Source organism: Mesorhizobium sp. M0227 (genome assembly GCF_040321855.1).
Lineage (GTDB): Bacteria > Pseudomonadota > Alphaproteobacteria > Rhizobiales > Rhizobiaceae > Mesorhizobium.
This window is the reverse complement of sequence record NZ_JAMYSJ010000008.1, coordinates 1-53,184: the sequence shown is the minus strand read 5'-3', so window position 1 is coordinate 53,184 and position 53,184 is coordinate 1. Positions and strand designations below refer to the sequence as shown.

Genomic DNA, 53,184 nt, shown 5'->3' with positions numbered 1-53,184 from the left:
CGGTCGCGCCGGCACGTAGGGCCTCGAGGATGGTGTTTTCGTTGCTCCAGGCCGAGATGACGAGGATCGGCAGCGCCGCGTCATGCTCGTGCAGGGAGCCGATAAGGTCGATGCCGTTGCCATCGGGCAGGCCGACATCGACCAGCGCCATGGCAAAGGCTGGTCGACGAGCAGGGTCCTGGCCTGCGCGATCGACCCGGCGAAAAACAGCTCCTCCTGAGCATAGCCAAGGCCCTTCAGGATCGAGCGCAACCGCACCTGCATCATCGGCTCGTCCTCGACGACAAGCAGCGGGCTCGGCAGCAGTGCTTCCGATGGGGGCAGGTCGATGGCGGGATATTCCTTGTACGACATGAACCTCGACGCGAATGGCGGCTTTCACCGGTAGCAGCCGGGGCGGAAAATACCCAGCCGATCGTACCAGTCTGCCATGGATCGGTTGACGCCGACATAGCTGGGATCAGGTAGAGCGAGCCGGGGATGGCCGTTTGTAACAGGGGCCATGTAGCGGACCCGTTTCGCGACATCCGCCGGTTGCCTCCATGCCCGATCCTGCTGCAATCGGAGGAGAGACAATGCGTCAACATCTGCTGAACGGTTGGCTCGTGGCAGCCCTGGTGGCGACGACATGCCTGCTCGGCGTGACCGCTTACGCGGAGGTGAAGGAAGATATCTCGCGCAGTGCCTGCACGCATGGGGAACAGGCTCCCGGCGAGCAGGGCGCACGGTGTGATACCTGTGCCGCCGCGCGATGCGATGTCCGCACATCAGGAGCCTGAGCGGCAGCCGTCAGCGGACGGCATGAGCGGCAATCCACCAGCCAAAACGGCGCGTGCATTCGGGCAACGATCCGCGCAGCCGAGATAGAATTTCCGATCAGGCAAGCCGGATGTTGCGTGCGGGTCTGAAACCCTTGCAGCGCAAGGGTTTCAGACGCGGGCGTCGTCGAATTTTTCGCGCGCCGCCTTGACGCGCATGGTGTTCGCACGCGCCCATTCGCTCAGTGCGCTGACGGGGATCAGCAGCTCGTGGCCGAGTTCGGTCAGCTCATAATCGACGCGCGGCGGAATGGTTGGAAACACGGTGCGGGTGACGAAGCCGTCACGCTCCAGCCCGCGCAAGGTGGTGGTCAGCATCTTCTGCGAGATGCCGCCGACGGCAGCACGCAATTCGTTGAAACGCAGCGGTCCGTCGCCCAGCTTGCCGACGACCAGAACGGTCCATTTGTCGCCGACGCGCTGCAGGATTTCCGAGATGGCGCGGCAGTCCTCGGTGCGGTGTGGGTGCCTCGGTAACAAAAAAGTGCCTTCTTGTGCATCGCGTTTGCAGTATCTCATATAGCGCAGGTATCCAAATGATACCAGTACTTCGTGCAAGGAGAGCCCTTATGTCCAAACCCAAAATTGCTATCGTCGTCGGATCGACGCGCGCCGCTCGTTTCGCCGATGTGCCAACCCAGTGGATCGCCAAGATCGCCAAGTCGCACGCCGACATCGATGTCGAGATCGTCGACCTGCGCGACTTCCCGCTGCCGTTCTTCGACGAGGTCGCATCCTCCGCCTGGGCGCCGTCGCAGAACGAAGTGGCACAGCGCTGGCAGAAGAAGGTCGCCGAATTCGACGGCTTCATCTTCACCGCCGCCGAATACAATCATGGCCCGACGGCCGTGCTGAAGAACGCCATCGACTACGCCGCCAATGAATGGAACAAGAAGCCGGCCGGCTTCGTCGGTTATGGCAGCGTCGGCGGCTCGCGTGCCGTCGAACAGCTTAGACTGTATGCCGTCGAATTGCAGATGGCGCCGGTCAAGTCGGCCGTCCATATCGCCTGGGGCGATTTCCTCGCCGTCCGCCAGGGCGAGAAGAAGCTGGAAGACCTCGAGCATCTGAACCAGGCCGCCACCGCGCTGGTCAACGATGTTGCGTGGTGGGCCAAGGTGCTCAAGGCAGCGCGTCAGGCCGACGCCGTTGCCGAGGAAGTCAAGGCGGCCTGACCGCCAATTCGAATTATCCTCCCAAGGATCCGGGGCGGCGCTTGCGCCGCCCTTTTTCAATTATAGCGGCTCGAATTGAAAGCTGGCGCCGGATCGGACGACGCGGCCGATGCCGGGCGAATCCAGATGCGCGCCGGCGACGAAACAATGATCGTCGGCTGCAAGCGCCAGCAACCGCAACCGGCTTTCGCGCGCCTGGTCCTGATCGGCGTCGAATTCCCATGTCACCTCAGGTCGATCGAACTGAAGCGATGGGACGTGAACGGTGTCGCCCCAGATCAGAATGCGTTCGCCGCCGGCAGAAACACGAAAGCAGCTGTGTCCCGCTTCATGGCCATGAGCGCCGACAATGTCGACATGTGTCCCGATACGGTCTCCGGCTTCGAAGGGTTCCGCCATGCCGTGAAATCGTTCGAGCCGCGCTTCGGCGCGAAAAAAGCCGAGTTCTTCCCCGGGAACGAGCAAGCGCGCCAGGCGCGGGAAAGCGTCGCGGCCGTCGGCAAGCACAAGACCATGGATGTGGTCGAGATGCGTGTGGGTGAAGCAGACGGTACGGACTCGTCCTGCATCGATGCCAGCTTCGTCCAGCGCCTCGGGAAGTCGGCCCATGGTGGGATGCCAGGCGTTCGAGGCGCCGGTATCGATCAAGATGATCCCGTTTCCATCGTCAATCGCGAAGGCATTGACGGAAAGCCTGAGTTGACCACCAACCAACGCGACTTGTTTCGGTAATTCATCGCCAAATGGCTTGTCGCCGCGTTGCCGAAGCCGTCCGATCGGCATGTCGACATAGCCATCGCGCAAGGAGGTGATGCGCAAGTCACCAAGATCGTAGGTCTGATAAAGGTCGCCCGAAGCTATGCGGTGCATTTTCCGATCCGTTCTGTGGACAAATCGACGGTCTGGCAGCCCGCGTCGGCAACTCACCCGTCAAATTCGATTTATGCCATGTGGGCGTGCGTCGCCTGCCTCGGCCGTATGATGCAGTCTGCGAGGCGGTTCGTCTCGTTCAACTCGTCGGCGTGGTGCTGGCCCCATTGGCAGAGCGCCAGCAGGATCGGCTCGAGGCTGAGGCCGAGGCGCGTCGCCGAATATTCGACGCGCGATGGCACTTCGGCGAAGATTTCACGGCTGACCAGGCCGTGCTCTTCCATTTCGCGCAGCTGCTGGATCAGCACTTTCTGGGTGATGCCCGGCATCAGCGTCTTGAGCGCCGACAGGCGCCGGGGACCATCGAAGAGATGGTAGAGGATGACCGCCTTCCAGCGACCGGCGATCACTTTCAGCGCCCGTTCCGCCGGCAGCATCGGCAGTCTTTTGATCGGCATTCTCTTGGAATCTGGCATGGTCACCTCCTGGTCAGCAGGGGACAAATGAGTGTGTAGTCGAGGCTCCGCAGATAGTGGCAAACCGCTGCCGATGCCAGTGCTATCGGAGTTTGCCATGAAAGCCATTCAACTCAGCCGCTTCGGCGGTCCCGAGGTGCTGGAGGTGGTCGATCTGCCGGCGCCGGTGCCGCAGTCCGGCGAGGTGCTGATCCGTGTCCACGCCGCCGGGATCAACTTCTTCGAAGTGCTGATGCGCGCGAACCGCTACGCGGTGACGCCGCAACTGCCGATGATCCCGGGCGTCGAGGCGGCGGGTGTCGTCGAGGCCGTCGGGCAAGGTGTGGATGCGCAATTGCTGGGTCGCCGCGTGGCCGCGCCTTTGTTCATGTCGCAGCGTCCCCACAGCGGCTATGCGGAGCAGGTGACGATGTCAGCCGATCTCGTCGTGCCGCTGCCGGATGCGCTGCCGTTCGAGGCTGCCACGGCGCTGATGGTGCAGGGGCTGACGGCCCTTCATCTGCTTCGGCAAAGCCCGCCCGATGACAAGGCGGTGCTGGTGCCGGCCGCATCGGGCGGTGTGGGAACGCTGCTTGTCCAACTGGCCAGGCTGAAGGGCGCACGCCAGGTGATCGCAGCCGCCGGCGGCAAGGCAAAGCTGGATTTCGTCTTGTCGCTCGGCGCCGATGCCGCAGTCGACTATACCAAGCCGGACTGGCCCGCTCGCGTCCGCGACCTCACCGGCGGGGAGGGCGCCAACATCATCTACGACACAGTCGGCGGTGCGCTGACCGCTGCCTTGCTTGAGGCCTTGGCGCCTGGCGGCGAACTGGTGTTTGCTGCGCTCGGGCGCTTTGGCCTCGCTGCCTCCGATCTGGAGCAGTTGATCGGCCGCAACCAGTCACTCAGGGGTTTCGCGCTGCTGCCGCTGCTGTCTGCCGATGTGCTGAAAGCCAGCCTGTCCGAACTGTTCCAAATGGCGGCAGGCGGCCAACTGCAGGTCACGATCGGCGGCAGATTCCGGCTCGACCAGGCCGGGGAAGCGCACCGGTTGCTGGATGAGCGCCGGTCGACCGGGAAGGTGGTACTGATACCCTGATATGGCGATAGCCGCGAACACGACGCCAATCGGGGTTGGACTGCTACATCGACGGGACTGCCATCTGGTCGCGCCCTGTGGCCTGATATATCCGGCTGCAATCCGTCACATGAGTGAAGCCGTGAAGACATCCAGCCTGACCGGCGCCGTTTCCCCGATGATCCCGGTGCTCGTTTGCGCGCTTGCGATCTTCCTGCTGTCCGGGATGGATGCGGCGATGAAGATCCTGGTCATCGCGGTCGGCGTCTACAACACCTTGCTGTGGCGCAGCATGGTCGCGACCGTGGTCGCGGGCGCGGCCTGGTTGGCGGGACCGCGCCTAACGCCAACCGTTCCGGTGCTGAGGCTGCATGCGCTGCGTGCCGCGATTGTCGGCATCGTCCTGATATCCTTCTTCTGGGGCTTGGCCAGGCTGCCGCTCGCGGAGGCGATCGGGCTCAGTTTCGTGGCGCCCTTGTTTGCCCTGTTTCTCGCCGCGCTGCTGCTGGGCGAACGGATCCGGCGCCAGGCTGTCTGGGCATCTTTGGCCGGCATTGCCGGTGTCGCCATCATCATGGCCGGCCAGTTCGGGAAGGCAGACTATTCGCAAGATGCCATGCTCGGCACGGCAGCGGTGCTCGTGTCGACGGTGTTCTACGGCTACAATCTGATCCTCGCCCGGCAACAGGCGCAGTTGGCCAAGCCCATCGAGATCATGCTGTTCCAGAACCTTTGCGTTGCCATCCTCCTCGGCCTCGCAGCACCCTGGCTTGCCGTCGCCCTACCGAGCAATCTTTGGCTTCCTTTGGCCGGGGTGACGGTGCTGTCGCTTGCCGGGCAGTTCCTGATGAGCTGGTCCTACGCCCGCGCCGAAGCGCAATATCTGATCCCGACGGAATACTCGGCCTTTATCTGGGCGGTCGCGCTCGGCTGGTTCTTCTTCGGCGAGGAGGCGACCTGGACCACCTTGACCGGAGCGTGCCTGATCGTCGCCGGCTGCCTGATCGCCGCGCGGGCCAATCCCAGGCTTGCCGAGCCCATCGAAGTGGCGGTTTGAGCGCCGACGTTCAGCGCCCGGCAGGTTCGCGAAACACCCCAGTCTCCACCTCGTGGATGAAGTGAGCGATGAGAGCCGCGCATTGGCGATGATGCGTTTCGAGAAGCATGTGTCCGCTCTCAAAGACATGGATTTCGACTGCGTCGAGGTCGCGGCTGTAGGCCATGATCTCGTCCAGCGCGAAGAAGGCGTCGTGCCGTCCCCACAGCACGAGGCATGCTGGCTGTTGGTCGCGGAGATAGGCCTGGATGGCCGGGAAGCGGGCGATGTGCGAGCCATAATCGGTGAAGAGTTCGAACTGAATGTCGGTGTTGCCGGGCCTCGCCAGACGCTCCGTATCGAGATACCAACCCTCGGGCGGAAACAACACCTTCAGACGCTCGGGGAGACCGCCGATATATTGGTTCCGGGTCCCCTCGAAATTCATCCAGTCCGGCAGTTTGGCGCGGTTTTCTTCAGTCGGTTCGGCGAAGAACGCCTTCGGCGCGTCCCATTCCGGTCCCAGCCCCTCGTCATGAGCATTGCTGTCCTGCGCGATCAGGCCGAGGATGCGATCCGGCCGCCGTGTGGCGAGATGATAGCCGACGGGCGTGCCGAAGTCAGTGATGTAGAGGAAGAATCGCTGGAGGCCGAGGGCCTCGATGAAGGTTTCTATCGTGTTGGCCAGGTTCTCGAACGTGTAGTCATAAGCATCGATGGAAGGGGCGGACGAAAAGCCGAAACCGGGCAGATCCGGCGCCACCACATAGGCTGTCTCCGCCAGCGGTTCGATGACATTGCGATAGACGTGCGACGAAGTCGGATATCCGTGCAGCAGCAGGATTGCCGGTCTGCCGGGATCGCCGGCATGACGGTAGAAGATGTCGAGGCCGTCGACATTGATGGTTTCGTGGCGGGTCTTGTAACGATTGCTGCACATCCTCTCTCTCCCAAGGCCTGGCGCCGAACCGGGGTGGCTTTGACACCGTATACCGGTGTGATAGTGATTCATCTTGTAACCGTATAATGCAGGTAATGAGGTTATGTTCCGTGAGCCATGCACACACCGAATGGGTGCCGGATCACTTCATAGGCGGGCATCCCGCTTTGGACCTGTCGAACGCCGTGTTCGACCGGCGGGCGCCAGCAGCTGATAATGAACTGTTTAAGTCCGTCCGGGATGTTGCGAACTGGTTCAACGCCTCAGGGCTTGCCGACGATCGCCAGGCGCAGGCCGTTGCCGAGATAGCGGATGGGCGGTTCGTGGAACGGGTCCGCGAAGTGCGGGAGGCGTCATTTCAGGTTTTCGAGTCAATCGCCGCGGGCAAACCGTCCGCGGTCGAACCGCTAGATCATTTCACCGTTTCACGGAAACGGCGAGCTGCTCTAACTCTTTGTTTTGACGCAATCCCGGACGGAAAACCGCTTCACACTTTTCCTGGAATTGCTCTAGGCGTGTTATTCTCGCGCACGGCAAGCTCGCTTGCCGCCGGCTCTATCGAGCTGGATCGCACCAGACCGAAGCTTGCCCTTGCCCGGTGGCGGGACCCGGATGCCGTCACCGCCTTGCTGGCCATGCTGTCCATCGAAGCGTTCTTCACCCTGCCGCGCGACAGGCTGCATTCCTGCCCTCGCTGTGGCTGGCTTTTCCTCGATACGTCGCGAGGCGGCAAGCGGCGCTGGTGCAGCATGCGCACCTGCGGTAACCGCGAGAAGGTCTCGCGCCACCGAGATCATGCCCATGCCTAGATCCGGGTTAGCGCACCACTTCGCCTTTGCCACGGGCAGGCCGGATGCCGGCGCGTCACTCCGGAAGACCGGCCTTGCGAAAACCATCGACGAAATGCTCGAGCGTAGCGGCGTCGCGGAATGGCTCGGTCGTCGCCCAGTGATGGGTTGTGAAATGCGGGTTGCCGACGAGAAACAGCTCGGCCTCCGCGCGCGCCTCGTCCAGCCGGCCGAGTTGCGCCAGGCTTGCCGCCAGGAAACGGCGTGAGCTTGTGCGATAGGTCTCGTCACGGCGCAGGGTCTCGATAGCGGCTTGGTAGTCGCGCGCCGCATATTGCGCCTGGCCGAGCGTCAGATAGTACCAGCTCGCCGGAAACGGGTTCAGCCGGAACGCCTTGCGGATGTGCTCGAGGCCCTCTTCGACCCGGCCGGCCAGGACCGCGATATCGGACAATGCCGCCCAGGTGTCGGCCTCGTTCGGGTCGAGCTCGATCGCCTTGGCGAATTCCGCATCCGCTTCAGTGAAGCTGCGCTCATAGGCAAGCAGGTAGGCCAGGATCCAGCGACAGCCGGCATCGTTGGGATCGATCGCCACGGCCTTGCGCGCCAGCTCCAAGGCAACGCTGCGGGCAGCTTCGGTTGGTCCGCCCCAATGCACCTGTCCCATCCAGTGGTTCATGGCAAGCCAGCGATAGGGCTCGGCGTATCCGGGATCGAGCGACACCGCGCGCGTCAGCATCAGATGCGCTTCCTGCGCCATCTGCGGCGAGTCGTCGATCAGCTTGCGCGCCCGCACGCAGAGATCGTAAGCCTCGAGATTGCTGGGCCGGTTGCGCGGCGGCAGCGTGCGCAGACGGCCAAGCAATGCCTCCACGATCTTGGCCGTCACCTCGTCCTGAACGGCAAAGATGTCGTCCAGGCCGCGATCGAAGCGTTCCGCCCACAGATGATCGCCGCTCACCGCGTCAACCAGCTGTGCGTTGATGCGCACGCGCCCCGCGGCGCGTCTTGCGCTGCCTTCCAGCAGGTAGCGCACGCCAAGGTCCCCGGCGATCTCGCGCACGTCCATCGCTTTTCCCTTGTAGGCAAAGGTCGAGTTGCGGGCGATGACGAACAGGCCGGAGATCCTGGACAGGTCGGTGATCAGGTCTTCAGTCAACCCGTCCACGAAGGAATCCTGCTCGGGATCGTTGCTGAAATTGACGAAGGGCAGCACGGCTATCGATGGTTTGTCGGGCAGCGGCAAGGGTTTTCGCTTGGCCTGGCCGAGCTGTTCGACGGCCCCCGTGAAACGGTAGCCGACGCGCGGAACGGTGGATATCCATTCGCCGTTCTCGCCGACAGGACCAAGCAGCTTGCGCAACTGCGCGATCTGGACGGTGAGGTTGCCTTCCTCCACGGCCGTGCCCGGCCATGCAGCGTCCATCAACTCGGCCTTTCCCAAGATTTCACCGGGCCGCCCGACGAGTGCTGCAAGCAGGCTCAGCCCGCGATAGCCAACGGCAACGGGGACGTCGTTCCGAAGCAGCGTTCCCGCACCCGGATCAAGCACGAACGGACCAAAGGCAAAACGCGATCCCATAGGCGCATCTATAGAGCAATTCCAGGAAAAGTGTGAAGCGGTTTTCTGTTCGGAATTGCGTCAAAACAAAGGGTTAGAGTAGGTTACCGGTTCCGTGAACCGGTGAACTGCTCTAGCTCGTTTGGAATTTTGAGAACTATTTGGGAGGGCTTAATTACGGCGCCGTCCGTATCCTGCAGAATTCAACCTCATCGAGAGCCCTTAGGCCCTCAAACCATATGGAGGTTGCCATGACCAATACACTTGCATCAGCCCAGCGTTGTGCAGCGCGACCGGGAACGCCCGTGCGGCCGGCATCGCGCCGGCTCCTGAAGACCCTGCGAAGCATCATAGCGAGCTGGCACGATCGGACCTGGCGCGAACGGATACGCTTTCGCTGGCAACTCAGGCAGATGTCGAAGGACAATCCGCATCTGATCGACGATATCGGCCTGACGATAGAGCAGGTCGAGGGAGAGATCGCCAAGTCCTTCTGGGAACGATAGAGCGAATGCCGCAATTGCTCGGGCGTCAGCGCACCGCCTCGCGATGGGCGCCTGCCAGGCGGGATGCGGCGGCCGTCGAGATCGCCACCTCGAAGCGCCAGCCCTGCGCGTCGACGCATTCACCAGTCGCCGGCATAATGCATGTGCGCCAGCACATAGCCGGCGACGGAGCCCGGTGATGGGAGAATGCCGGCCGTTGTGGCGGTGCGAAACGGTAGTACTCGTCATGACCAGCACCATCGGAACGCCTTTAATCTCGACAGGACATCCAGCGCGTCGCACCCCTGAAGCGTGTCCCGTACGAACGGGTTCAGGCGTTTTAGATCCTCGTTTTTATGCATGTCGTTCTCCCAAACCGAGGTCGCTTTGGGCGACATGCATCAGAGGGCATCCATATGTACGCCATTGGCAATCTGAGGGCAGCCGGGCAGGCCGAATTGCTCGGCCCACAGACATAGTGAACCTGCTGCTGCGTTGAGCGCCGCGCCGCGTTCTGTCAGCGAATAGACTACCTTCGCTGGAACCACGGAAAAGACTTTACGGTCGACAAGGCCGTCGGCCTCCAGTTCTCGCAATTGTTGCGCCAGCATCTTTTCGCTGATGCCAGAAAGCGCCTGTTTCAATCGACCAAATCTGCGCGACGCCGTTCCGAGCTCGCAAAGGATATCTACTTTCCACTTTCCTTCGACCATCCTGACGGCCGCTGCAAAGCCATTGTCCGCGGAATTGTTCATCGCGCGTTCCTTACCTTCTGGTGACCACTTACGCCCGGGTGCGTATCGCGCGCCGCTCGTTTTGACATACCTCTCAAGACGATCACAGCAAAACGCGGTCTGACGCCGCCAATTGATATGGAGTGTGGAATGAAGCTTTCAATCACGGTCATTGGAACGGGCCGTATGGGCTCGGCGCTCGCCGGCAGCCTGCTTCAGTCGGGATATCCGACGACTGTCTGGAACAGAACCAGACAGAAGACCGATCCACTCGCCAGGCTGGGCGCAATCGCCGCGTCCTCCGTGGAGGAAGCCGTGAACGCAGGCGAGATCATCATTGTGAATGTCAGCGACTATAAGGCGACAAAAGCGCTTCTCCACAGTGACGCCATCGCCTCAGCCATTCGCGGCAAGCTGATCGTGGAGTTGACTTCGGGGACGCCGAGTGGCGCACGGGAAGCCGCTGAATGGTGTACGAAGCACGGCGCAAACTACCTTGATGGCGCGATCATGGCGACGCCGGATTATATCGGCACGGACGCCGGGACCATCCTGCTTGCCGGGCCAAGGGAGGCTTTCGACACGAACCGCGATGTGTTTCGCGCCTTGGGTGGCAATGTCCAGCATGTTGGCGAAGAACCAGGGCGTGCGAACGCGCTCGATAGCGCACTACTGGCTATCATGTGGGGCGCTCTGTTCGGGACGCTCCATGCGATCGCCGTGTCGCAGGCCGAAGAGATCGAACTGGGTGAACTGGCGCGGCAGTGGTCCGCGACGGCGCCGGTCATTGACGGCCTGGTGACCGACCTCATCAAGCGGACGAGCGCTGGCCGATTTGCCAGCGATAACGAAACGCTCTCGTCGATCTCGGCGCACCACGGCGCAATGCAGCATCTGTTGGAGTTGATGCAGTTCCGCGGAATCGACCGTTCAATAGTCGATGGTTATGATGCGATATTCAAACGGGCCATAGCGGCGGGCCACTTGCACGATGATTTCGCCGCGCTCTCGCATTTTCTGGCGACAGGGAAGTAGCATGCCTTTGACGCATCTCATTGATAAGTATTGTGCATCGTGGTCCACCGAAAACGCCGAGAAGCGGCGGGCGTCGCTGCTATCGGTCTTGAGCGATGGCGCGACGTATACAGATCCAACCGTTCACGCTGTTGGTGCCAAAGAACTGCTAGCCCACATTGCAGGAATTCAAAGCAAGCATCCTGGTGCCTGCATTCTGCGGACCAGCAACGTGGATGTTCATCACGGCGTCGCGCGCTTCGCGTGGAAGTTTGTGATGCCTGACGGTTCGTCTTTACCCGAGGGCCTGGACATCGCTTTTCTAGATGAGGAGCAGAAACGGATAACGCGCATCATTGGCTTCTTCGGTTTGTTGAAACCAGTTCGACCTCTGGCAGAGGGCGGCGTCAGCTAACCGGTCAAAAGCTGACATTCGAACATGTCAGCGCACCGCCTCGCGGTGGGCGCCGGGCAGGCGGGTGGCGATCAGCTTGTCAATGCGGCGGCCGTCGAGATCGACCACCTCGAAGCGCCAGCCCTGCGCGTCGACGCATTCGCCAGTCGCCGGCAGATGGTGCATGTGCGACAGCACATAACCGGCGACGGTTTCGTAATCGCGGTTTTCCGGCAGGTCGATGCCGAGAATGTCGGCCATCTCGTCGGCCTGCATGTAGCCGGCGAGCAGCCACGAGCCGTCCTCGCGCTTGACCGCGTTCTCCTCGTCGCCGGCGTCTGTGTCCGCGCGGAACACGCCGGTGATGGCTTCCAGAATGTCGGCCGGGGTGACGATGCCTTCGAAATGGCCGTATTCGTCATGCACCAGCGCCATCGGCACGTCGGATTCCTTCAGCTTCTGTAGCACATCCAGCGCGTCGGCCTGGTCGTAGACGATGGGGGCTGCGCGAACATGCCTGCGCGGGTCGAGCACGCGGCCGGCAAGCAACGCCGCCAGCACGTCACGCGTCTGGACGACGCCGATCATGACATCGACGCCGCCGTCACCTGCCGGCAGGCGCGAATGCTGGGTTTCCATGAGCAGCTTGCGGATGGCCGCCTCGTCGGATTGCAGATTGATCCAGTCGACCTCGGTGCGCGGCGTCATCACCGCGCGCACGGCGCGGTCGCCAAGCCGCATGACGCCGGCGATCATGCGCCGCTCGTCGGATTCGATGGTGCCGTGATGCTCGGCCTCGGCGACCAGCATCTTGATCTCCTCATCGGTGACTTTCTCCTCGCTTTCGCCGCGCTGGCCGAGCAGCCACAATATGGCGCGGCCGGAGAAGTCGAGCAGGAAGACCAGCGGCGCCGAGATGGTGGCGAGGATGGTCATTGCCGGAGCGACCCTGGCGGCGACCCGCTCTGGGTCGCGCAAGGCAATCTGCTTGGGCACCAGCTCGCCGACGATCAGCGAGAAATAGGTGATGATGGCGACGACGATGCCGACGCCGAGCGGATCGGCGACGGTCTCGCGGATGCCGGTCGAGGCCAGGAACTGCGCCAGCCGTTCGCCGAGCGTGGCGCCGGAAAAGGCGCCGGAGAGGACGCCGACCAGGGTGATGCCGATCTGCACCGAGGAGAGGAACTTGCCGGGATTCGAGCCAAGCTCGAGCGCGCGGCCGGCGCCATTGATGCCGCGGTCGATCATCGCTTTCAGGCGGGCCGGTCGCGACGAGACGATGGCAAGTTCGGACATCGACAGAAGGCCGTTCACACAGATGAGGACGACCACGATAGCGATTTCTACGTATAACATGAGCGGTCAATAGCATTGCGGCGCGGTCTTCGAAAATAGTCTGACGTGATTTTTGAGAAATGACCGGCATTTCGGTCACGCGGCATCCCAGGGCGGTGAGGAACCGTCAGGGATCCGGCATTGCTCTGAAGGGTCCGAAAAAGCCGACGACCAGCGACAGCTTTCCCTCCTTGGAAACGCGGCACATATCCATGCTTTCGGTGCCTCGAAATCCGTTTTCGCCTCTCTGCACCCAGCCAAAACGCAGGAAGTCGTGATGAACGTCGACCAAGGTCGTCCGTTCGAGCCAGAAGCCCGGACGAGCTTTCAGCACCTGATCAATGTGTTGGAGCAGTGCCTTGGCTCCGGAGATATGCACCGTCGGATCAATGTATGTGCCTTCCGGTTCGAATGAGGCCAACAACAGGCGGCGACGTTCCTCAGGCTCCGGGTCGAACCATGCCCTGCAGTAGTTATCCACTACGCTTTCCGAGTCGAACATCAGAAGCTCCTTTTGAAACCGCCGGACTGTTTCAGCCTGCAAGGCCCGCGCGACCTACTGTTTGAGTACGCCGACAATTGCCTCGCCGTCCGTGAAATAGGGATCGCCGCCGCCATTGCGCCCGGTACTGGTGGCGCCGACGCCCGATATGTCGCTGGTCGAGATCAGCGTGCCGGCGGTGGCCAGGTCGCGCATCAGGAAATCGCGCTCGGCGTCGATGTCGGGGTCGATATGGTGGGTGACGGCGCCGGTGTCGTGGCTGAGGCCGACGCCGCGATCGAAGCTGGCCGAGCCCAGCCACAGCGGCCGGCCATCGTCGCCGCTTGCATCGGTCCGCCAGAAGCGGACATGATGCCGGCGGTCGGCGCTGAGGCCCTCCGGCTTTTCGAAGGCGAGATCCTGGGCGCGGCCATCGAACAGCAGCCTGCTGACCGGCGCATCGGGGTAGGGGTGGTCGAACAGCACGCTTTCACCGATCTCGATCGCGGTCTTCAGGGTCACGGCGTCGGCGGTGTCCCAGCCGGCGACGGCGAAGGCGTGGACTACTTCCTTTCGCGTACCGACAAGACCGACATTGATGGGATCGCCCGGAATGCCTTGCGGCGTGTGCGTCACCATCTCGAAGCTGTGCTTGCGAAAGCCGCGATCGTGAAACGTCCAGAATTCCGGTGCGGCGAAATAGGCGAGCGCCAGATAGGCGGCCAGCAAGGTCGCCACCCAGATTGCAACGCGTCGCCGAAAACTTCGCTGGCTCATGAACGCCGCCCGATCCGTGCGGTATCTTTTGCCCGAGGGACCCTGGAAATCAATGGCCAGCAGCGCGCCGCCGCTTTATCGTGGGCCATCGTTTCTTCGTGGGGGCAGCAATGGAGCGGAAGCTGGCAGGCCGCAAGCCAATGGCGTTGACCGCCGAGCTTGTCGCGCAAGTTGAGCGTGTCGAGCCTGATCCCGGGCCAGAGCCCGGAACCAGCGAGCACACCGATGCGGAGTTCGATGGCCTGGTCGAAAAGCTGCTTTCGCAGCATCGTCCCGACACGCTTTGGGTCTTTGCCTACGGGTCGTTGATCTGGAACCCCGAATTCGCCCATGTCGAGCAGCGCCCGGCCACGGCGCCGGGATGGCACCGCTCGTTTTGCCTGAAGCTGACCCGCTGGCGCGGAACCCGTGATTTGCCGGCCCTGATGCTGGCGCTCGATCGAGGCGGCAGTTGCAACGGCATCGTCTATCGGCTGCCCGCGGAAGACCATTTCGGGCAACTCGGCCAGTTGATGCGCCGCGAGATCGATGCCAACCCGCCAACCAACGTGCCATGCTGGATCAAGGTCAAGACCAAGGACGGGCCGCTGCATGCCTTGGCCTTCGTCGCCGCGCCGGATGGCAGGGCCTATGCCGGCCGGTTGCCATTGGAGCAGGTTGCCGACACTCTGGCACGGGCTGCCGGTCATTGGGGCTCTTCGGCGCAGTATTTGTTCAGGACCGTGAGCAAGCTTGAAGAGAGCGGCATCCGCGACCGGAATCTCTGGCGCATCCAGGACTTGGTTGCACGGCAAATCGCCGCTTCAACCGGTGGCGCCGACTAGGCTGATCTCTTTCTAACGGCAGGCGCGATAACCGTTCTTGCGGTTCTTGATGTCGAAATGGAAATGGTTGCGGTGGTCGTAATTGTAGCCGGGGCCGAGCACGGTGGTGAAATACTGGCAGCCGTCGGCGCGTACATTGTTGAGGAAGCCCCGGGTGCGGAAGGCGAACAGGCCGGGCTTGCGCACGTCGATGTCGTCGCCATTGTTGAGTTCGATGCTCATGACGTCGAGCGCATTGCCCTTGCCGTGCTCGGACAGGACACCTTCGCCGGCAATCCTGCGGCAGGAATAGCTGGAGCCCTGGTGGATGGTCTTGACGCCGGAGAAATAACGCCAGCGGGCGGAGGGGACGAGCTCGTTCTTCGTCCAGCCGGCAAAGGTGGCGGCCATGTCGCAGGTCAGGGTCGCGGCGGGTTTCATCTGGATGTTGCCGATGGCCGAAACCTTGACCGGATAATCGATGCCGCACTGGCCTTCATGGATCGGCGCCAGGTCGGTGTAGGCGACATCGAGGCGCTTCAATTGCTGCCGGCAGTCGGTTTCGCTGGCCGGCATCTGCTCGACGGGTGACATCGGCTCGTCCATGCGCGGATAAGCGGCCTGCGTCATGTACGGATTGGAAGGGACAAGCTTCTGCATGCCGGCATATTGCGGCACGGCAGCCGTCTGCGCGCCGACGTCGACGGCCGGCTCCAGCGACAGCACACTGCCGGTGTTGCAGGCGGAAAGCGCCGCCAGCGCCAGGCCGGCGGTCAGCATTGCTGGATATTTTGACTGGCGCGCGGTGGCGAAAAACACGGCCCGAAATTTGCCGGCCATTGGCGGAATCCCGTTGATGGATATCCGGCATTTTAACGATCAAGGGTAAAGGAAAACTCAGCGCCCGCGTTCATGCCTGCGGCCGAATTGCGGCACGCGGCTGGATCAGCCATGTTCACTGGCAGAACGTCCCGCCGTGCCGGCGCGGTTCGAGATCGAGATGGAAATGCAGGGAATGATCAGGATCGGCGCCCGGACCGAGCACCGTCTTGAAAGGTCCGCAGGCCGCCTTGCGCACGGCATTGAGGAATTTAGCGTCTTTCTCCGGCGGCGCTGGGCCGACCTCGATCTTCTTGCCGTCCGACAGCGTGAAGCTGGCGATGTCGAGTGCGTTGCCGAACGCGTGTTCCGACAGTTTTCGTGTGCCGTTGCGTGGCCGGCAGACGAAGGCCGACGCCTGGCCGATCGATTTCAGGTCGGCGCCGAATTCGGCTTTCGCCGCCGGCTGGATGACATCGGCGGCAAAACGCGCCGTTGCCTCGGCCATTTTGCAGTTGAGCTCGGTGCCAGGGGCAATCGCGATCGACTTTCCAAGGGTCTTCAGCACGACGGGGTAGGGGATCGAACAGCCGATTTCGGGTTGACTTTCCGCCTTGTGTTCTTCGAACTCGACGCCGAGCGTCTTCAGCCGTTCGCGGCAGGCGAATTCCTCTGCCGGCATTTTTTCATCGGGCAGATCGGCCGAGCGCGGATCGGGCAGCATCTTCTTGTCATCTGCATCGACCGGCTTGTGCGGTGGCTGCGGGGCAACTGTTGGCGGCTGAGCCTCGGGCTCCGCGATGTCGGGTTTTGGTGTCGGCGTTGGCGCGACCACGGGCGGCTCCGGTTCGCTTTCCGTATCGGTTGAGGGTTCTGGAGCCGGCGGCTCGGGAAGTGCCTGCTTTTCCTGGCGGGATTTTTCTTCATTGGAACGGTCGGGCGCGCCGGCGGTGTTCGCAGCGTCCGCCGGGCGTGGTTCCGGCACTGGAATGGCGGGTCCGGATCCCGAAATGCCGGGTCTGGGCATCGGCACATCGGCAGGCAAGGGTAGCGGCGGCAGCGTTTTCTGCTGTGCCTGCTTCGGCGTCACCGACCGGTGTCTTCGTGGTTTCAGGCGCTTTCCGCCTCGCGGTTTAAGGGACTGTTCGGCTCTTGGTGTCAACGGCTGCTCTATCCTCGGTGTCAACGGCTCGTGATGCCGATGGCGATGTCTCGCCTCGGCCGGCATCACCAGCAAGACCGTGACGGCCATGACGAACGCGATCCTGCATATTCGGGAAAAGACAATCGACCCCATCGCCGTCAACGGCGCCGACGCGAGGAAAGTTGCCTTGGCCCCATCACGAACGGTAACCGCGTCGTTACGCACCGATCGCTTCCAGCCCTTCCTCCAGCCAGTCGGCGAGCAGCGGCATGCCGAGCAGGTATTTCGCGGTGCGCTTGTTGGCGCGTTCGCGCGCTGCCGCCAGCGCGTCCGCCCATTCGGTGGCGTCGTAGTCGCCGCGACCGACCCAGGCCAGCGCGATCAGCTCGGCTGCTTCATCGACATTGAGGTCGTTTATCAGCTCGCGCAGCTCTTCCTCGGTCAGATTCTCCGAGCTTTCCTCGGCAAGGCCGTCATGGTGATGGTTGACATGGGACTCGCCGTCGAGTTCGACCTCGTGCTCGGCGCCATCTGCATAGTCTTCATTGACGGCCGCACTCAGCGCCTTGGCCTTGAGGATGAACAAGCGCACCGTGTCGGGGCCGATCGAAAGCTCCCAGTCCTTTTCAAGCCGCCGCTGCAAGGGCCGTCTCCCTCAGGTCGTTTGCCGGATGATAGCGGATTCGCTGCATCCGTCACCTGATGTTCTCCCGCACGTAATTTTCCGGGATGAAACGCAAGCCGACCGGCGTTAGTGTTGCATTCTCACCCCTCCAGGAGGTTTCGATGCATAAAAGAGTGCTGATCCAGGCGGCGACTGCCCTTGTCGCGCTGCAGTTCCTTGCCGTTCCGGTGTTCGCCGCCGGCGGTGACAGTGGCGGCAGCGATCAGACCGTCACCCAATGCAAGAAGGGCGAAGTCTGGGATAAGAAGAAGAAAAAGTGCGTCGCACCCCAGGAGGGCATGCTCGACGACGACAGCATCTATGATGCTGGCCATGCGTTGGCGATGGCCGGGCGCTATGACGAGGCGATCGCCGTGCTCAGCCTTGCCGCCAACAAGCAGGATCCGCGCATCCTCAACTATCTCGGCTATTCGCACCGCCATTCCGGCCGCGTCACAGTCGGCCTCGGCTATTACGAGGAAGCGCTGCGCATCGATCCGAACTACACGCTGGTGCGTGAATATCTCGGCGAAGCGCATCTGCAGATCGGCGATCTGGCCGGCGCCCAGCAACAGCTGAGGGAAATCGAGAAGCGGACCGGCAAGGGTTCGCGCGAATACGGCATGCTGGCCGAGCAGATCGACCATTTCATGAGAAGCTGAAAAGATTCCAGGGCTCTTTAAAGCGGCCGCGAGCGATCGCGGCCGCTTTTTTTGTTGCCCCAGTCTCATTCACCGCCCCCGGCTGATGAATGCGGGGATGATTTTTACAAAACCGATTTTTGGGCGTGAAAAACCCGCGAAGATTGCTATATTCAGGGAAATTGCGGTGAAACGGTTCCGTTAGCCCGAGGCTGCCGGACCCGTTTTCTTTTTGTACCATCGACAAGGCTTTCCCCGAAACGCGGGGGCGGCAGCAGGAAAGGTCAGGCATCATGAACAAGGTCCCGATGACAGGCGAGGGGTTCGCGTCATTGAAGGAAGAACTGCGCTGGCGCCAGCAGGAAGAGCGGCCGCGCATCATCGAGGCGATCTCCGAAGCGCGCTCGCATGGCGACCTGTCCGAAAATGCCGAATATCATGCCGCCAAAGAGGCGCAGAGCCTCAACGAGGGCCGCGTCAACGAGCTTGAAGATTATATCGCGCGCGCCGAGGTGATCGACGTCAGCAAGCTCAGCGGTGACAAGATCAAGTTCGGCGCCACCGTGGTGCTGGTCGACGAGGACACCGAGGAAAAGAAGACCTACCGGATCGTCGGCGACCAGGAGGCGGACGTGAAGTCCGGCCGCATCTCGATCTCCTCGCCGATCGCGCGTGCGCTCATCGGCAAGGAAGTCGGCGACGCCATCGAGGTCAATGCGCCTGGCGGTGCCAGGGGGTATGAGATCGTCCAGGTGCAGTTCATCTAGGGAATTTGAGGGGGGAGCGGCTGCGACTTTTAAGCTGAGGTTTGCGCCGCCCCTCATTGCCCTGCCGGGCATTTCTCCCCGTATAGTGACGGGGAGAAAGATGCTCTCATCGACGATTTCGCCAATTTTCAACGTAGCAGAATAGACGCTGGCCTTGCGTTCAGATCCCTTCTCCCCGTCGTTATACGGGGAGAAGGTGCCGGCAGGCGGATGAGGGGCAGCGCCAGCCTTTCCGATTGACTTCAGTTCTTGCCAGCGTTGGCCTTGCCAAGGACCTGGAGTCCCGCCAGCCTTTCTGCCTCCGCCACCACCTCCGCCGGCATCACACGCTTCCCGGGCGGGGCCAAAAGCGTCGACGCATATTGCCCGCGAGGCCCCGTCAACCCTGGCTCGGTCGCCAGGAACACCGCAACCGTTGGCAGGCCGAAGGCGCTGGCGAGATGGGTCAGCCCGGTGTCGGCGCCGATGACCAGTTCCGAGCGGCCGATGAACGCAGCGATGTCGGCCAGCGGTGACTTTGGCACCACAACTGTCGATGGCACTGCCTTGGCAATGGCTTCGGCCACGGCCTTCTCGCGCTCGTTCGACCATGTGGTGACCGGCGTCATCGCACGTTCAGCCAGCAGGCGGGCGGTTTCAATCCAGTCTTCGGCCGGCCATTTCTTGTCTTCGCGGCTGGTGCCGTGCAGCAGGAAGGCGGTTTTTCCAGAAGGGCCCGCCAGAGTGCCGGCGGGCGGCACGATGCCGGAGTCCAGGGTCGAAAGATCGGGCTGGTAGCCGAGCGCCAGCCCGAACAGCCGCCGTGTCCGTTCGATGGCGTGCAGGTCGCGCGGCACGGGATAAGTGGCATCGTAGAACAGCGTCGCAGAAGGTTCGCGCGCGCTCGAACGGTCGAAGCCGGCAATGGGGGAGCCCACCTGTCTTGCCACCAGAGCCGATTTCAGGAGGCCTTGCGCATCGATGACGAGGTCGTACCGGCAATCGCGCAAGGTGCGGCGCAGGGCGGCCGCCTCGCGCCAGGTGCCGCCGTCGAGCAGCGCCCTGCGCCAGCGCCGGATCGCCACCGTATGAATCCGGTCGATCGCCGGGTGAAGCGCGACGATACCGGCAAATGCCTCTTCGACGCACCAGTCGAAGGTCAGGTCCGGGCGGTTGCGACGGGCATCCTCGACGGCCGGAAAGGTATGAATGACATCGCCCATTGATGACGTCTTGACGATCAGCACCTTCATGCCGCTGCCGGGATGTCCAGCAGCCGCTCCGCCGCTGCCGCGACTTGGCCGACTTCCAGCGTCTTCAGGCAGTTGAGATGGCCGAGCGGGCAGACCTTCTGGTGGCAGGGCGAGCACGACAGCCTAAGCCAGACCAGTTCCCGGTGCTCGGCCAGCGGTGGCGTGTTCTCGGGCGAGGTCGAGCCGTAGACGGCGACGATCGGCGTACCGACGGCGGCCGCGACATGCATCAGCCCGCTGTCGTTGGACACGGCCAGCCTTGCGGCGGATATCAGGTCGATGGCGTCCTCCAGCCGCGTCTGTCCGGCGAGATCGACGACGCCGGGGGCCAGGGCCGCGATCTCCGCCGTCACGTCGCGGTCGTTCTTCGAGCCGAACAGAGCGACCTTCAAGCCTTTGCCCATGAAATCGCGGGCAAGCCCGGCATAACTTTCGCTGGGCCAGCGCTTGGCCGGGCCGAATTCGGCGCCGGGCATCAGGGCCACGAATTTCTGCGGCGCTAGGCCGAACCGGCCGAGCAGGTCGACCTGGTTTTTCGTGTCCACGCTAAGCCGTGGCGCCCGGAAACCACCGCCCTGGGCAAGGCCGAAATAGGCCTGCGCGGTGCGTCGTTTGATGCTGTCGGGCAATGGCACGATGTCGGTCAACAGGCCATAGCGCATCTCGCGCAGGTTGCCGACCCGGCGCGGAATGCGGGCAAAGAACGGGATCAGCGCCGACTTCCAGCTGCCCGGCAGGACATAGGCGATGTCGTAGCGGCCGCGCAGCAGGCGGCCGAAGCGGCGCCGATGGGTGAATTCGAGCGCACCGGGTTTGAGCGGAAAGTCGATCTGCTGGCGGATTTCGGGCATGCGCTTGACCAGGGGTGCTGCCCAGGCTGGCGCCAGCACATCGATGGCGGCGTTGGGATGCAACTCCTTCAGCGCCGAAAACAGGCACTGCGCCATCACCATGTCGCCCACCCAGCGTGGGCCGATCACGAGGATCGTTGGGCTTTCAGCCATTCGACATAGTCTCTGACACCGGTTTCCACTGTCCGGAATTGGCCATTGTAACCGGCCGCGCGCAAACGGGACATATCAGCTTGCGTAAAGCTCTGGTAGCTGCCCTTGAGATGGTCGGGGAAGGTGATGAACTCGATCTCGCCCTTGCCCAGCGTGTCGATCACTGTTTCGGCTATGGCGCGGAAGGGCTGGGCACGGCCGGTGCCGCAATTGAAGATGCCGCTTGAGCCCTGTTTCCACAGCCACAGATTGACGTCGGCGACGTCGCCGACATGGATGAAGTCGCGGCTTTGTTCGCCGGGCCCGAACCCGTCATAGGCGCCGAACAGTTTCGGGTTCTCGCGGCGTTCGACCTGGTTGAACAGATGGAAGGCGACGGAGGCCATGGCGCCCTTGTGCGCTTCGCGCGGGCCATAGACGTTGAAGTAACGCAAGCCCACGACCTGTGAATGGTCGGTATCGAAGACAGTGCGCCTGACGAAGTCGTCGAACAGCTTCTTGGAATAGGCGTAGACGTTGAGCGGCCGCTCGAGCGCCGGATCCTCGCGAAACTCCGAGCCGCCGCCATAGACGGAAGCCGAGGAGGCGTAGAGGAAGGGCACGCGCAGCGCCTGGCTTGCGTGCAGCAGCCGTTTCGAGAAGGCGTAGTTCACCTCCATCATGAACTTGCCGTTCCACTCGGTGGTGGTCGAGCAGGCGCCCTGGTGGAAGACGGCCTCGATGCGGCCGAGCGAGCCTGCCTCCATGCGGTCCAAGAAATCGTCCTTGTCGAGATAGTCGGCGATCTTGAGATCGGCAAGATTGGCGATCTTGTGACCGTCGGTAAGGTCGTCGACGACGAGGATGTCGTCATGCCCTTCGGCATTCAGCGCGGCGACGATGTTGGAGCCGATCATACCGGCGCCGCCCGTGACGATGATCATGAAGGGCCTCTGGTTGCTTGCGATTCCGGCCCTTATAGGGGAGGCTAGGCGGGCTGTCGATAAAGCCAGGCATGTGCCTGTCCTGCCATTTTTATGGGCTTGTCTGTTTTGTCTGTTTTGTCTATTATGGACAAAACGGGACATCCCATGAAAAACTATCCATCGACCGATCTGAAACAGAATCTTGGAGATGTGCTTGCAGCTGCCAGCCAGCAGCCGGTCTCCATCACTCGCCACAACAAGCCGAGATACGTCCTGATGAGCATCGAGGCCTACGAAGCGCGCTTCGGCAACGACAGCCGCCGCGTCTACGCTGCGGAGGATGCCCCGACCGAACATGTCGAGATGCTTGAGGAGTACGCCGCGGAATTGGACCGTGATTAAACCCGCCGCTGCGGACGTCTGGCGATATCCATATCTTTGGCATCGCCAACACGGAGACGGCGAGACCGAAGGCCGGAAGTCACGGCCTGTAGCCTTTGTGGCTGTCCTTCCTGGGAAAGCCGGCGGTACGAACCTCTTCATCCTTGCAATCACTTCCACGCAGCCGGGCCGTGATCGCGTTGCCGTCAGCATCCCGGAAATTGAACGCCACCGTGCGGGCCTCGACCCTATGCCCCTTTGGGTCATGGTCGACGAGTACAATCATGATATCCTGGAAGCGTCAGCCTATTTCGAGCCGGGTGCGCGAATCGGCGCGTTCAGCCCGTCATTTCACAAGAAAATTATGTTCGCTTTTACTGCGTTGTCCGCACGGGTCAGTCCAAAGCCATCCCGCGCGCGGACTGAATCGACAGAACAGAGCACGATCGTGAGGGACCAAAAATGCCATCGACCGAACTGCTCATCGCGTTTTTCGCCACCACGGCGATCTTCGCCTACATTCCAGGCCCGGCCATGCTCTATGCCGCCGCGCAGACGATGGCGCGCGGCCGCTGGTCCGGCCTGACGGCGGCACTTGGCATCCATCTGGGCGGCTACGTGCATGTTTTCGCCGCGGCTGCCGGGCTGTCGGTGCTGTTTCATGCCGTGCCGACGCTCTACCTGGCGGTCAAGCTGGTCGGCGCGCTCTATCTGATCTGGCTTGGCGTCTCGCTGTTTCGCAAGCGCGCAGACGGCGATGCGGCGCTGCCTGCCATCGAGCGCAAATCAGCGCGGCGCGCCTTTTTCGAGAGCATCACCGTCGAGGTGCTCAATCCGAAGACAGCGATCTTCTTCATGGCGTTCCTGCCGCAATTCATCGACGCCTCGGCGGCGTTTCCGGTCTGGCTGCAGTTCGTCGTGCTCGGCACGATCGTTAATCTGATGTTCTCCTCGGCCGATATCGTCTGTGTGTTCCTGGCGGGCGCCGTGATCGGCCGTTTGCGGCGTTCGAGCCGGGCACAGCGGCTGATGCAACGGGCGGGAGGGGCCGTGCTGGTCGGGCTGGGCGTCCATGTCGCCCTGCAGAAGAGCTGACCGCCCGAGCCTGCCGGGATCATGCCTGCCGTTGCGCTGCGTGAATTTGCGGTATATCGGCTTTCGCCATGAGCGATCCGACCAGTCGATTGATGAGCACTTATGAGATTGAAATCGGCCTTTTCCCTGTGTTGCCAGTGACATGATCAAGCACAATCCGCCTTCTCCCGAACCGTTGCACCGCGCCATTGCGCGGTTCGGCCAGGCCACCGTGCTGGTGGTCGGCGACTTCATCCTCGATCGTTTCGTCAACGGTGTCATCGAGCGGATCTCGCCGGAGGCGCCGATCCCGGTGCTGCACGGGCGCGGCGAGACCTCGACCATGGGCGGTGCCGGCAATGTCGTGGCCAACATCGTTTCGCTTGGTGCTGCCGCTGTTCCCGTCTCGGTCATCGGCACCGATGTGGCAGGCGATAGCCTGGTGCGGATGCTCGGCGAGCTTGGCGCCGATACGGCGGGCCTCGCGCAGGAGCGTGGTCGCATGACCTCGTCCAAAAGCCGCTTCAGCGCGCTCAACCAGCAGGTGCTGCGCTTCGACGAGGAGGAAATCAAGCCGTTGGGTGCTGCGGAGCGAGCCGGCCTGATCCGGCATTTCCGCGCCGCACTGACGCGCGCCGACATCGTCATCCTGTCCGACTACGGCAAGGGCATCCTGCTCGACGGCGTCGCCGGCGACTTGATCGCCATCTGCCGCGAGGCTGGAAAGCCGGTGCTGGTCGACCCGAAGGGCCGCGATTATGCGCGCTATGCCGGGGCGACCGCCATCACCCCCAACCGCAAGGAACTCGGCGAGGCCGTCGGCCATGCGGTGTTCGCCGATGACGAGATCGTGGCTGCCGCACGCGAGCTGATTTCGGCACATGGTTTCGATTTCGTCGTTGCGACGCGCAGCGAAAAGGGCATGAGCGTGGTCGGTCCCGACGAGGCGCGCCACATCGCCACCCAGGCGCGCGAAGTGTTCGACGTTTCGGGCGCCGGCGACACGGTGATCGCGAGCTTCGCGCTGGCGCTGGCCGTGGGCGCCGATACGGTCATGGCCGCTTCGATCGCCAATGCCGCTGGTGGCGTCGTGGTGGGCAAGCGTGGCACCGCGCGGCTGACGGTCGAGGAACTCACCGGCGCGCTGTTCCGTTCACATGGGCCGACCGCCCACAAGGACGCCATCCTCGATGCCACATCGGCCGCCCGCATGGTGGCGGCGTGGAAGGAAGAGGGCCTGAGCGTCGGCTTCACCAATGGCTGCTTCGAAATCCTGCATGCCGGCCATGTCAGCTTGCTGCACGCGGCGCGCAGCCAGTGCGACCGGCTGGTGCTCGGCCTTAACAGCGATGCCTCGGTGCGGCGACTGAAGGGCGCCGGGCGCCCGGTCAACGACCAGCACGACCGCGCCTGCGTGCTGGCAGCACTTGCCTCGGTCGATGCGGTCGTGGTGTTCGAGGAAGATACGCCGCTGGCGCTGATCGAAGCGCTGCTGCCCGACATACTGGTCAAGGGGGCCGATTACACGGTCGACACCGTGGTCGGCGCCGATGTGGTGCAGAAGGCCGGCGGACGCGTCGTGCTGGTCGATCTGGTCGCCGGAAAAAGCACCACCAACACCATTGGCAAATTGCGCGCCGGCGGCACCACAAACTGAGGGTTTCATGTCCGAGTTGAACGATTATCTTGTCCGCTCCGCGGCTGCCATATCAGCCATGGTCGAACGGGACCTGACCGGTGAGATGGGGCGGGCAGCGAGCGCGGTGGTGACGGCGCTTTCGTCGGGGAAAGCCTTGCTCATCGCCGGCAATGGCGGCTCGGCCAGCGACGCCATCCACATTGCCGGCGAACTGGTCGGCCGCTTTCTCAAGGAGCGCAAGGCCTACAATGTCATCGCGCTGCCGGCCAATGCAGCGGTGCTGACCGCCTGGGGCAACGACTATGGATTCGACACGGTTTTTTCGCGCCAGGTCGAGGCGCATGGCTCCGCCGGCGGGGTGCTCCTGGCGATCTCGACCAGCGGCAATTCGCCGAGCATCCTTGCCGCCGCCGAACAGGCGCGGAGGATGGACATGACGGTGATCGGCATGACCGGCGACACCGGCGGCAAGCTGAAGCCTCTGTCCGATATCCTGCTCAACGTGCCGTCGACCTCGACGCCGATCATCCAGCAGGGGCATCTGTGCCTTTACCATCATTTGTGCGAGGTGGTCGAAGCGCGCCTCAGCAATGGCTGATCCCCCGACCTCTGGCCGCTATCCGCTGGCGGAGCCTGGCCTATGGGTCGAGCAGGTCGGCTCAAGGGTGTTCGCCGCCGGCTCGCCGGCGCTGTTCCTCGATCGCGACGGCACCATCAATGTCGATACGGGCTATCCGGATGATCCTGCCGAAATGGTGCTGCGCGCGGACATAGCCGCGGTGATAGCCGCCGCCAACCGGGCCGGCATTCCGGTCATCATCGTCACCAACCAGTCGGGCATCGCGCGTGGCTATTTCGGCTGGGGCGATTTCGCTGCCGTCAACGGCCGCGTGCTCGAGCTGCTGCGCGCCGAAAATGCGTTCGTCGATATGGTCGTCGCCTGCGCCTATCACGAAGCTGGCACCGGTGTGCTTGCGGTCGCCGATCATCCGATGCGCAAGCCCAATCCGGGCATGCTGCTGGAGGCGGCCGGGCGCCTCGGGCTCGATCTGCGGCGTTCGCTGATCGTCGGCGACAAGGAGGCCGACATGGAGGCGGGACAACGCGCCGGCCTCGCGCAGGGCTGGCTGGTAGACGGGCAAGCAGCTGTCCGATCGGGCTTCACAATTCAGCCTTGGTGCGCCCGCGCGGATTTCGACGGCCTGCTCGCCGCAATAGCTGCGCTTGGCACCGCCTCGGGCGCGCCGTGACGGCTTACATCCGATCTTTGTCTCGCCAGGCTTCATAAAGCTTGGCCTCTGTCGCGAACGAATACAGCATCACCAGCATCGAATAGACGAACCCGTGCCGGCCGCACAGGAAGTAGCGTTTGGCCAGGTAGAACTTCAGGAAGTTGCCGAGAGGCGACAGCACCAGTCTTATCAGGCCGGGCTTCTTGGCTCGTTCGACAAGCGTGGCAACCTTGAGGCTGGAGTAGGTGTTGGCTCTTGCCAGATCCTCGGCAATGGTCATTTCGCGGCGATGCAGCAGCACGCCATTTTCTATCGTGCCGGTTTCGCCTGGCACCTCGAACGACTCATGGACCCGCAGATTAAGGTCCATCGTGGCCTTGTCGCGGCGGAAAAGACGCAGCAGCCTGTTGTGAAGCACCCAGCGGTGCGCATAGCCATAGCCCTTCAGCTTGTCGCGGCGTCTGATGTACCATCCGTCGAAGGCGTCATTCCCAAGCTGGGTCACATTCATGATTGACTGCCTGAGCACGTCGTCGATGGCCTCGTCGGCTTCAATCGAAAGGCACCATGGTTGCGTGGCCTGATCGAGCGCGAATTGCCGCTGACGAGGAAAGCCCGGCCAATCGTTGTGAAACAGCCTTATCGGGTAGCCTTTGGCGATGTACCCATTGACGACGTCCAGAGTGCTGTCCGTCGAGCCCGAATCGACGACGATGATCTCGGCGCAGAAATCGACGCTTTCCAGGCACTCGCCGATCATTTCGGCCTCGTTCATGCAGATGACCAGCGCCGAAACCGGGCTAGAAAATCGAGTCATCGTCCCACCCCACGGCACACTGTTCTCGGAATTGGGCTGCCCTGCGCCACCTGTTTACGCAATCCCGAAAGCGCTATGCGCTTTTCCCGGGAAAACCGTTACATACTTTTTCTGGAATTGCTCTAGGAAACCAACAAGACGGCTACGGCAGAAATTCCGGCTTCACAGGAGAGCTATCGAACGCCAAAGCGGCGCTGATATGGCGAGGCGTTCAAGCCGCATCGGCGAAAGCCCGCTGCGGTTCAACCGGCTCAAGGCTGTGCGAACGAGACCAGCCCTTCGTCCTTGACCCGGCGGATGGTGAGCGCTGTTCGCACCGTGTCGACATTCGGGGTCGAGGTCAGTTCCTCGATGACGAAGGTCTGGAAGGCGCCAAGGTCGCTCGCCACGCAATGCAGCAGGAAATCGGATTCGCCCGACACCATCCAGGCGTCGCGTACGATCGGCCAGCCGCGGGTGCGCTCGGCAAAGATGCGCAGCTCGGCATCGGCCTGATGATGCAGGCCGACCAGGCAGAAGGCAACGACATCGAGGCCGAGCGCTGGCGCATTGAGCAAGGCACGGTAGCCACGGATGATGCCGGCTTCCTCCAGGCGCTTGACGCGGCGCAGGCATGGCGGCGCCGAAATGCCGACGCGGTTCGACAGTTCGACATTGGTCATGCGGCCGTCGCCCTGCAATTCGCGCAGGATCTTCCAGTCGATGGCGTCGAGGTCGGCCTTGAGCGGCATGGGGGTTCTCGATCATCAGGGGCAATACGCAAGAATCTTGCGTGATTTTGTAATTAAACGACTTCGCTGTCCATTCCTCCTTCGCCCGGAATATTTCACGGGATCAGCGGGCGACAGGTGTGACAAAGCTTTCCGGGGACGAACTCCAACTTGCCTTGCTGGCGTCGTGGGCAACACTTACATTACGCGCGACAATGATCGAGTTTTCCATGCCGCAATTGCCGGCAGCCCTCCGCAGAGGCTTTAGATGACCACCAAGCACGCGCCCGTTCTCATCATCGGTTCCGGTCCGGCCGGCTATACGGCGGCGGTCTATGCCGCCCGCGCCATGCTGAAGCCGATGCTGGTCGCCGGCCTGCAGCAGGGCGGGCAGTTGATGATCACCACCGATGTCGAGAACTATCCCGGCTTCGCCGACCCGATCCAGGGTCCGTGGCTGATGGAGCAGATGCTGAAACAGGCCGAGCATGTCGGCACCGACATCATCAACGACATCATCACCGAGGTCGACCTCAACGTGCGACCGTTCCGTGCCAAGGGCGATTCCGGCACCACCTATACCGCCGACGCGCTGATCATCGCCACCGGTGCGCAAGCGAAATGGCTGGGCATCCCGACCGAGCAGGACTTCATGGGTTTTGGAGTCTCGGCCTGCGCCACCTGCGATGGTTTCTTCTACAGGGGCAAGGATGTCGCGGTGATCGGTGGCGGCAATTCCGCGGTGGAAGAGGCGCTCTATCTGTCCAATCTCGCCAAGAGCGTGACGGTCATCCACAGGCGAAGCGATTTTCGCGCTGAACGTATCCTGCGCGAGCGGCTTCTGAAGAAGGACAATGTCCGCATCATCTGGGACACGATCGTCGATGAGATCACCGGTCGACCCGGCAAGACGCCGCTGCCGCCCTCGGTCGAGGGGCTGAAGCTCAAGCATGCGGTGACCGGCGAGGTGTCGCACCTCAAGGTCGACGGCGTGTTCGTGGCCATCGGCCATGCGCCGGCGGTTGAACTGTTCGCCGGCAAGCTCAAGCAGAAGCCGAACGGCTATCTGTGGACGGCGCCGGATTCGACCCGCACCGATGTGCCGGGCGTGTTCGCGGCCGGCGATGTGACCGACGATATCTACCGCCAGGCGGTGACGGCAGCGGGGCTCGGCTGCATGGCCGCGCTCGAGGCGGAGAAGTATCTGGCCGGCATCGAAGTGCATCGCGAAGCGGCCGAGTAGAGAGTTCAGAGAGCGGCTTAGAAACGCCGTGTAAAAGCCTGATTTTTCATTCAGACGCCAAAACAGAACGAGGGGAATCATGGCGTTGGACTGGGACAAGCTACGCGTGTTTCACGCTGCGGCGGAGGCGGGGTCGTTTACCCATGCGGCCGAGACATTGCATCTGTCGCAATCGGCGATCTCGCGGCAGGTCAGCGCGCTCGAGCATGATGTCGGCGTGCCGCTGTTCAACCGCCACGCCCGCGGGCTGGTGCTGACCGAGCAGGGTGAGATGCTGTTTCGCACGGCGCATGACGTGCTGATGAAGCTGGAGACCATCAAGTCCCGGCTGACCGAGACCAAGGATCGCCCGTCGGGCGTGCTGCGGGTGACGACGACGGTGGGGCTGGGCGCCGGCTGGCTGACCGAGCGGGTACAGGAATTCATCGAACTCTATCCCGAAATCAGCCTGCAGCTGATCCTCGCCAACGAGGAACTCGATCTCACCATGCGCCAGGCCGATTGCGCCATCCGGCTGCGCCAGCCGCAGCAGCCGGACCTGATCCAGCGCCGCCTGTTCACCGTGCATTTCCACCTCTACGCGGCCCCATCCTATGTCGCCAAGCATGGTAAGCCGTCTTCCGTCGCCGAGCTGAAGGCCCATCGCATCGTCACCTTCGGCGTGCCGGTGCCGTCGCATCTGTCGGAGCTGAACTGGCTGGAAACGGTCGGTGATTTCGAAGGCGGACAAAGGGTGCCGACGCTGCAGATCAACGACATATTGTCGATCAAGCGTGCGGTGCAGGGCGGTGCCGGCATCGCCATGCTGCCCGACTATGTGATCAGCAAGGACTCCGATCTGGTGCAGCTGCTGCCGGAGACCGAGGTGCCGTCTTTCGACACCTATTTCGCCTATCCCGACGCGATGAAGAACCAGGCCAAGCTGCATGTGTTCCGGGACTTCATCATCGCCAAGGCCCGAAGCTGGTCCTTCTGAGGGCATGCCGATATTCAAGTGAGGCCGGCCCGCGAATGGCCGCTTCCTGCGCTTCCCCGTCTACCGCATCGCGGTAGAACTGTGCTCACGTACTTAAGTACGCTCCGCTCCGGTTCTCGGCAGCCACCATTCTCGACTCGGCCTGACCTGAATCTCAACGCGCCCTGCGATGGTGGCTCAACCACGCCAGGGCGACAGTCGAGGCAGCCAGCCCGGGACGTTGCGGCGGTAGGTGTCGTATTCGGCGCCGTAGCGGTGAGCCAAGGTCGGCTCCTCGTAGAACCGCACGAAAGAGCCCATGACGATCGCGCCGATGACTGCATAGGCGACAAGCGCCCAGCTCGAGAACAGCAGCGCCTGGCCGAGGATGATCGACAGCACGGCGACATACATCGGGTTGCGGACATGGCGGTAGATGCCACCGATCACCAGCCTCTCGGTCGGGGCGACCGGTGCGGGTGTGCCCAGGCCCTCAAGCGCAAAACGGCCGAAGGCATGCAGGAGTGCCGCGACCGCGGCGACGATCAGAAGCCCGCCGACAGGGACAAAGCCCGGCAGACCAGACCACGGCAAGCCCCAGCGATCGGTCAACAGCCAAGGCACCAGCCCGGCAACCACGCAGGGCGCCGCGATGAAGAAGGCCGCACTGCCCGCGATCGCCGAAAACGTCCGCATTGGCTGCTTCCTCCCCGATTGCCTTAGAAATGCACGCCTGCTGCCCGCTTCCACATCATTGCCCAGTTTTGGCATTTCGAGCCGACAGCCAGCCGAGATTGGCGATTCTGTAGTTGCAATTGCCCGATTCAGCGCTCCATTTCGACGATTTTGCTGGTCCTATTGGCTTCTGGAATGGGTTAGACCACAGCCTGCGTCTTTTTGCATGTGTGTGTTGCAAAATAGATGCTTGTTTCTTGGGCATGATGAGCACATATATAGATCATCTCCTGGGCGCGTTCTCCTCCCATTAGCGCCCTCGAGTGTTCCCCTCTGGAGGTTAGCCTTAACAGGCACTCCAATCAAACTCAGCCGGATCTTCATTGATCCGGCTTTTTTGTTGCCTGTGCCCTGCTGGGCCGGCCAAAAATTCCATCACAATTGCCACGTAACGGTGACATGTAACCTCTGGTAACATATCCCGGACGCTCGCGACCTGCTATGTAGATCATAGGACGCGGTGTGGTTCGGACGGGAGATGGGGGCATCACTCGTACGGCCCGGGCTCAGGCGGCTACCGCGTCCGAACCGTTTTTCCGCCGAACACGGCGGTACCAAATGCGGCGGACCTGACGTTTTACCTCCCAAGGAAACGGTCCGCGAACAAAACGACGTCCGGCCCCGCCGTACGTCGTTTTCTCTTGTTCCCCCGAATCAGGTTCGAGAGGAACGCCACGCCATCAGGCAGCCTTGCCGTTGGTGTTCATCGCCTCGTCGGCCAGACGGCCGGTGAGTTCGGCCATGTGGTCGAAGACGGCACGATAGCTGGCAACGCCCGCGGTCGCGGAGCGCAACTCGATGATCAGGTCGCCGATCTCGGCTTGCGGCATGGTTGCCTCGACGACATCCCATCCCGGCCAGTCGGGCCGCGCGTCGTAGCCGAGGATCTGACCGCGCCGCTGCGGGATGAGAGCGATGATCTTCGAGGTGGCGTCGGAGGGGGTGACGATCTCGACCTTCATCACGGGCTCCAGGAGCACCGGCAAGCACGCGGCCATGCCTTCCTTCATCGCCAGCCTGGCCGCCATCTGGAAGGCCATGTCGGAGGAATCGACCGCATGATAGGAGCCGTCCGACAGGTTGACTGCGACATCCACGACCGGAAAGCCCAGCGGCCCGAATTTCAGATAATCGCGCACCCCGGTCTCGACCGACTGGATGTAGGTCTTGGGCACGACGCCGCCGGTAATTGTATCGGTGAACTGGAAGCCGGAACCGCGCGGCAGCGGCTTGATCTCGATCACCACGTCGCCGAACTGGCCATGGCCGCCGGACTGTTTCTTGTGACGGCCGCGCTGCTGCGCCGATTTGCGGATCGTCTCGCGATAGGGCACCGCCGGCGGATGGCCTTCGACCGGTATCTGGTTCTTGCCTTCCAGCCGCTCGCGCACCACGCGCAGATGCATCTCGCCATGGCCCGACAGCACGGTTTCGGCCGAGTCCTGATTGTGGCGCAGGCTGAGCGAGGGGTCCTCCTCGGCCAGCCGCTGGATGGCAGCCGACATCTTCACTTCGTCCTTGCGCTCCTTGGGGCGGAGCGCGAAGGCGAAGACCGGCTGCGGCGGCTCGAACTGGACGAGCGGCTTGGTGCCGCCCTTGGCCGAGCTCAGCGTCTGGCCGGTCTTGACCTCGTCCAGCTTGCCCAGTGCCACCGTGTCGCCGGCCTTGGCGATGGAGAGCTTGGACTGGTCCTTGCCGAGCATCCGGTAGATGCCGGAAACCTTGGCGGTGTCGCCGCCGGGCAGCCAGAGTTCGGAACCGTCGACGACCTGACCGGAGAGGATGCGCGACACCGACAGCTTGCCGCCATGCGAGGTGTGGATGGTCTTCATCACCTGGACCAGGGTAGCCGCGCCGTCGGGTGCACCGAGCCGTTTGCGGGTCGCCTCGATGTCGGGCGCGTCGTGGCGAATCGCCTTCAGGAGGCGCAGCACGCCGTTGCCTTTCTCGGCGGTGCCGATCAGCACCGGGATCACCGCACCGTCGCGCAGGTCGGCGGCGAGGTCGTCGAAGATCGCGTCCTTGGGCGGCTCGATCTCCTCGAGCAGCTGTTCCATCAACTGGTCATCATGGTCGGCCAGCGTTTCCAGCATCGAGAAACGCGCTTCGAGCTCGCGCGCCTTGTCGTCGCCGGGAATCTGCGCCACCTCGCTTTCGGCATATTCGCGATAGATGTAGGCGCGCTCCAGCGCCAGGTCGATCGAACCAATGACGACGCCGTCCTTGCGCAGCGGAATCTGGCGCAGCAGCAACGGCACGGCACTGGCCGGCTGCAGCATCTTCAGCGTGTCGCGCACACCGATGATTGCCTTGTCGACCTTGTTGAGGAACAGAATGCGCGGCACGCCGAGATCGTCGAGCTTGCGCATGATCAGTTGCAGGGCAGGGATCTTCTTTTCGTCGGCCTCGGCTACGACCACCGCGAGGTCGCAGGCGGCCAGCACCGGCTCGGCCTCGAAGGAGAATTCGATGGAACCGGGACAGTCGACGAAGGTGATCTGCTCGCCCATGAACTCGGTCGTGGCGACCGTCGCCTCGACGCTCATGGCGTGGGCGCGCGCCTCGGGCGAATGATCTGAAACGGTGTTACCTGATGAAACGGGATTTTGTCGGGGAATTGAGCCCGTACGGGCCAATATGGCTTCGAGAAGTGTCGTCTTACCGCTTGCGAAGGGACCGACTATGGCAATGCATTTCGGTCCCGTGCGTCGTCCTCCGGCGCGAGTACCCATGACTGACCTCCACTCAGGCGTTTCCCGTAGGACCGACTGGCATGTATGGTTCAGGCTTGGTCAATCGGTCCTGAGCGGCGGCCGGCCTGTTCGACCGTCGCGGGCGGGTTCTTTTCAAGTGCCACCTGCCCAAAGCCATCGTCCCACTTGTTTGCCGGCAGGGCAAGAAAAATAGAAACCCTTTGCTCGGCCGTGGACCGTGCGGATCATATGCTGGGCTGGCAGCCGGAAGCTGTTGCACGTCGACCGATATCGGCCGAAACTGAAAACAGGCGATCCGTCGCCCGCTGTTTGAAGGACCATCGACCCATGAAGATCATTGCCTGCGGCAGCGTGCCGACCGTCATCGCACCGGAAAAATACTTTACCGGCCGGGTGCTGCAGACGCCGATCATCGAGAAAGAGGCGCCGGCGCGGCTGCGGGCCACGCTGGTCAGCTTCGAGCCGGGCGCGCGCACCCACTGGCATACGCATCCGCTTGGCCAGACGCTTTACGTGACGGTGGGCGCCGGGCTTGCCCAGACGTGGGGCGGCCCGGTCCAGGAGATCAGGGCCGGCGACGTCATCTCGTTCGCGCCTGGCGAAAAACACTGGCATGGCGCGGCGCCGAAATCGGCGATGACGCATATCGCGATGCAGGAGGCGCTCGACGATGTCCATGTCGATTGGCTGGAGGGGGTGACATCGGAACAATATGGCGGCTGAATGCTCAGTCCGCAGGAAGCCGGCTTCTCTTCCAGCCGCTACATTTTTAGAAGAGGGCGACTCGCGGCGAGTCCCGTATCGTGGCGCAGGCCATGCTCAATCGCCGGATCGACAGCGCCATGCCGCCCGTTCAACTGACCGTCGGTCAGTGATGATTGCGAAACTCACGTCCGGACGTAGCCATGTCAAAGCACCGTCTGCCCCTGGTCGCCGCTGTCTATCTTGGTTCGTTCGTGGCTCTGCTCGACGTCAGCATCGTCAATGTCGCGCTGCCGACCATCCAGCAGGCGTTGCAAACCGATTTCGGCGGCCTGCAATGGGTGGTCGACGCCTACACGCTGTGCCTGTCCGCCTTCATGCTGTCGTCCGGCCTGATCGGCGACCGCTATGGCCGCAAGCGCTCGTGGCTGGCCGGCGTCGGCATCTTCGTGGCCGGCTCGCTGATCTGCGCCGTCGCGCCCAATCTGCCGGTGCTGCTGGCCGGCCGAGTGGTACAGGGCATCGCCGGCTCGCTGCTCATTCCAGGCGCGCTGTCGATCCTGACGCAGGCCTTTCCCGATGCGCGCCAGCGCGCCGGCGTCATTGGCGGCTGGGCGTCGTTCGCTGCCATCTCTCTGCTCGTTGGTCCCGTCCTCGGTGGCATCCTGGTCGAGACCGTCGGCTGGCAAAGCATCTTCCTGATCAACCTGCCGCTTGGCTTGATCACGATCGCGCTCGGTGCTGCTTCGATCAACGAGACGGCGCATCCCGAACATGCCCATCTCGATCTCGTCGGCCTGGCTCTCAGCATCCTGTGGCTGGGGGCGCTGACCTTTGGCCTGATCTCGGCCGGCGAGAATGGCTGGGGCGAGCCAAGGACGGTCGCGGCGCTCATCGCCGGCGTCGTCGGCCTGGCTGCTTTCCTCGGCTTCGAGGCGCGCACGGCACGGCCGATGCTGCCGCTTGGCCTGTTCCGTGACGTTCGCTTCGCCGTCGCCAATGTCGCTTCGTTCGCGCTCGGCTTCACCTCCTATTCCAGCGTCTTCTTCTTCTCGATGTTCCTGCAGCAGGTGCAGGGCTGGTCGCCGACGCAGACCGGCCTGCGCATGGCGCCGGCCTTCATCGTTCAGATCGTGGTGTCGCCATGGATCGGCAGGCTGAGCGCGCGCTATGGTCACTCCGCGCTGATGACCATCGGCTATGTTGCTATCGGCCTGTCCATGCTCGGCATGTGCTGGGCCGGTCCTTCGACGCCCTATGCGATGCTGTGCCTTCTGTTCGCCATTGGCGGCCTCGGCAATGCGCTTGCAATCCCGACCGGCAGCGCTGCCGCCATGTCCTATGCGCCGCGCGAACGCTCGGGCATGGTGTCGGCGGTCATCAATGCCACCCGCCAGAGCGGTCTTGCCATCGGCATCGCCTTGCTCGGCGCCTTGATGAGCATGCGGGCGACCAACCTTTTGACCGGGTATCTCGGCGACGCCGGTGTCGCCGACGCGGAAGCGGTGGCTCGTGCTGCAATTTCGCGGCATGATTTCGCAACCGATGCGGCGATGGGCGAAAGCGGCGTGCATGAACTCTATGCTGCCGCCTATGCCGGCGGCTTCCACGCCGCGATGCTGACGGCAGCGATCGGCGCGTTCCTCACCGCCGCACTGCTGGTTGCCGTGTTGGCGCCGGCCGAGGCGCGCTCTGCCAAAGAGACCAAGCACGAGGCGTGAGGCTGACGACCCATTAAAAACGGCGGTGATGAACTGACCCCCGAAAGTTGGATACAACCTTCGGGGTTTTTCGCGTTCATAGTGCGTCGGTCAGGTCAGCGAAGCCGTAAAACGCTGGATGCGTGTGCAGGCTTCTTCCAGAAGCCTCTCCGAGGTCGCGTAGGAGATGCGGAAGTTGGGCCCAAGGCCGAAGGCCGAGCCGAACACCACCGCGACGCCCTCGGCTTCGAGCAGTTCCGAGCAGAAGGTCTCGTCGGTGTCGATCAGCCTGCCAGCTTTGGTCTTCTTGCCGATCAGCTGGGCGCAGGAGGGATAGACATAGAAGGCGCCTTCCGGCGACGGACAGGTGATGCCGCGTGCCTGGTTGAGCATCGACACGACAAGGTCGCGCCTGCCTTGAAAGATCGCCTTGTTTTTGGCGATGAAATCCTGCGGGCCATTCAGCGCCTCGACGGATGCCCATTGCGCAATGGTGCAGGCGCCCGATGTCTGCTGACCCTGGATCATGTCCATCGCCTTGATCAGTTGAACCGGACCCGCCGCATAACCGATGCGCCAGCCGGTCATTGCATAGGCTTTCGACACGCCGTTCATGGTCAGCGTGCGCTCGTAGAGCTTAGGCTCGACCTCGGCGATGGTTTTGAAGACGAAATCGCCATAGGTCAGGTGCTCGTACATGTCGTCGGTCAGCGTCCAGACATGCGGATGCCTCAACAGCACGTCGGCCAGTGCGCGCAGTTCGGCCTCGGTATAGGCAGCGCCGGACGGGTTCGACGGCGAGTTCATCAGCAGCCATTTGGTCTTCGGCGTGATCGCCTTTTCCAGCACGGAAGCGGTCAGCTTGAAGCCATCGTCGATCGAGGTGTCGGCAAACACGGAGGTGCCGCCGCAGATCGCCACCATCTCGGGGTAGCTGACCCAGTAGGGGCGAGGAATGATGACCTCGTCGCCGGGGTTCAGCGTCGCCATGAAGGCGTTGAACAGGATCTGCTTGCCGCCGGTGCCGACTATGGTCTGCTCGGGCTTGTAGTCGAGATTGTTCTCGCGCTTGAACTTTTTTGCGATCGCCTCGCGCAGCGGCACGATGCCCGAAACCGGCGGATACTTGGTTTCGCCACGGTGGATTGCCTCAATCGCCGCATTCTTGATGTTGTCTGGCGTGTCGAAATCCGGTTCGCCGGCGCCAAGCCCGATAATGTCACGGCCGGCATTTTTCAGCTCGCGCGCTTTCTGCGTCACCGCGATGGTGGCGGAAGGCTTCACGCGGGAAAGGGTGTCGGCAAGAAAGGCCATGAGCTTGACGTCTCCATGGAAGATCGGCGCGGCCAGGAGCGACCGCGGCGCTTCTCATGTCGCATGATTTCGCGCAACGCAAGCATTGTCGGCTGATCCAGGTCTCAAGGAGCCGTGATCGGGACCCGGTCGGCAACAATAAATTCATTAACGAGCGGTAGAGGCTTGAGTGGCAGGATCGCAGACCAATTGCGGAGCGAGGAACCGTGTCGCGCAGCGTCGGGCTTGCCCACATCATCCGTCAGGACGACGGCACCTCCACCGGTGTCTGGGGCATCTACACGCTGCAAAGCGCCTTCCAGCCGATCTTCGCCTTCAAGGAAGGCAAGCTGTCGGTGGTCGCGTTCGAAGGGCTGATCCGACCGTTCCGCGACGGCGAGCCACAATCGCCGATGAATTTCTTCTCGACCTGTCCGGCCGCCGACCGGCTGCATATCGAGGCGCTGACCAGGACGCTGCATCTTCTCAACGCCGGTGCCTGCCTGCCGCGGGAAGCGTCGATCTTCGTCAATTTCGACCCGTCGGTGTTCACCGAACGCACTGTTGCCGACGCTGCCTTGCGCGACATGCGGCTCGTGCTGCACGAGGCCGGCATCGACCCGCGTCGCGTCGTCTGCGAGGTGACCGAGCAGCGGTCGGCGTCGCAGGAAGCCTTGCACGGCTTCGTCGCGGCACTGAGGGCCAACGGTTTTCGCATCGCCGTCGACGATTATGGCGCCGACGATTCCGACATCAATCGGGTCAAGGAGTTGAAGCCGGATATCGTCAAGTTCGATGCCTACTGGATCACGCAGCTGATGGAGTCCGGTGCCGGCTTTGCGTTGCTGACCGCCATGGTGAAGAACTTCGAGGAGCAAGGCATCCATACGGTGTTCGAAGGCATCGAGGAGGGCTGGCAACTGGAGCTCGCCGAGAAATCGGGTGCGTCGATGGTGCAGGGTTTCGTGCTGGCGCGGCCCGAATTGGCGCCGACCAGCTTTGGCGTCTTCGACAAGGCCAGGCAGGCGCCTGTCGCTGCTGCCGTCGACACGGTTCCTGCCGTGGCAACGCCTTCGGCGCGGCCGGTCAAGGCCTTCGGGCGCCGTGTGGCGACATGAGAGATGATCGGCGGCGCAATGTCGGCGATGCGATCCAGGTCGACGAAGTCGGCATCGAATACGGCATATATGGCGAGTTCCGGCTGCGCAGCGCCTACCAGCCGATTTTCGCGCCGCGCGGCCGGTTCCTTCACGCGGTCGCGGCCGAAGCCCTGATCGAGCCGCACCGTGCCGGCCGCCCCGGCGCGCCGAAGGTATTCTTTGAAAGCGTTGCCGTCTCGGACCGGCTGTTTGTGGAAACCATGTGCCGGGCGCTGCATCTCAGGAATTTCCGCAACATCGGCGTCGACGGCCTCGACCTGTTCTTCAACTACAACCCGTTGATCAACGACCATGCCGGGCGGGCACTGGCCGAAATTCGCCTGATGACCAGGCATCTCGGCGAGTTCGGCCTGGCGTCGGCCATGCTGGTCTGCGAAATCACCGAACAGGCGGCCGACGATGCGCTTCTCACGCGGCTGGTGCGCGAAATGCGGCGCGACGGCATGCGCATCGCCATCGACGATTTCGGCACCGGGCACTCGACCGAGGAGCGGGTGAGCCTGCTCAAGCCCGACATCGTCAAGATCGACGGCACCTGGTTCGCGGAGTTCTGCCGCCACGCTGCCGCCGAACGGTTCTTCCGCCCGCTGGTTTCCAGCCTGCATGACCGCGGCGCCAAGGTGCTGGTCGAAGGCATCGAGCAGCCCACCCATCTGCGCGTCGCGCTCGAAGGCGGCGTCGACCTGCTGCAGGGTTTTCTCCTCGCCCGTCCCGCGCTTGCCGGCACGGTATTCGAGGAAAAGCCGCTGGTCATCGATGCGCTGCTGGGCCGGGACAGCAAGGTCGTGCCCCTCTTTGGCTAGGGCATGCCGACAATTGGTGCCGTGAGCGTCCTTGGACGCTTTGCATCAGCGGCGCTGATCGTCGTACCAAAACAAATCATTGGTTGAGGCCGCCGCCGCTGCGATAATCGCGCGGAGACAGTGCTCCGGAGAACAGCCATGATACTCTACGGCATGATCGACAGCGGCAATTGCTACAAGCCGCGCCTGCTGATGGCCAAGCTTGGCCTTGCCTTTACCAATGTCGGAGTGAGTTCGCACACAGGCGACACACGCAAAGCCGATTTTGTCGCCAAGAACCCGAACGCCATGGTGCCGCTGCTCGAGTTCGACGATGGCCGGCGGCTGGCCGAATCCAACGCCATCCTGCTCTATCTCGCCGAAGGCACACGCTTCCTGCCGGCGGACAGGTATGAGCGTGGGCTCGCCTATCAATGGCTGTTCTTCGAACAATACAGCCACGAGCCCTACATTGCCGTGCGCAAGGCGCTGCTGACCTTCCCCGAACGTGCCGGGGATGCGACCCCGGAGCGGCTGGCGGTGACGCTGGAGCGCGGCAACAAGGCGCTCGGCGTGATGAACAGGCATCTGGAAAACAATGCTTTCTTTTCCGGCAGCACGCTCAGCGTCGCCGACATCGCGCTGTATGCCTATACGCATACGGCGGAGCAGGGTGGTTTCCAGCTCGACGCCTATCCGGCGGTGGCGGCCTGGCTTGGCCGGGTAGAGGCCGATCCGGGGCATGTGCCGATCGATTGGGTGGAGTAAGTAACGCCGGTGGTCGTATCGCCTGCGGCGCCGATCTCCAGACAGCAAAAAGGCGGGATAAATCCCGCCTTCCATGCTTGGTAGCCTGATCGGGAGCGTCGGGTCCGGGCTGGCAGCTATCTGCTGATCCAGCTTGTCGGGTCTTTCCGCTCCAGCGCGCTTCTCGCGCGACTGTCAGTACATCCGTGACTTGCCGCGCGCCCCGAGCTCTCGCCCGGCGCGCGCACTTCGCAAAATCAGGCTGCCTTGCTCAGAGATCCCGCGGACGACTTGCCAGTGCGGCGGTCCTGCTCGATCTCGAAGTTGATCTTCTGGCCTTCGACCAGGGTCGACAGTCCAGCACGCTCGACAGCGGAGATATGGACGAAAACGTCCGCGCCGCCCGCGTCAGGCTGAATGAAGCCGAAGCCCTTGGTGGCGTTGAACCACTTGACCGTTCCTGTTGCCATTTTAGATAGTCCTTCAACATTTGCTTTAGATTGACCGGACCGAAGTCCAGCCGGTGTGCATCGAGATTTTGGAGATAGACGTCAGCAAACGCGAAGATCGCGAGGCCCGGATCGATCGGCCGAAATATCAATGGAAGGCATATAGGCTGGTTTCGCATAAAATACAAGACTGCGTGAGAAAGCCGTGATCGAGCGCTGCCCAACGGCTGCCCCAATCTGCTGAAAACGTTGCGGCAGATCACGCTGTTCTCGAGCGGCGGATCAGGGGAGACGACCATGAAAATCATTCTGCTTGCCGCCTGCCTCACGCTTGTCGCCGCTCAGGCGCAGGCGATCTCGCGCTACGACCCGACGCGTATGAGCTGCGGCAAGGTTCAGGGGACGATCGCCCGGCAAGGGGCCGTCATCCTGCGCTATCAGTCGAAGCGGGTGCCTGGGCTGCCGCTCTACGACCGCTATGTACAGAGCCAGCGATTCTGCAGCATGGGCGAGGTGAGGACACGGGCCTACGTGCCGAGCGCCGACACAAAGTCCTGCCCGGTCTACAACTGTAAGCGGCCGGACAATGACCGGCATTTCCGCCGGCGGTTCTTCCACAACAACTAGCGCTTATCGACCGGCAGCCATTGCTCTCAATCCCGGATGTGTTCTGTGAGCATGGACACAAATTGCGTCACCTTTTGCGGGCGAAAGCGCGCTGCCGGATAGACCACGTGAATGCCGCCGGAGGGCAGCACCCAGTCGGGGAGCACGTGGACGAGGCGGCCTTGCGATAGGTGGTCGACGACCAGATAGTCCGGCAGAACTGCCAGTCCGCCCCCGGCGAGCGTCGCTTCCAGCACAGCCGGCGTCGAGTTGATGGAGAATGCCTCGCGCAGGGTGATGGTGCGCGGCTCGAAACCGCCTCGGGTGAAGTTCCAGGTGAACGGCTTGCGAAGCACGGCATTGGCAACGAGCGGTAAGGAAGAAAGGTCTTCTGGCTTGTCTACTCTGATCCCGGCGGCGAAATCCCGCGACGCGACCAGGATTTGCCGGAAGGTGCCGATGCGGCGCGCCTGCTGGCTGGAGTCCTCCAGCCAGCCGACCCGGATGGACAGGTCTATCTTGTTGTCGATCAAGTCAATTATGGCATCGGAAATGAGCAGTTCGACGCCGCAGGCAGGAAATTTCTGGCGAAAGCGGGCGGCGATCGGGGCCAGCACGATCGCGCCATAATCATTGGACGCGGAAACACGCAGCACACCGGCCACCTCGGCGTTGGCCTCGCCAACCTCGGCGATCGCTTCTTCGACATCCCGCAGGATCAGAACGCAGCGTGCATGCAGAAGACGGCCTGCTTCCGTCGGCTCGACCCTTCGCGTCGTGCGCACGAGAAGCGTGGTTCGCAGCTCAGCCTCAAGGCGCGCGACCTGTTGGCTGACAACTGTTTTCGTGATGCCGAGCCGCTCGGCCGCGCGGGTGAAGGAACCCGCGTCGACCACCGTGGCAAAATAGGCGAGGCGATTGAGGTTTATCGATTCCACCACGAAGGCTCATTGTAAGCTTTCAACATACAGTTTGTATTATTATAGCCAATTTATTGATTAATCCAAAGAGCCTACCGTGCCGTTCCACCGTCCGTCCTGCGGCCGGCGGGTGCGCAGCCGCATCCGATCCCTTTCATTCAACGGAGATATTCCATGTTCACGAGGAGACAGATCATGAAGACCTCATTGGCCCTCGGCGCAACCGCCGCTTTCGCTCCCATCGACAGCGGCCGAGCCGCCGGCGCCAAGCTTGGCTGGAAACACTTCCCGGCGGGTCCAAACGGCTTCTTCCGTGCGCCGGTGCTGCTGTCGGGGCCGAGCGAAGCCCTGTTGATCGATGGCGGCTTCACCTATCCGGACGGCAAAGCGCTCGCCGATGCCATCAAGGCCAGCGGCAAGAAGCTGACCACCATCTACGTCACTCAGTCCGATCCCGATTACTACTTCGGCCTGAAGCCGGTGCGGGACGCCTTCCCGGAGGCGAAAGTGATCGCCGCCTCCGCCACGCTGGAAGCCATCAAGGGCAATGTGGAGAAGAAGCTCGCCGTCTGGGGTCCGCAATTGAAGGAAAATGGCCCGCAGGCGCTGTCCGACATCGTCTTCCCCGAGGCATTCGACGGCGCAACGCTGACCGTCGATGGCGAGACTGTCGAGATCGTCAATGCGGAAGAAGGATTGGCCAACCGCCGCTATCTGTTCGTGCCGTCGCTCAATGCCGTTTTCGGCGGAGTGATGATCTTCTCGGGCGTTCATGTCTGGACCGCCGACACGCAGACCAGGGAGAGCCGCGCCGCTTGGATCAAGACGCTGGACGCGATTGCCGCCCGCAAGCCCGCTGTCGTGGTGCCTGGCCACATGGCCCCCGATGCCGCGATCGGTCCTTCGGCGGTGGAGTTCACCAAGTCCTATCTCATCACCTTCGAGGAAGAACTGGGCAAGGCGGCAGACAGCGCCGCGTTGAAGGCGGCCATGGAGGCCCGCTTCCCCGGCCTCGGTATGGGCGTCGCCCTCGATGTCGGATCCAAGGTCGCCAAGGGCGAGATGAAGTGGGGCTGAGATGGCGACGAACCTCGATTTGATCCGTAGAACCTACGAGGGAACCTACGAGGGAACTTCCGAGGAGAACGGCCGCAATCTGCTGGCCGTTCTTTCCGCCGACATCGAATGGACCGAGGCGGAAGGGTTTCCCTATGCCGGCACCTATATCGGCGTCGAGGCCCTGATGCAGGGTGTTTTCAAGCGGCTCGGCTCGGAGTGGACCGGATACCACGCCGCCGTGCACAGTTTCATTGCCGATGGCGACCGGGTGGCGGCCTTCGGCGTGTATTCCGGTACATACAAGGCGACGGGAAAATCCATGACGGCCCCCTTCGCTCATCTCTACGAACTGCGGGACGGCAAGATCATCCGCATGCGGCAGTATGTCGATACGGTCCTCGTCGCGCGCGCACTGACCTGACACCGACGCAACCAGGGAGACATCCATGCTGCAACTTAAACCCGACGATGACGGACGGTCGCGACTCGGTCAGGCAGCTTCTGGAAAAGATGGGAGTTGCCCATTGGCCGAAACAGGCGGTCGACTTCAAGCGGGTGATCGCCCAAGGCGATCTTGTCATGCCCCAGGTCGTTCAGCCGAAAACGGCTGACACGCCAGAGACGGTCATCGTGGATATTTTCCGCGTTGGAAGCCGGTGCCCGCCAACCCGGTCAACAGGCGATCGATGTACTGATCCCGGCTTACTGCCAGCACCGGCCGCCGTTCAAAACCCGAACGACACCTGCGCCGGTGGCAGCGGGCCGACGCGCACGCCTTCCATGGCCAGCATCTTCTCCTTGGTGATCGATCCGCCGGGCGCCGAGAAGCCGCCGATCTTGCCGCCGGCGGCAAGGATGCGATGGCAAGGGATGACCAGCGGCACCGGATTGGCGCCAAGGGCGGCCCCGGTTTCGCGGGCGAGCCCGGCATGGCCGGCGGTTTTGGCCAGCTCACCATAGGTGGTGGTTTCGCCGAAGGAGAGTTTTCGCGCCGCGTCGTAAATGGCGAGGCGGAAATCGTCGACGCCGTCGAGATCGACCGGCACGGCGGAGAAATCGATGTCCTCGCCCGCCGCATAGGCCTTGATCGCTGCGATCAGCTCGACCACCCATGGCGGCTGCGCCGTGGAGGTGGAAACGCCGCCATGGCGCAGCAGGCGCCGCTCCACCGCTTCGCGGCTGCGTTCGGGCAGGCAGAGCCGGATCAGGCCCTTTTCGCTCCAGGCAATGCCCATGAAACCGATCACTGTTTCTAACACTGCGTGGCCGGCCGTGATCGAAGCTGTCGTGACCATGATGCGCTCCTTCCCGCAAAGTGGCGAAATCCGGGATTCGTCCCAGTACATATCCGGAACAATATGGCACCACCGCCTGCGTCTCGCCACCCGAAAACCACCTGATCGCCCCGATTGCCCGGCCTGAATCGCTGGTGTAAGGGATTTCTTAACAACCCGACAAACCGGACCCGAGCGCGGCTTGCCAGCAAAACTCAACCTTATCGCGATCGGCGTGATCCTGGCCGCCGCCGGCATCAGCGGCTGCACGTCGACCTCGCAGATGAAGTCCGCGCCTGCTCTCACCGAAACAGCGACCGTCGCCGGCACTGACGCCGGCTTCACCGTGCCTCTGCCGGAGACGGTTTCGGTGCTGCCGGAATCATCGGGAATCGCCCCCGCTCAGACGGCCGAACTGCCGCTCGATCCCGCCGCACAGCCGGCTGCCGCGACCGCCGCTTTTGCCGGATCGACACCGGCGGCACCAGCCGTGCCCGCGGTGATGACCGCCAATGCCTGGCAGGCGCCGCCGCCGGCAAAGGCGAGCGAGCCGGTCAAGGCGGCCGAGACCTATACGACCGCGGGGCTGGTCATACCGGCAACCGCCAAGGGCGATCGCATGCCGGGCGTCCAGCAGGTCGCCTATGTCGTGCCGCAGAACCCGGCGGCCCTGGTCCAGTTCCCGGCAGGGCCCGTGCAAGAAGAACACACGACGGGCGTGCGTGGCGATGTCGAGCGGCTGATCGAGAAATATGCGGCGATCTATCAGGTGCCGGTGGATCTGGTGCGCCATGTCGTCAACCGCGAGAGCACCTTCAACCCGAAAGCCTACAACAACGGCCATTGGGGACTGATGCAGATCAAGCACGCGACGGCGCGCGGCATGGGCTATGACGGGCCGGCCAAGGGCCTGTTCGACGCCGATACCAATCTGAAATACGCGGTGAAATATCTGCGCGGCGCCTGGCTGGTGGCCGGCGGCAACGCCAAGAAGGCCGACTGGCTCTACCAGACCGGCTATTATTACGACGCCAAGCGCAAGGGCCTGCTCGAGGCGACCGGCCTTGGCCGCGACCGCCAGCGCCGCCGCCTGCAGCCCGACGCCTGAGCGCGATGCCTGAACCGCGCCCGCCGGCTTTGAACGACATCCGGCTGCGCAAAATCCTCGACGAGACGCTGGTTCCGCCACATTGGCCGGAGGGTTTTGTCATGCGCAGCTTCGAGCCCGGGGACGCGCCCGCCCTGCATGCGCTGTTGACCGAAGTGTTCGATGATGGCGCCGATGGCCCGTTCGACGAGTGGTGGCCGCGTATCGCGGACGATCCCGAATTCGACCCGGCGCTGTGCTTCCTCGTGATCGACGCCAAGGGCCGGCTGGCGGCGGCGGCACTGTGCTGGACCCGCGCCTTCGTCAAGGATCTCGCCGTTCATCCCGAGGCGCGCGGCAAGGGTGTTGCCGAAGCGCTGATGTGGCACGCCTTCGCCGTTTTTCGCGAACGCGGCGCCGATCATGTCGACCTCAAGACCAACACCGTCGAGAATCCCGCCGCCGTCCGGCTCTATGAGCGGCTGGGCATGATGCCTGTCGCCTGGGAAGGCTAGGGTGTGCGGATATTCAGGTGATGCCGGCCTGCAAGCGACGGTTCCCTGCGCTTCCGGCCTTCGCCGGCCGAAGCACCCATGGTTGCCTGACCTGAATCTCAACACACCCTGATGCATGTCGCCCACGCAGGAACGGCATGATTTGGGAACCCAAAAGCGCCGCTTCGCATTTAATGGGAGGTGAGGGCCTGACAAGCTGCCGGCGCGTGGGAGGATTTTCCGTCACCGGCTGCGGAGGGACATCCACCACCATGACGTTTTCTCACGCATTCCTTGCGGTCGGCGTCGCTGCCATGCTCGCTGGCACGCCAGCATGGGCCGTCGATCTGTCGATCGTGTCGGGCGATACCGGCGATGGCATCAAGGTGCTGCGCGAGATCCTCGACCGTTACGAGAAAGACAGCGGCAACAAGGTCGGCATCGTCGTCATGCCGGCGTCCGGGACCGACCAGTTCGGCCAGTACCGGCTTTGGCTTGCCGCCGGAAACAGCGACATCGACGTCTACCAGACGGATGTGATCTGGGCGCCGCAACTCGCCAGCCAGCTCGTGGATTTGACCGCAGCGACCAAGGATATCGTGGCTGAGCATTTCCCGTCGATCATCCAGTCGCAGACCGTCGACGGCAAGCTCGTCGCCTTGCCGATCTTTACCGATGCGCCGGCGCTCTACTACCGCAAGGATCTCCTCGACAAATATGGCGCCAAGGTGCCGGCCACCTGGAAGGAACTGGCCGACACCGCCAAGCTGGTCATGGACAAGGAGCGTGCGGCTGGCAATCGGGATATCTGGGGCTTCGTCTTTCAGGGCAATGCCTATGAGGGGCTGACCTGCGACGCGCTCGAATGGGTGATGTCGAATGGCGGCGGCCAGATCATCGAGCCGGACGGCACCATCTCCGTCAACAACAGCCAAGCGGCGGCGGTGCTCGACATGGTCAAGGGCTGGGTCGGGACCATCGCGCCACCCGGCGTGCTCGCCTACCAGGAAGAGGAATCGCGCGGTGTCTGGCAGACAGGCAAAGCGGTGTTCATGCGCAACTGGCCCTATGCCTACGCGCTCGGCAACGGCGAGGGCTCGCCGATCAAGGGCAAATTCGACGTGGCGCCGTTGCCGGCCGGCACGGGCGAGGGCGCCCGACCGGTCGCGACCCTGGGCGGCTGGAATCTCGCCGTCTCCAAATATTCGAAGCATCCGGATGCCGCGATCGAGCTGATCAAGTTCATCGCCTCGCCCGCGATGCAGAAATACCGCACGCTGAAGACGTCCAACCTGCCGACCATCCAGGCGCTGTATGACGATGCCGACATCGCCAGGCAACAGCCGATCGTTCCGCGCTGGAAGCAGATCTTTCTCGATGCGGTGCCGCGCCCCTCGGCCGCGATCAGGATCAAATACAACGAGGCGTCGAGCCAGTTCTGGAACGCCGTGCACAACACGCTCTCGGGCGACGGCACTGCCGCCGACAATCTGGCCGATCTCGAAGCGATGCTGACCAAGTTGAAGGGCCGAGGCTGGTGACGATACTGGGACAGCCACCCGGCGGGACCGCAACGAGCGGACCGAGATGACAGGGACGGAACCGGAAACAGCCAGGGCCGCGCTCTCGCAGTTGACGGCGCAGCGCGTTCGCTCGGCGTGGCTTTTCCTGGCGCCAATGCTGCTGGTGCTCGCCGCGGCGGCCGGCTGGCCGCTTGCCCGCACGGTCTATTTCAGCTTCACCGATGCCTCGCTGGCCGATCTCGATGCGCGCCAATGGGTCGGCTTCGCCAATTATTTCTCGGTGTTCAGCATGCCGAGCGGCAGGACCCTCTATGACGGGTTGCTCGTCGATCCGGTCTGGTGGCGTGCCGTCTGGAACACGGTTCGTTTCACAGTGATTTCGGTGACCTGCGAGACCATCCTCGGCACCATCGTTGCCCTGGTTCTCAACGCGGAATTCGCCGGCCGCGGCATCGTCAGGGCAGCGATCCTGATCCCCTGGGCGATCCCGACGATCGTCTCGGCGAAGATGTGGCAATGGATGCTCAACGACCAGTTCGGCATCATCAATGTCGTGCTGCTCAACCTCGGCCTGATCAGCACCAAGATAGCCTGGACGGCCGACGCCGACACGGCGATGGCGGCCGTCCTCATCGTCGATATCTGGAAGGCGACGCCGTTCATGACGCTGCTCATCCTGGCCGCGCTGCAGATGCTGCCGAGGGAGATCATCGAGGTCGCCAGGCTCGACGGCGCCAACCCCTGGCAGATCTTCTGGCGGGTGACCTTGCCGCTCATCCGGCCGGCGCTGATGGTGGCGGTTATCTTCCGCGCGCTCGATGCGCTGCGCATCTTCGACCTGATCTATGTGCTGACGCCCAACAATGTGCATACCAAGTCGATGTCGGTGTTCGCCCGCGAGAACCTGTTCGAGTTCGACAAGTTCGCCTATGGCTCCGCCGCCTCGACCTTGCTTTTCCTGATCCTGGCTCTGCTCACCATCGTCACCATCCGGATCGGCCGGATAAGCCTGGACGGAGGCCGCTGACATGTGGATCGTGAAGCGCACGGCCTTTTACCTGCTGGTCGCGGTCATCGTCTTCGTCGCCGTGTTCCCGTTCTACTACGCCATCGTCACCAGCCTGAAATCGGGGACCGACCTGTTCCGAGCCGATCTGTGGCCGACGACGATCAGTCTTGCCAATTACCGGAATGTGCTGACCGAGGGCAGCTTCGTGCGCAACCTCGCGAACTCGCTCTTCGTCTCCGGCGCAGTCGTCGCGTTGTCGCTGTTGCTCGGCGTCACATCAGCATATGCGCTGGCGCGCATTCGCTTTCGCGGTCGCTCGGCCCTGCTGTTCATCATCCTGTCGGTGTCGATGTTCCCGCAGGTGGCGCTGCTGGCCGGGCTGTTCGAACTGGTCCGTCTGTTCGGCCTCTACAATTCGCTGTTCGCGCTGATCTTCTCCTACATGATCTTCACCTTGCCGTTCACCGTCTGGGTGCTCACCACCTTCGTCCGCGACCTGCCGGTCGAGGTCGAGGAGGCGGCGATCCTAGACGGCGCGACGCCGTGGATCATCATCACGCGGGTCTTCCTGCCGCTGATGTGGCCGGCGCTGGCGACCACCGGCCTGCTGGCTTTCATCGGCGCGTGGAACGAGTTCCTGTTTGCCCTGACCTTCACCTCCAACAACGCACAGCGGACCGTGCCGGTAGCGATCGCGCTGCTCTCCGGCAACTCGCAGTTCGAGATCCCTTGGGGCAACATCATGGCGGCCTCGGTGATCGTCACGGTGCCGCTGGTGGTGCTGGTGCTGATCTTCCAGCGCGAGATCGTTTCCGGCCTCACCGCCGGCGGGGTCAAGGGGTGAGGGGGCGAAACGCTCAGATGTCCGGTGCGTTGCCGATCTTCTTCTTGAGCTCCAGGGCCCAGGCGCGGCCTTCGTCGCCGCCCCACAGCAGCCAGGCAATGTAGCCGGCCGAAGGGTTTTGCTCATTGCCGTAGTTCCTGCCGCGCTTGTCGATCTCGTGGCGGGCGAAATAGCTGACCATGCGGCGGATGGTGGAGGGCGCGAGCTTTTCCCGGTTCTTCAGCTCGGTGGCGCGGGCCACGCCGATCCCGGTGCCGCCGCGGCCGAATTCGCCGCGCAGCCTGAGGCCCTTGGCGGCATTGTCGGCCACCACTTGCGGGCAGCGCAGATCGATCTCGTCGTCGTGCATGTTGTTCCCCGGATCACGCTGCCCGAACAGGTATTACGACATCTCACCATGCGCAATAAATGTCGGGACCGATCGCCGCCAAACGTCCTTGGGTCGCAGAGCAACCGCGCCGGGACGCCGGCGCCGCGACTTGAAGGAGCCGATCATGATCACCTTTCCCAACGAATCCGCGAAATACCGCACCGCGCGTGAAAAACTGCTGCGCAAGGAAATCGAGCTGCGCCGGGTCATGGAAGAGGTCGCCGAGGCCCGGCGCGCGCTGCCGCCGGGCGGGCTGATCCGCCAGGACTATGAATTCGACGCACTGGATGCCCAGGGCAAGCCCGCAAAGACAAGACTGTCGGAGCTGTTCGCGCCGGGCAATGACTCGCTCATCCTTTACAACATGATGTTCCCGCGCCACCCGCAGGAGAAGCGCGATGTGGCGACCAGCGGCGGCACGGCGAAGCTTGCCCGACCGGACCAGCCATGTCCGTCCTGCACGGCATTGCTCGATCAGTTCGACGGCGCCGTCGGGCATCTCCAGGCCGCCGGCTTCAATTTCGCGGTGGTGGGCAAGACCGCGCTCGAAAACCTGGTCACGCTCGGCCGCGACCGGGGCTGGCGCAACATGCGGCTGGTGTCTTCGGCTTCCAACAGCTTCAAGCGCGACTACAATGCGGAGGCGGCCGACGGCTCACAGATCCCGCTGCTGTCGGTGTTCCACCGCGACGGCGACGGCATACGCCATTTCTGGAGCTCGGAACTGGATTTCGCACCGACGGAGCCGGGCCAGGACCCACGCGGCCTTGGCACCTGCGAAACGCTGTGGAACCTGATGGATTTCACGCCTGAAGGCCGCCCGAACTGGAACGAGCAGTTGCAATATGGCGAGGCGTGTTGCCACTGAAAGGCAGCTCTGGTCAGCCGCCGCGTTTCAGTTTTCGGAACATGAGTCACATGGCTGGCTCGAACGAGCGCATCGGCGAGCGTTCGAGTCAGGCACGGATACGGTGGGGCGATTGAGGCGACATGCGCAGGCTTCTTCCTCATGAGCTGCAACCGGAGTGCCCAAGCGACGTTGGATTGTCCGAGGGACAATTCCAACCGGAGACATGCCATGAAAACGCTTACCATCCTGACCGCAGCAGCGTTGCTTGCCGGCGCGCCGGCCTTTGCCCAGTCGAACACGACCGCCACGACCACGCCGCTCGCCACGACGACGAAGGTCGACACTTCGACCTTCATCAAGACGGTGCCGAGCGCCAATGAGTTCGAGATCGAGTCCAGCAAGCTCGCCGAGCAGAAGGCGACCGACGCCGACGTCAAGGCGTTTGCCAAACAGATGATCGCCGATCACACCAAGGCCGGCGAGGAATTCAAGGCGGCGCTTGCCCAAGGCCAGACAACCTCGGCCACAGCGCCGTCCGGTCCGGCCCTGCAGCCCAAGGAGCAGAAGATGCTCGATGAATTAAAGGGCGCCAGCGGCGATCAGTTCCAGGCCAAATACATCGAAATGCAGACCAACGCCCACAAGGAAGCCGTCGCGCTGTTCAGCGGCTATGCGCAATCCGGCGACGACCCTGCGATGAAGGAATTCGCCAAGAAGACGCTGCCGACGCTGCAGATGCACGAAAAGCACGTGAAGGAACTGGCGGCCGCGCATCAGGGGTGAGTGCGGTTCAGGTTGGCGCTCTACGGCGCCCCCTCTGTCCTGCCGGACGTTCGTTATTTGGAAAGCCAAGCAATTGGCTTTCCATCCGCTTCGCGGACCACTCCTCAACCCCCACAGGTGGGGAGATTGGCCGTCGTCACTGTTTTCGCCAATTTTCAACGTTGCAAGATGAAGGCCGGCGCCAAAGCTGCCAATCTCCCCCCTTGAGGGGGAGATGTCCGGCAGGACAGAGGGGGGCGCCGTAGAGCGCTACCATGGAAACCAGCCCGCTTGGCAAACCAACACCACAATGTGGCCCTGTGCCTCCGGACGGCACGCCGTATCCCGATCAAGGCTGAGCGCTGCTCAGGCCGATCTGATCTGCTCGACCGCGGTCACCAGCAGCTCTTCCATGGCGGTGCGTATCTGGGCATCCGACTGGGCGATGCCTGCCGCGTCGAAATCGGCGCGGACCTTGCGGAACACATCGTTGTCGCCGGCCTCTTCGAAGTCGGCGTGCACCACATCCTTCGCATAGGCGTCGGCGTCCGCACCGGATTTGCCGAGCTGTTCGGCGGCCCACAGGCCGAGCAGCTTGTTGCGGCGCGCCATGGCCCGGAACTTCGCTTCCTCGTCCATCGCGAACTTCTTTTCGAAGCCTTCCTGACGGTCTCTCATGCTGCTCATGGTTTGCCTCGTTTGGATGTGAGTCCGGTCTTCAGCCTGGGGGAAGAACGGCAGGAGAGGCGAGAGTGGCGCGCATGGATGTCATTAGCAAGGCAAGGTCGCCGGTGATTGAGCGGGCGCCTGGCGGCGGTGGTCTTCGCCCGATGTGATTTGACGTTGCCGTGCTGTGTCCTACTCTCGAATGCCTCTGGATGAACCGAGGAGACGAGCGATGCAGTTCAACGGAATTCGCGGCGTCTTGCTGACGGCGGCCGTGATCCTTGCCGCCGGCACCGCGGCCTATGCCCATCATGGCTGGTCGTGGACGCAGGACGGGTTTTTCGAACTCAAGGGCAAGATCACGGCCATCTATATCGGCAATCCGCATGCCACGCTGGATGTCGACGCCGAGGGCGAGGCCTGGCGGGTGGAGATGGCGCCGCCGTCCCGCACGATCGCCGCCGGCTTCACGGAGGAGGTGGCCAAGGTCGGCGACGAGGTGACCGCGATCGGCAACCGCTCGCTCGAGGCGACCGAAAAGCGCATGAAGGCGGTGCGCCTCATCGTCAACGGGAAGACCTATGATGTCTATCCCGACCGCGTGCCGCCGGCCTAGATGACGGAGCTTCTCGCCGGCATCGAGCAACTCGCTTTGGCGCGGTGGCTGAAGGCGTCCTTCGTCGCCTACCCCGTGGTCAATGCGCTCCACATCATGTCGATCGGCGCGCTGCTGACCAGCGTCGTTCTCATGGACCTCAGGATATGCGGTGCTTTCCGTTCGCTGCCGCAAGCGGCGTTCGTCGGGCTGCTGCGCCACATTGCGTTGGCGGCGTTCGCGGGCGCGCTCGTCACAGGCTCGCTGCTGTTTTCAGTGAAGGCGAGCACCTATGCGGCGATGCCGGTTTTCCTCGCCAAGATGGCACTCATCCTTCTCGCCGGCGTCAACTTCCTCGCCTTCATGCGCTTCTCCCGCGCAACAGGCCGCGGCGAGCCGGCAGGTGGGACCGTCCTGGCCGTGCTCTCGATTCTGCTGTGGATTTCCGTGCTTTTCGCCGGACGGTTCATCGGTTTTCTCTGATTAGAGCGAGCGCCTGCACTGGTGTTCCGCCAGTGCAGGGATAAGCTCCCTGAAGCACCTGGGTTGTCACCTACAGTTTTTTTGCGAAGAGGACCCCCACCCCTAACCCCTCCCCACAAGGGGGAGGGAGACTTCCGTTGGCGCTGACCTAGGCAAATCGTCTGTCTTTCGGCGCCAAAGAAGAATTTAAAGGCACGCGGCAGCGTTCCCTCCCCCTTGTGGGGAGGGTTAGGGTGGGGGTCCTTCTTCGCAAGAATCCACATGCGATAGCCCTGCCCTTGGGGGGAAGGTTAGGGGGCTCTTGGTTGTGTGCGTCAAGTTCTGCAAAATGGGCGATCATGAAGCTGGTCATGCGGCTTGGCGTAGAGCGAGCTTCTTGTGCTCGC

Annotated in this window: 61 protein-coding genes and 1 pseudogene; 35 read left to right on the top strand and 27 right to left on the bottom strand. The window is 62.8% G+C overall.

The window, feature by feature from the left end:
• Positions 1 to 22: 22 nt before the first annotated feature.
• Positions 23 to 151: pseudogene (locus NKJ00_RS13235) on the bottom strand (DNA-binding response regulator); the annotation flags it as partial.
• A 424-nt stretch (positions 152 to 575) separates the two neighbouring features.
• Between NKJ00_RS13235 and NKJ00_RS13230 the strand changes: the two are divergent.
• Positions 576 to 779 (top strand): hypothetical protein, encoded by a 204-nt coding sequence (locus NKJ00_RS13230; protein ID WP_081734779.1) that lies wholly within the window; start codon positions 576 to 578, stop codon positions 777 to 779.
• Between the two features lie 150 nt (positions 780 to 929).
• Here NKJ00_RS13230 and NKJ00_RS13225 read toward each other — a convergent pair whose 3' ends face one another.
• The gene (locus NKJ00_RS13225) at positions 930 to 1,298 is read right to left on the bottom strand and encodes a winged helix-turn-helix transcriptional regulator (RefSeq protein ID WP_023809764.1); all 369 of its coding nucleotides are present in this window, start codon (positions 1,296 to 1,298) and stop codon (positions 930 to 932) included.
• 89 nt (positions 1,299 to 1,387) lie between these two features.
• Between NKJ00_RS13225 and NKJ00_RS13220 the strand changes: the two genes are divergently transcribed.
• On the top strand, positions 1,388 to 1,993 hold the full coding sequence (locus tag NKJ00_RS13220; RefSeq protein ID WP_023809763.1) for an NADPH-dependent FMN reductase: 606 nt from the start codon (positions 1,388 to 1,390) through the stop codon (positions 1,991 to 1,993).
• 60 nt (positions 1,994 to 2,053) lie between these two features.
• On the opposite strand, the gene NKJ00_RS13215 is transcribed toward NKJ00_RS13220, so the two are convergent.
• Positions 2,054 to 2,776 carry an MBL fold metallo-hydrolase gene (locus NKJ00_RS13215; RefSeq protein ID WP_352630138.1) on the bottom strand — a complete coding sequence of 241 codons (723 nt, stop codon included), beginning with the start codon at positions 2,774 to 2,776 and terminating at the stop codon, positions 2,054 to 2,056.
• A gap of 158 nt (positions 2,777 to 2,934) precedes the next feature.
• Positions 2,935 to 3,339, bottom strand: a complete 405-nt coding sequence (locus NKJ00_RS13210; protein WP_352440398.1) for a winged helix-turn-helix transcriptional regulator — start codon at positions 3,337 to 3,339, stop codon at positions 2,935 to 2,937.
• A gap of 97 nt (positions 3,340 to 3,436) precedes the next feature.
• On the opposite strand from NKJ00_RS13210, the gene NKJ00_RS13205 reads away from it, so the two are divergent.
• Positions 3,437 to 4,417 (top strand): quinone oxidoreductase family protein, encoded by a 981-nt coding sequence (locus tag NKJ00_RS13205; RefSeq protein WP_352629994.1) that lies wholly within the window; start codon positions 3,437 to 3,439, stop codon positions 4,415 to 4,417.
• A 109-nt stretch (positions 4,418 to 4,526) separates the two neighbouring features.
• A complete protein-coding gene (locus tag NKJ00_RS13200; RefSeq protein WP_023809759.1) occupies positions 4,527 to 5,453 on the top strand; it encodes a DMT family transporter in 927 nt (308 codons plus the stop codon).
• Positions 5,454 to 5,463: 10 nt separating this feature from the next.
• Here NKJ00_RS13200 and NKJ00_RS13195 read toward each other — a convergent pair whose 3' ends face one another.
• Positions 5,464 to 6,372, bottom strand: a complete 909-nt coding sequence (locus NKJ00_RS13195; protein ID WP_352629992.1) for an alpha/beta fold hydrolase — start codon at positions 6,370 to 6,372, stop codon at positions 5,464 to 5,466.
• 110 nt (positions 6,373 to 6,482) lie between these two features.
• Between NKJ00_RS13195 and NKJ00_RS13190 the strand changes: the two genes are divergently transcribed.
• Complete coding sequence (locus NKJ00_RS13190; protein ID WP_352555042.1) at positions 6,483 to 7,181, top strand: CGNR zinc finger domain-containing protein; 699 nt, start codon at positions 6,483 to 6,485, stop codon at positions 7,179 to 7,181.
• 55 nt (positions 7,182 to 7,236) lie between these two features.
• Here NKJ00_RS13190 and NKJ00_RS13185 read toward each other — a convergent pair whose 3' ends face one another.
• A complete protein-coding gene (locus NKJ00_RS13185) occupies positions 7,237 to 8,742 on the bottom strand; it encodes a winged helix-turn-helix domain-containing tetratricopeptide repeat protein (RefSeq protein ID WP_352629990.1) in 1,506 nt (501 codons plus the stop codon).
• Between the two features lie 230 nt (positions 8,743 to 8,972).
• Here NKJ00_RS13185 and NKJ00_RS13180 point away from each other — a divergent pair, with 230 nt between their 5' ends.
• Positions 8,973 to 9,227 carry a DUF1127 domain-containing protein gene (locus NKJ00_RS13180; RefSeq protein WP_023809755.1) on the top strand — a complete coding sequence of 85 codons (255 nt, stop codon included), beginning with the start codon at positions 8,973 to 8,975 and terminating at the stop codon, positions 9,225 to 9,227.
• A gap of 380 nt (positions 9,228 to 9,607) precedes the next feature.
• On the opposite strand, the gene NKJ00_RS13175 is transcribed toward NKJ00_RS13180, so the two are convergent.
• Positions 9,608 to 9,961 (bottom strand): winged helix-turn-helix transcriptional regulator, encoded by a 354-nt coding sequence (locus tag NKJ00_RS13175; protein WP_128303797.1) that lies wholly within the window; start codon positions 9,959 to 9,961, stop codon positions 9,608 to 9,610.
• Between the two features lie 129 nt (positions 9,962 to 10,090).
• Between NKJ00_RS13175 and NKJ00_RS13170 the strand changes: the two genes are divergently transcribed.
• Entirely contained in the window at positions 10,091 to 10,975 is an 885-nt protein-coding gene (locus NKJ00_RS13170; RefSeq protein ID WP_352629988.1) for an NAD(P)-dependent oxidoreductase, read from the top strand.
• Position 10,976: 1 nt separating this feature from the next.
• On the top strand, positions 10,977 to 11,369 hold the full coding sequence (locus tag NKJ00_RS13165) for a hypothetical protein (RefSeq protein ID WP_023809752.1): 393 nt from the start codon (positions 10,977 to 10,979) through the stop codon (positions 11,367 to 11,369).
• A gap of 27 nt (positions 11,370 to 11,396) precedes the next feature.
• Here the strand turns inward: NKJ00_RS13165 and NKJ00_RS13160 are convergent, their stop codons facing one another.
• The 3 genes from NKJ00_RS13160 to NKJ00_RS13150 all read right to left on the bottom strand — a co-directional run bounded on the left by NKJ00_RS13160 (position 11,397) and on the right by NKJ00_RS13150 (position 13,944).
• Complete coding sequence (locus NKJ00_RS13160; protein ID WP_352629986.1) at positions 11,397 to 12,707, bottom strand: hemolysin family protein; 1,311 nt, start codon at positions 12,705 to 12,707, stop codon at positions 11,397 to 11,399.
• A 106-nt stretch (positions 12,708 to 12,813) separates the two neighbouring features.
• The gene (locus NKJ00_RS13155; protein ID WP_128303800.1) at positions 12,814 to 13,188 is read right to left on the bottom strand and encodes a nuclear transport factor 2 family protein; all 375 of its coding nucleotides are present in this window, start codon (positions 13,186 to 13,188) and stop codon (positions 12,814 to 12,816) included.
• Positions 13,189 to 13,242: 54 nt separating this feature from the next.
• Positions 13,243 to 13,944 carry an LssY C-terminal domain-containing protein gene (locus tag NKJ00_RS13150; protein ID WP_128303801.1) on the bottom strand — a complete coding sequence of 234 codons (702 nt, stop codon included), beginning with the start codon at positions 13,942 to 13,944 and terminating at the stop codon, positions 13,243 to 13,245.
• 110 nt (positions 13,945 to 14,054) lie between these two features.
• Here NKJ00_RS13150 and NKJ00_RS13145 point away from each other — a divergent pair, with 110 nt between their 5' ends.
• Positions 14,055 to 14,768 carry a gamma-glutamylcyclotransferase gene (locus NKJ00_RS13145; RefSeq protein WP_023809747.1) on the top strand — a complete coding sequence of 238 codons (714 nt, stop codon included), beginning with the start codon at positions 14,055 to 14,057 and terminating at the stop codon, positions 14,766 to 14,768.
• A gap of 12 nt (positions 14,769 to 14,780) precedes the next feature.
• Here the strand turns inward: NKJ00_RS13145 and NKJ00_RS13140 are convergent, their stop codons facing one another.
• From NKJ00_RS13140 to NKJ00_RS13130, 3 genes are all read right to left on the bottom strand, one after another.
• Positions 14,781 to 15,587, bottom strand: coding sequence for an extensin-like domain-containing protein (locus NKJ00_RS13140; protein ID WP_128303802.1), 807 nt, complete (start codon positions 15,585 to 15,587; stop codon positions 14,781 to 14,783).
• A gap of 115 nt (positions 15,588 to 15,702) precedes the next feature.
• The gene (locus NKJ00_RS13135; protein WP_352630136.1) at positions 15,703 to 16,740 is read right to left on the bottom strand and encodes an extensin-like domain-containing protein; all 1,038 of its coding nucleotides are present in this window, start codon (positions 16,738 to 16,740) and stop codon (positions 15,703 to 15,705) included.
• A gap of 187 nt (positions 16,741 to 16,927) precedes the next feature.
• On the bottom strand, positions 16,928 to 17,353 hold the full coding sequence (locus NKJ00_RS13130) for a DUF3775 domain-containing protein (RefSeq protein ID WP_013530064.1): 426 nt from the start codon (positions 17,351 to 17,353) through the stop codon (positions 16,928 to 16,930).
• Positions 17,354 to 17,496: 143 nt separating this feature from the next.
• On the opposite strand from NKJ00_RS13130, the gene NKJ00_RS13125 reads away from it, so the two are divergent.
• Positions 17,497 to 18,036, top strand: coding sequence for a tetratricopeptide repeat protein (locus NKJ00_RS13125; protein WP_352629983.1), 540 nt, complete (start codon positions 17,497 to 17,499; stop codon positions 18,034 to 18,036).
• On the opposite strand, the gene NKJ00_RS13120 is transcribed toward NKJ00_RS13125, so the two are convergent.
• Complete coding sequence (locus NKJ00_RS13120; RefSeq protein ID WP_352629981.1) at positions 18,023 to 18,310, bottom strand: hypothetical protein; 288 nt, start codon at positions 18,308 to 18,310, stop codon at positions 18,023 to 18,025. The genes NKJ00_RS13125 and NKJ00_RS13120 overlap by 14 nt on opposite strands.
• On the opposite strand from NKJ00_RS13120, the gene greA reads away from it, so the two are divergent.
• Positions 18,309 to 18,782, top strand: coding sequence for a transcription elongation factor GreA (gene greA, locus NKJ00_RS13115; protein WP_013530066.1), 474 nt, complete (start codon positions 18,309 to 18,311; stop codon positions 18,780 to 18,782). The two genes, NKJ00_RS13120 and greA, sit on opposite strands and share 2 nt — an antisense overlap.
• 242 nt (positions 18,783 to 19,024) lie before the next feature.
• Here the strand turns inward: greA and waaC are convergent, their stop codons facing one another.
• Genes waaC through rfaD form a run of 3 tightly spaced genes read right to left on the bottom strand, consistent with a single transcriptional unit; the run spans position 19,025 to position 21,941 of the window.
• Positions 19,025 to 20,014 (bottom strand): lipopolysaccharide heptosyltransferase I, encoded by a 990-nt coding sequence (gene waaC / locus NKJ00_RS13110; protein ID WP_352629978.1) that lies wholly within the window; start codon positions 20,012 to 20,014, stop codon positions 19,025 to 19,027.
• A complete protein-coding gene (gene waaF, locus NKJ00_RS13105; RefSeq protein WP_128303806.1) occupies positions 20,011 to 21,018 on the bottom strand; it encodes a lipopolysaccharide heptosyltransferase II in 1,008 nt (335 codons plus the stop codon). Before waaF ends, waaC begins: the two co-directional genes overlap by 4 nt.
• On the bottom strand, positions 20,991 to 21,941 hold the full coding sequence (gene rfaD, locus NKJ00_RS13100) for an ADP-glyceromanno-heptose 6-epimerase (protein ID WP_352629976.1): 951 nt from the start codon (positions 21,939 to 21,941) through the stop codon (positions 20,991 to 20,993). Before rfaD ends, waaF begins: the two co-directional genes overlap by 28 nt.
• Before the next feature lie 147 nt (positions 21,942 to 22,088).
• Here rfaD and NKJ00_RS13095 point away from each other — a divergent pair, with 147 nt between their 5' ends.
• From NKJ00_RS13095 to NKJ00_RS13075, 5 genes are all read left to right on the top strand, one after another.
• Positions 22,089 to 22,325 (top strand): type II toxin-antitoxin system Phd/YefM family antitoxin, encoded by a 237-nt coding sequence (locus NKJ00_RS13095; RefSeq protein ID WP_023809741.1) that lies wholly within the window; start codon positions 22,089 to 22,091, stop codon positions 22,323 to 22,325.
• Between the two features lie 441 nt (positions 22,326 to 22,766).
• Entirely contained in the window at positions 22,767 to 23,399 is a 633-nt protein-coding gene (locus tag NKJ00_RS13090) for a LysE family translocator (protein WP_013530072.1), read from the top strand.
• A 142-nt stretch (positions 23,400 to 23,541) separates the two neighbouring features.
• Positions 23,542 to 25,035: a D-glycero-beta-D-manno-heptose-7-phosphate kinase gene (gene rfaE1 / locus NKJ00_RS13085; protein WP_352629974.1), complete on the top strand. Its 1,494-nt coding sequence runs from the start codon at positions 23,542 to 23,544 to the stop codon at positions 25,033 to 25,035.
• A 7-nt stretch (positions 25,036 to 25,042) separates the two neighbouring features.
• Positions 25,043 to 25,615, top strand: coding sequence for a D-sedoheptulose-7-phosphate isomerase (locus NKJ00_RS13080; RefSeq protein ID WP_128303808.1), 573 nt, complete (start codon positions 25,043 to 25,045; stop codon positions 25,613 to 25,615).
• Complete coding sequence (locus tag NKJ00_RS13075; RefSeq protein ID WP_352610424.1) at positions 25,608 to 26,267, top strand: HAD family hydrolase; 660 nt, start codon at positions 25,608 to 25,610, stop codon at positions 26,265 to 26,267. The genes NKJ00_RS13080 and NKJ00_RS13075 overlap by 8 nt, the downstream gene beginning before the upstream one ends.
• Before the next feature lie 4 nt (positions 26,268 to 26,271).
• Here the strand turns inward: NKJ00_RS13075 and NKJ00_RS13070 are convergent, their stop codons facing one another.
• Together NKJ00_RS13070 and NKJ00_RS13065 are read right to left on the bottom strand one after the other, a co-directional pair.
• Positions 26,272 to 27,066 (bottom strand): glycosyltransferase family 2 protein, encoded by a 795-nt coding sequence (locus tag NKJ00_RS13070; protein ID WP_128303810.1) that lies wholly within the window; start codon positions 27,064 to 27,066, stop codon positions 26,272 to 26,274.
• Positions 27,067 to 27,317: 251 nt separating this feature from the next.
• On the bottom strand, positions 27,318 to 27,797 hold the full coding sequence (locus NKJ00_RS13065) for an Lrp/AsnC family transcriptional regulator (RefSeq protein WP_023809735.1): 480 nt from the start codon (positions 27,795 to 27,797) through the stop codon (positions 27,318 to 27,320).
• A 247-nt stretch (positions 27,798 to 28,044) separates the two neighbouring features.
• Between NKJ00_RS13065 and trxB the strand changes: the two genes are divergently transcribed.
• Together trxB and NKJ00_RS13055 are read left to right on the top strand one after the other, a co-directional pair.
• The gene (gene trxB / locus NKJ00_RS13060; protein ID WP_128303811.1) at positions 28,045 to 29,019 is read left to right on the top strand and encodes a thioredoxin-disulfide reductase; all 975 of its coding nucleotides are present in this window, start codon (positions 28,045 to 28,047) and stop codon (positions 29,017 to 29,019) included.
• 79 nt (positions 29,020 to 29,098) lie between these two features.
• Entirely contained in the window at positions 29,099 to 29,995 is an 897-nt protein-coding gene (locus tag NKJ00_RS13055; RefSeq protein ID WP_023809733.1) for a LysR family transcriptional regulator, read from the top strand.
• A gap of 177 nt (positions 29,996 to 30,172) precedes the next feature.
• Here NKJ00_RS13055 and NKJ00_RS13050 read toward each other — a convergent pair whose 3' ends face one another.
• Positions 30,173 to 30,670, bottom strand: coding sequence for a methyltransferase family protein (locus NKJ00_RS13050; RefSeq protein WP_023809732.1), 498 nt, complete (start codon positions 30,668 to 30,670; stop codon positions 30,173 to 30,175).
• Positions 30,671 to 31,389: 719 nt separating this feature from the next.
• Complete coding sequence (locus NKJ00_RS13045; RefSeq protein ID WP_352610420.1) at positions 31,390 to 33,441, bottom strand: elongation factor G; 2,052 nt, start codon at positions 33,439 to 33,441, stop codon at positions 31,390 to 31,392.
• 309 nt (positions 33,442 to 33,750) lie between these two features.
• On the opposite strand from NKJ00_RS13045, the gene NKJ00_RS13040 reads away from it, so the two are divergent.
• Together NKJ00_RS13040 and NKJ00_RS13035 are read left to right on the top strand one after the other, a co-directional pair.
• Positions 33,751 to 34,146 carry a (R)-mandelonitrile lyase gene (locus NKJ00_RS13040; RefSeq protein ID WP_128303813.1) on the top strand — a complete coding sequence of 132 codons (396 nt, stop codon included), beginning with the start codon at positions 33,751 to 33,753 and terminating at the stop codon, positions 34,144 to 34,146.
• A 182-nt stretch (positions 34,147 to 34,328) separates the two neighbouring features.
• Positions 34,329 to 35,846, top strand: a complete 1,518-nt coding sequence (locus NKJ00_RS13035) for an MFS transporter (RefSeq protein ID WP_352629971.1) — start codon at positions 34,329 to 34,331, stop codon at positions 35,844 to 35,846.
• Between the two features lie 90 nt (positions 35,847 to 35,936).
• On the opposite strand, the gene NKJ00_RS13030 is transcribed toward NKJ00_RS13035, so the two are convergent.
• On the bottom strand, positions 35,937 to 37,139 hold the full coding sequence (locus NKJ00_RS13030) for a pyridoxal phosphate-dependent aminotransferase (RefSeq protein ID WP_128303815.1): 1,203 nt from the start codon (positions 37,137 to 37,139) through the stop codon (positions 35,937 to 35,939).
• Positions 37,140 to 37,345: 206 nt separating this feature from the next.
• Between NKJ00_RS13030 and NKJ00_RS13025 the strand changes: the two genes are divergently transcribed.
• From NKJ00_RS13025 to NKJ00_RS13015, 3 genes are all read left to right on the top strand, one after another.
• Positions 37,346 to 38,236 (top strand): EAL domain-containing protein, encoded by an 891-nt coding sequence (locus NKJ00_RS13025; protein ID WP_352440418.1) that lies wholly within the window; start codon positions 37,346 to 37,348, stop codon positions 38,234 to 38,236.
• Positions 38,233 to 39,081, top strand: coding sequence for an EAL domain-containing protein (locus NKJ00_RS13020; protein ID WP_128303817.1), 849 nt, complete (start codon positions 38,233 to 38,235; stop codon positions 39,079 to 39,081). The genes NKJ00_RS13025 and NKJ00_RS13020 overlap by 4 nt, the downstream gene beginning before the upstream one ends.
• A 138-nt stretch (positions 39,082 to 39,219) precedes the next feature.
• Positions 39,220 to 39,828, top strand: coding sequence for a glutathione S-transferase family protein (locus NKJ00_RS13015; RefSeq protein WP_128303818.1), 609 nt, complete (start codon positions 39,220 to 39,222; stop codon positions 39,826 to 39,828).
• A 236-nt stretch (positions 39,829 to 40,064) separates the two neighbouring features.
• Here NKJ00_RS13015 and NKJ00_RS13010 read toward each other — a convergent pair whose 3' ends face one another.
• Positions 40,065 to 40,277 (bottom strand): cold-shock protein, encoded by a 213-nt coding sequence (locus NKJ00_RS13010; RefSeq protein ID WP_010910991.1) that lies wholly within the window; start codon positions 40,275 to 40,277, stop codon positions 40,065 to 40,067.
• A gap of 276 nt (positions 40,278 to 40,553) precedes the next feature.
• On the opposite strand from NKJ00_RS13010, the gene NKJ00_RS13005 reads away from it, so the two are divergent.
• Complete coding sequence (locus tag NKJ00_RS13005; RefSeq protein WP_023809723.1) at positions 40,554 to 40,883, top strand: hypothetical protein; 330 nt, start codon at positions 40,554 to 40,556, stop codon at positions 40,881 to 40,883.
• A 26-nt stretch (positions 40,884 to 40,909) separates the two neighbouring features.
• Here NKJ00_RS13005 and NKJ00_RS13000 read toward each other — a convergent pair whose 3' ends face one another.
• The gene (locus tag NKJ00_RS13000; protein ID WP_164892914.1) at positions 40,910 to 41,800 is read right to left on the bottom strand and encodes a LysR family transcriptional regulator; all 891 of its coding nucleotides are present in this window, start codon (positions 41,798 to 41,800) and stop codon (positions 40,910 to 40,912) included.
• Between the two features lie 156 nt (positions 41,801 to 41,956).
• Between NKJ00_RS13000 and NKJ00_RS12995 the strand changes: the two genes are divergently transcribed.
• On the top strand, positions 41,957 to 42,859 hold the full coding sequence (locus NKJ00_RS12995; protein WP_023809722.1) for an MBL fold metallo-hydrolase: 903 nt from the start codon (positions 41,957 to 41,959) through the stop codon (positions 42,857 to 42,859).
• A 1-nt stretch (position 42,860) separates the two neighbouring features.
• Positions 42,861 to 43,262, top strand: a complete 402-nt coding sequence (locus tag NKJ00_RS12990) for a nuclear transport factor 2 family protein (protein WP_352629968.1) — start codon at positions 42,861 to 42,863, stop codon at positions 43,260 to 43,262.
• Positions 43,263 to 43,566: 304 nt separating this feature from the next.
• Here NKJ00_RS12990 and NKJ00_RS12985 read toward each other — a convergent pair whose 3' ends face one another.
• A complete protein-coding gene (locus tag NKJ00_RS12985) occupies positions 43,567 to 44,136 on the bottom strand; it encodes a methylated-DNA--[protein]-cysteine S-methyltransferase (RefSeq protein ID WP_023809720.1) in 570 nt (189 codons plus the stop codon).
• 181 nt (positions 44,137 to 44,317) lie between these two features.
• Between NKJ00_RS12985 and NKJ00_RS12980 the strand changes: the two genes are divergently transcribed.
• The 5 genes from NKJ00_RS12980 (at position 44,318) to NKJ00_RS12960 (ending at position 49,072) form a co-directional block, all read left to right on the top strand.
• Positions 44,318 to 45,223 carry a transglycosylase SLT domain-containing protein gene (locus tag NKJ00_RS12980; protein ID WP_352629966.1) on the top strand — a complete coding sequence of 302 codons (906 nt, stop codon included), beginning with the start codon at positions 44,318 to 44,320 and terminating at the stop codon, positions 45,221 to 45,223.
• Positions 45,224 to 45,228: 5 nt separating this feature from the next.
• Positions 45,229 to 45,717 (top strand): GNAT family N-acetyltransferase, encoded by a 489-nt coding sequence (locus tag NKJ00_RS12975; protein WP_352629964.1) that lies wholly within the window; start codon positions 45,229 to 45,231, stop codon positions 45,715 to 45,717.
• A gap of 251 nt (positions 45,718 to 45,968) precedes the next feature.
• The gene (locus NKJ00_RS12970; RefSeq protein ID WP_352629962.1) at positions 45,969 to 47,237 is read left to right on the top strand and encodes an ABC transporter substrate-binding protein; all 1,269 of its coding nucleotides are present in this window, start codon (positions 45,969 to 45,971) and stop codon (positions 47,235 to 47,237) included.
• Positions 47,238 to 47,283: 46 nt separating this feature from the next.
• Positions 47,284 to 48,246 carry a carbohydrate ABC transporter permease gene (locus NKJ00_RS12965; RefSeq protein ID WP_352629960.1) on the top strand — a complete coding sequence of 321 codons (963 nt, stop codon included), beginning with the start codon at positions 47,284 to 47,286 and terminating at the stop codon, positions 48,244 to 48,246.
• 1 nt (position 48,247) lies between these two features.
• Positions 48,248 to 49,072, top strand: coding sequence for a carbohydrate ABC transporter permease (locus NKJ00_RS12960; protein WP_352629958.1), 825 nt, complete (start codon positions 48,248 to 48,250; stop codon positions 49,070 to 49,072).
• 13 nt (positions 49,073 to 49,085) lie between these two features.
• Here NKJ00_RS12960 and NKJ00_RS12955 read toward each other — a convergent pair whose 3' ends face one another.
• A complete protein-coding gene (locus tag NKJ00_RS12955; protein WP_352629956.1) occupies positions 49,086 to 49,421 on the bottom strand; it encodes a hypothetical protein in 336 nt (111 codons plus the stop codon).
• A 145-nt stretch (positions 49,422 to 49,566) separates the two neighbouring features.
• Between NKJ00_RS12955 and NKJ00_RS12950 the strand changes: the two genes are divergently transcribed.
• Together NKJ00_RS12950 and NKJ00_RS12945 are read left to right on the top strand one after the other, a co-directional pair.
• Complete coding sequence (locus NKJ00_RS12950) at positions 49,567 to 50,310, top strand: DUF899 family protein (RefSeq protein WP_352629954.1); 744 nt, start codon at positions 49,567 to 49,569, stop codon at positions 50,308 to 50,310.
• Between the two features lie 210 nt (positions 50,311 to 50,520).
• Positions 50,521 to 51,075, top strand: a complete 555-nt coding sequence (locus NKJ00_RS12945) for a DUF4142 domain-containing protein (RefSeq protein ID WP_127321344.1) — start codon at positions 50,521 to 50,523, stop codon at positions 51,073 to 51,075.
• Positions 51,076 to 51,420: 345 nt separating this feature from the next.
• Here NKJ00_RS12945 and NKJ00_RS12940 read toward each other — a convergent pair whose 3' ends face one another.
• Complete coding sequence (locus NKJ00_RS12940) at positions 51,421 to 51,741, bottom strand: DUF1476 domain-containing protein (RefSeq protein WP_352629951.1); 321 nt, start codon at positions 51,739 to 51,741, stop codon at positions 51,421 to 51,423.
• A gap of 211 nt (positions 51,742 to 51,952) precedes the next feature.
• On the opposite strand from NKJ00_RS12940, the gene NKJ00_RS12935 reads away from it, so the two are divergent.
• Both NKJ00_RS12935 and NKJ00_RS12930 read left to right on the top strand, forming a co-directional pair.
• Positions 51,953 to 52,336: a DUF6152 family protein gene (locus NKJ00_RS12935; RefSeq protein WP_352629949.1), complete on the top strand. Its 384-nt coding sequence runs from the start codon at positions 51,953 to 51,955 to the stop codon at positions 52,334 to 52,336.
• Positions 52,337 to 52,798 carry a DUF6644 family protein gene (locus NKJ00_RS12930; RefSeq protein ID WP_352629947.1) on the top strand — a complete coding sequence of 154 codons (462 nt, stop codon included), beginning with the start codon at positions 52,337 to 52,339 and terminating at the stop codon, positions 52,796 to 52,798. It abuts the gene before it with no gap.
• The last annotated feature ends 386 nt before the right edge of the window (positions 52,799 to 53,184 follow it).

Coding starts and splice junctions, on each gene's coding strand:
- NKJ00_RS13230 (WP_081734779.1), top strand. CDS start 576: ATGCGTCAACATCTGCTGAACGGTTGGCTCGTGGCAGCCCTGGTGGCG.
- NKJ00_RS13220 (WP_023809763.1), top strand. CDS start 1,388: ATGTCCAAACCCAAAATTGCTATCGTCGTCGGATCGACGCGCGCCGCT.
- NKJ00_RS13215 (WP_352630138.1), bottom strand. CDS start 2,776: ATGCCGATCGGACGGCTTCGGCAACGCGGCGACAAGCCATTTGGCGAT.
- NKJ00_RS13210 (WP_352440398.1), bottom strand. CDS start 3,339: ATGCCAGATTCCAAGAGAATGCCGATCAAAAGACTGCCGATGCTGCCG.
- NKJ00_RS13205 (WP_352629994.1), top strand. CDS start 3,437: ATGAAAGCCATTCAACTCAGCCGCTTCGGCGGTCCCGAGGTGCTGGAG.
- NKJ00_RS13200 (WP_023809759.1), top strand. CDS start 4,527: ATGAGTGAAGCCGTGAAGACATCCAGCCTGACCGGCGCCGTTTCCCCG.
- NKJ00_RS13195 (WP_352629992.1), bottom strand. CDS start 6,372: ATGTGCAGCAATCGTTACAAGACCCGCCACGAAACCATCAATGTCGAC.
- NKJ00_RS13185 (WP_352629990.1), bottom strand. CDS start 8,742: ATGGGATCGCGTTTTGCCTTTGGTCCGTTCGTGCTTGATCCGGGTGCG.
- NKJ00_RS13180 (WP_023809755.1), top strand. CDS start 8,973: ATGACCAATACACTTGCATCAGCCCAGCGTTGTGCAGCGCGACCGGGA.
- NKJ00_RS13175 (WP_128303797.1), bottom strand. CDS start 9,961: ATGAACAATTCCGCGGACAATGGCTTTGCAGCGGCCGTCAGGATGGTC.
- NKJ00_RS13170 (WP_352629988.1), top strand. CDS start 10,091: ATGAAGCTTTCAATCACGGTCATTGGAACGGGCCGTATGGGCTCGGCG.
- NKJ00_RS13165 (WP_023809752.1), top strand. CDS start 10,977: ATGCCTTTGACGCATCTCATTGATAAGTATTGTGCATCGTGGTCCACC.
- NKJ00_RS13160 (WP_352629986.1), bottom strand. CDS start 12,707: ATGTTATACGTAGAAATCGCTATCGTGGTCGTCCTCATCTGTGTGAAC.
- NKJ00_RS13155 (WP_128303800.1), bottom strand. CDS start 13,188: ATGTTCGACTCGGAAAGCGTAGTGGATAACTACTGCAGGGCATGGTTC.
- NKJ00_RS13150 (WP_128303801.1), bottom strand. CDS start 13,944: ATGAGCCAGCGAAGTTTTCGGCGACGCGTTGCAATCTGGGTGGCGACC.
- NKJ00_RS13145 (WP_023809747.1), top strand. CDS start 14,055: ATGGAGCGGAAGCTGGCAGGCCGCAAGCCAATGGCGTTGACCGCCGAG.
- NKJ00_RS13140 (WP_128303802.1), bottom strand. CDS start 15,587: ATGGCCGGCAAATTTCGGGCCGTGTTTTTCGCCACCGCGCGCCAGTCA.
- NKJ00_RS13125 (WP_352629983.1), top strand. CDS start 17,497: ATGCATAAAAGAGTGCTGATCCAGGCGGCGACTGCCCTTGTCGCGCTG.
- greA (WP_013530066.1), top strand. CDS start 18,309: ATGAACAAGGTCCCGATGACAGGCGAGGGGTTCGCGTCATTGAAGGAA.
- NKJ00_RS13120 (WP_352629981.1), bottom strand. CDS start 18,310: ATGATGCCTGACCTTTCCTGCTGCCGCCCCCGCGTTTCGGGGAAAGCC.
- waaC (WP_352629978.1), bottom strand. CDS start 20,014: ATGAAGGTGCTGATCGTCAAGACGTCATCAATGGGCGATGTCATTCAT.
- waaF (WP_128303806.1), bottom strand. CDS start 21,018: ATGGCTGAAAGCCCAACGATCCTCGTGATCGGCCCACGCTGGGTGGGC.
- rfaD (WP_352629976.1), bottom strand. CDS start 21,941: ATGATCATCGTCACGGGCGGCGCCGGTATGATCGGCTCCAACATCGTC.
- NKJ00_RS13095 (WP_023809741.1), top strand. CDS start 22,089: ATGAAAAACTATCCATCGACCGATCTGAAACAGAATCTTGGAGATGTG.
- NKJ00_RS13090 (WP_013530072.1), top strand. CDS start 22,767: ATGCCATCGACCGAACTGCTCATCGCGTTTTTCGCCACCACGGCGATC.
- rfaE1 (WP_352629974.1), top strand. CDS start 23,542: ATGATCAAGCACAATCCGCCTTCTCCCGAACCGTTGCACCGCGCCATT.
- NKJ00_RS13080 (WP_128303808.1), top strand. CDS start 25,043: ATGTCCGAGTTGAACGATTATCTTGTCCGCTCCGCGGCTGCCATATCA.
- NKJ00_RS13075 (WP_352610424.1), top strand. CDS start 25,608: ATGGCTGATCCCCCGACCTCTGGCCGCTATCCGCTGGCGGAGCCTGGC.
- NKJ00_RS13070 (WP_128303810.1), bottom strand. CDS start 27,066: ATGACTCGATTTTCTAGCCCGGTTTCGGCGCTGGTCATCTGCATGAAC.
- NKJ00_RS13065 (WP_023809735.1), bottom strand. CDS start 27,797: ATGCCGCTCAAGGCCGACCTCGACGCCATCGACTGGAAGATCCTGCGC.
- trxB (WP_128303811.1), top strand. CDS start 28,045: ATGACCACCAAGCACGCGCCCGTTCTCATCATCGGTTCCGGTCCGGCC.
- NKJ00_RS13055 (WP_023809733.1), top strand. CDS start 29,099: ATGGCGTTGGACTGGGACAAGCTACGCGTGTTTCACGCTGCGGCGGAG.
- NKJ00_RS13050 (WP_023809732.1), bottom strand. CDS start 30,670: ATGCGGACGTTTTCGGCGATCGCGGGCAGTGCGGCCTTCTTCATCGCG.
- NKJ00_RS13045 (WP_352610420.1), bottom strand. CDS start 33,441: ATGGGTACTCGCGCCGGAGGACGACGCACGGGACCGAAATGCATTGCC.
- NKJ00_RS13040 (WP_128303813.1), top strand. CDS start 33,751: ATGAAGATCATTGCCTGCGGCAGCGTGCCGACCGTCATCGCACCGGAA.
- NKJ00_RS13035 (WP_352629971.1), top strand. CDS start 34,329: ATGTCAAAGCACCGTCTGCCCCTGGTCGCCGCTGTCTATCTTGGTTCG.
- NKJ00_RS13030 (WP_128303815.1), bottom strand. CDS start 37,139: ATGGCCTTTCTTGCCGACACCCTTTCCCGCGTGAAGCCTTCCGCCACC.
- NKJ00_RS13020 (WP_128303817.1), top strand. CDS start 38,233: ATGAGAGATGATCGGCGGCGCAATGTCGGCGATGCGATCCAGGTCGAC.
- NKJ00_RS13015 (WP_128303818.1), top strand. CDS start 39,220: ATGATACTCTACGGCATGATCGACAGCGGCAATTGCTACAAGCCGCGC.
- NKJ00_RS13010 (WP_010910991.1), bottom strand. CDS start 40,277: ATGGCAACAGGAACGGTCAAGTGGTTCAACGCCACCAAGGGCTTCGGC.
- NKJ00_RS13005 (WP_023809723.1), top strand. CDS start 40,554: ATGAAAATCATTCTGCTTGCCGCCTGCCTCACGCTTGTCGCCGCTCAG.
- NKJ00_RS12995 (WP_023809722.1), top strand. CDS start 41,957: ATGTTCACGAGGAGACAGATCATGAAGACCTCATTGGCCCTCGGCGCA.
- NKJ00_RS12990 (WP_352629968.1), top strand. CDS start 42,861: ATGGCGACGAACCTCGATTTGATCCGTAGAACCTACGAGGGAACCTAC.
- NKJ00_RS12985 (WP_023809720.1), bottom strand. CDS start 44,136: ATGGTCACGACAGCTTCGATCACGGCCGGCCACGCAGTGTTAGAAACA.
- NKJ00_RS12975 (WP_352629964.1), top strand. CDS start 45,229: ATGCCTGAACCGCGCCCGCCGGCTTTGAACGACATCCGGCTGCGCAAA.
- NKJ00_RS12970 (WP_352629962.1), top strand. CDS start 45,969: ATGACGTTTTCTCACGCATTCCTTGCGGTCGGCGTCGCTGCCATGCTC.
- NKJ00_RS12965 (WP_352629960.1), top strand. CDS start 47,284: ATGACAGGGACGGAACCGGAAACAGCCAGGGCCGCGCTCTCGCAGTTG.
- NKJ00_RS12960 (WP_352629958.1), top strand. CDS start 48,248: ATGTGGATCGTGAAGCGCACGGCCTTTTACCTGCTGGTCGCGGTCATC.
- NKJ00_RS12955 (WP_352629956.1), bottom strand. CDS start 49,421: ATGCACGACGACGAGATCGATCTGCGCTGCCCGCAAGTGGTGGCCGAC.
- NKJ00_RS12950 (WP_352629954.1), top strand. CDS start 49,567: ATGATCACCTTTCCCAACGAATCCGCGAAATACCGCACCGCGCGTGAA.
- NKJ00_RS12945 (WP_127321344.1), top strand. CDS start 50,521: ATGAAAACGCTTACCATCCTGACCGCAGCAGCGTTGCTTGCCGGCGCG.
- NKJ00_RS12940 (WP_352629951.1), bottom strand. CDS start 51,741: ATGAGCAGCATGAGAGACCGTCAGGAAGGCTTCGAAAAGAAGTTCGCG.
- NKJ00_RS12935 (WP_352629949.1), top strand. CDS start 51,953: ATGCAGTTCAACGGAATTCGCGGCGTCTTGCTGACGGCGGCCGTGATC.
- NKJ00_RS12930 (WP_352629947.1), top strand. CDS start 52,337: ATGACGGAGCTTCTCGCCGGCATCGAGCAACTCGCTTTGGCGCGGTGG.